This window comes from Olivibacter sitiensis DSM 17696 (genome assembly GCF_000427965.1).
GTDB classification, from domain to species: domain Bacteria; phylum Bacteroidota; class Bacteroidia; order Sphingobacteriales; family Sphingobacteriaceae; genus Olivibacter; species Olivibacter sitiensis.
This window is the reverse complement of record NZ_ATZA01000041.1, coordinates 1-54330: the sequence shown is the minus strand read 5'-3', so window position 1 is coordinate 54330 and position 54330 is coordinate 1. Positions and strand designations below refer to the sequence as shown.

45 protein-coding genes, 1 tRNA gene, 1 pseudogene and 1 riboswitch are annotated in these 54330 nt (G+C 45.4%); of the genes and pseudogenes, 26 read left to right on the top strand and 21 right to left on the bottom strand.

The features are described from left to right. The 6 genes and pseudogenes from A37S_RS27815 to A37S_RS0117700 form a co-directional block, all read left to right on the top strand. Nucleotides 1-226 (top strand): annotated as a pseudogene (locus A37S_RS27815) (IS982 family transposase); the annotation flags it as partial. Between the two features lie 55 nt (nucleotides 227-281). Further along, nucleotides 282-1595: an O-antigen ligase family protein gene (locus tag A37S_RS0117720; protein ID WP_028298155.1), complete on the top strand. Its 1314-nt coding sequence runs from the start codon at nucleotides 282-284 to the stop codon at nucleotides 1593-1595. 312 nt (nucleotides 1596-1907) lie between these two features. Next, nucleotides 1908-2147, top strand: coding sequence for a hypothetical protein (locus A37S_RS0117715; protein ID WP_028298154.1), 240 nt, complete (start codon nucleotides 1908-1910; stop codon nucleotides 2145-2147). A gap of 86 nt (nucleotides 2148-2233) precedes the next feature. Next, entirely contained in the window at nucleotides 2234-3463 is a 1230-nt protein-coding gene (locus tag A37S_RS0117710; RefSeq protein WP_028298153.1) for a DUF4221 family protein, read from the top strand. Continuing rightward, nucleotides 3460-3924: a hypothetical protein gene (locus A37S_RS0117705; RefSeq protein WP_028298152.1), complete on the top strand. Its 465-nt coding sequence runs from the start codon at nucleotides 3460-3462 to the stop codon at nucleotides 3922-3924. The genes A37S_RS0117710 and A37S_RS0117705 overlap by 4 nt, the downstream gene beginning before the upstream one ends. An 11-nt stretch (nucleotides 3925-3935) precedes the next feature. Continuing rightward, the gene (locus tag A37S_RS0117700) at nucleotides 3936-6575 is read left to right on the top strand and encodes a hypothetical protein (RefSeq protein WP_028298151.1); all 2640 of its coding nucleotides are present in this window, start codon (nucleotides 3936-3938) and stop codon (nucleotides 6573-6575) included. Between the two features lie 39 nt (nucleotides 6576-6614). Here the strand turns inward: A37S_RS0117700 and lepB are convergent, their stop codons facing one another. From lepB to A37S_RS0117680, 3 genes are all read right to left on the bottom strand, one after another. Next, nucleotides 6615-7760, bottom strand: coding sequence for a signal peptidase I (gene lepB, locus A37S_RS0117695; protein WP_028298150.1), 1146 nt, complete (start codon nucleotides 7758-7760; stop codon nucleotides 6615-6617). A gap of 169 nt (nucleotides 7761-7929) precedes the next feature. Beyond that, nucleotides 7930-9492 (bottom strand): hypothetical protein, encoded by a 1563-nt coding sequence (locus A37S_RS0117690; RefSeq protein ID WP_157278793.1) that lies wholly within the window; start codon nucleotides 9490-9492, stop codon nucleotides 7930-7932. A gap of 351 nt (nucleotides 9493-9843) precedes the next feature. Continuing rightward, nucleotides 9844-9919: transfer RNA gene (locus A37S_RS0117680), tRNA-His, on the bottom strand. A gap of 139 nt (nucleotides 9920-10058) precedes the next feature. Here A37S_RS0117680 and xerD point away from each other — a divergent pair. The 6 genes from xerD to A37S_RS0117645 all read left to right on the top strand — a co-directional run bounded on the left by xerD (nucleotide 10059) and on the right by A37S_RS0117645 (nucleotide 15847). Further along, nucleotides 10059-10955, top strand: coding sequence for a site-specific tyrosine recombinase XerD (xerD, locus tag A37S_RS0117675; protein WP_028298147.1), 897 nt, complete (start codon nucleotides 10059-10061; stop codon nucleotides 10953-10955). A 67-nt stretch (nucleotides 10956-11022) separates the two neighbouring features. Further along, a complete protein-coding gene (locus tag A37S_RS0117670; protein WP_157278791.1) occupies nucleotides 11023-11370 on the top strand; it encodes a hypothetical protein in 348 nt (115 codons plus the stop codon). A 235-nt stretch (nucleotides 11371-11605) separates the two neighbouring features. Further along, nucleotides 11606-13891, top strand: coding sequence for a TonB-dependent receptor (locus tag A37S_RS0117665; protein ID WP_169719526.1), 2286 nt, complete (start codon nucleotides 11606-11608; stop codon nucleotides 13889-13891). A 17-nt stretch (nucleotides 13892-13908) separates the two neighbouring features. After that, nucleotides 13909-14502: a hypothetical protein gene (locus A37S_RS0117660; RefSeq protein WP_028298144.1), complete on the top strand. Its 594-nt coding sequence runs from the start codon at nucleotides 13909-13911 to the stop codon at nucleotides 14500-14502. A gap of 165 nt (nucleotides 14503-14667) precedes the next feature. Further along, on the top strand, nucleotides 14668-15018 hold the full coding sequence (locus A37S_RS0117650) for a hypothetical protein (RefSeq protein ID WP_169719525.1): 351 nt from the start codon (nucleotides 14668-14670) through the stop codon (nucleotides 15016-15018). Nucleotides 15019-15181: 163 nt separating this feature from the next. Then, on the top strand, nucleotides 15182-15847 hold the full coding sequence (locus tag A37S_RS0117645; RefSeq protein ID WP_028298141.1) for a DedA family protein: 666 nt from the start codon (nucleotides 15182-15184) through the stop codon (nucleotides 15845-15847). Nucleotides 15848-15961: 114 nt separating this feature from the next. Here A37S_RS0117645 and A37S_RS26395 read toward each other — a convergent pair whose 3' ends face one another. Beyond that, entirely contained in the window at nucleotides 15962-17047 is a 1086-nt protein-coding gene (locus A37S_RS26395; RefSeq protein WP_051293268.1) for a YncE family protein, read from the bottom strand. 19 nt (nucleotides 17048-17066) lie between these two features. Beyond that, nucleotides 17067-19049, bottom strand: coding sequence for a TonB-dependent receptor plug domain-containing protein (locus tag A37S_RS0117635; protein WP_028298140.1), 1983 nt, complete (start codon nucleotides 19047-19049; stop codon nucleotides 17067-17069). 101 nt (nucleotides 19050-19150) lie between these two features. Continuing rightward, nucleotides 19151-19345, bottom strand: a riboswitch (cobalamin riboswitch). A gap of 129 nt (nucleotides 19346-19474) precedes the next feature. Here A37S_RS0117635 and A37S_RS0117630 point away from each other — a divergent pair. The 7 genes from A37S_RS0117630 (at nucleotide 19475) to A37S_RS0117600 (ending at nucleotide 29521) form a co-directional block, all read left to right on the top strand. Further along, a complete protein-coding gene (locus A37S_RS0117630) occupies nucleotides 19475-19834 on the top strand; it encodes a hypothetical protein (RefSeq protein ID WP_028298139.1) in 360 nt (119 codons plus the stop codon). 128 nt (nucleotides 19835-19962) lie between these two features. After that, entirely contained in the window at nucleotides 19963-22095 is a 2133-nt protein-coding gene (locus tag A37S_RS0117625; RefSeq protein WP_028298138.1) for a TonB-dependent receptor plug domain-containing protein, read from the top strand. Between the two features lie 13 nt (nucleotides 22096-22108). Then, nucleotides 22109-23164 carry an HmuY family protein gene (locus A37S_RS0117620; RefSeq protein WP_028298137.1) on the top strand — a complete coding sequence of 352 codons (1056 nt, stop codon included), beginning with the start codon at nucleotides 22109-22111 and terminating at the stop codon, nucleotides 23162-23164. 52 nt (nucleotides 23165-23216) lie between these two features. Then, nucleotides 23217-27899, top strand: a complete 4683-nt coding sequence (locus tag A37S_RS26390; protein ID WP_051293267.1) for a cobaltochelatase subunit CobN — start codon at nucleotides 23217-23219, stop codon at nucleotides 27897-27899. Continuing rightward, entirely contained in the window at nucleotides 27900-28592 is a 693-nt protein-coding gene (locus A37S_RS0117610; RefSeq protein ID WP_028298136.1) for a hypothetical protein, read from the top strand. Nucleotides 28593-28614: 22 nt separating this feature from the next. Then, nucleotides 28615-29190 carry a MotA/TolQ/ExbB proton channel family protein gene (locus tag A37S_RS0117605; RefSeq protein ID WP_211229816.1) on the top strand — a complete coding sequence of 192 codons (576 nt, stop codon included), beginning with the start codon at nucleotides 28615-28617 and terminating at the stop codon, nucleotides 29188-29190. Continuing rightward, nucleotides 29183-29521, top strand: coding sequence for a DUF2149 domain-containing protein (locus A37S_RS0117600; protein ID WP_028298134.1), 339 nt, complete (start codon nucleotides 29183-29185; stop codon nucleotides 29519-29521). The genes A37S_RS0117605 and A37S_RS0117600 overlap by 8 nt, the downstream gene beginning before the upstream one ends. Before the next feature lie 29 nt (nucleotides 29522-29550). Here the strand turns inward: A37S_RS0117600 and A37S_RS0117595 are convergent, their stop codons facing one another. From A37S_RS0117595 to A37S_RS0117580, 4 genes are read right to left on the bottom strand one after another with little or no spacing between them, the layout of a single operon-like run. Further along, a complete protein-coding gene (locus A37S_RS0117595) occupies nucleotides 29551-30174 on the bottom strand; it encodes a response regulator transcription factor (protein WP_036602998.1) in 624 nt (207 codons plus the stop codon). Further along, nucleotides 30164-32200: a tetratricopeptide repeat-containing sensor histidine kinase gene (locus A37S_RS0117590; protein WP_051293266.1), complete on the bottom strand. Its 2037-nt coding sequence runs from the start codon at nucleotides 32198-32200 to the stop codon at nucleotides 30164-30166. The genes A37S_RS0117595 and A37S_RS0117590 overlap by 11 nt, the downstream gene beginning before the upstream one ends. Nucleotides 32201-32259: 59 nt before the next feature. Then, nucleotides 32260-32745, bottom strand: a complete 486-nt coding sequence (locus tag A37S_RS0117585; protein ID WP_036603014.1) for a hypothetical protein — start codon at nucleotides 32743-32745, stop codon at nucleotides 32260-32262. Between the two features lie 35 nt (nucleotides 32746-32780). Next, entirely contained in the window at nucleotides 32781-33197 is a 417-nt protein-coding gene (locus A37S_RS0117580; RefSeq protein ID WP_157278787.1) for a hypothetical protein, read from the bottom strand. Nucleotides 33198-33342: 145 nt separating this feature from the next. On the opposite strand from A37S_RS0117580, the gene lgt reads away from it, so the two are divergent. Then, on the top strand, nucleotides 33343-34170 hold the full coding sequence (lgt, locus tag A37S_RS0117575; RefSeq protein WP_028298129.1) for a prolipoprotein diacylglyceryl transferase: 828 nt from the start codon (nucleotides 33343-33345) through the stop codon (nucleotides 34168-34170). A 69-nt stretch (nucleotides 34171-34239) separates the two neighbouring features. On the opposite strand, the gene A37S_RS0117570 is transcribed toward lgt, so the two are convergent. Together A37S_RS0117570 and A37S_RS0117565 are read right to left on the bottom strand one after the other, a co-directional pair. Beyond that, complete coding sequence (locus tag A37S_RS0117570; RefSeq protein ID WP_028298128.1) at nucleotides 34240-36591, bottom strand: M1 family metallopeptidase; 2352 nt, start codon at nucleotides 36589-36591, stop codon at nucleotides 34240-34242. 107 nt (nucleotides 36592-36698) lie between these two features. Beyond that, complete coding sequence (locus A37S_RS0117565) at nucleotides 36699-37271, bottom strand: HupE/UreJ family protein (protein ID WP_028298127.1); 573 nt, start codon at nucleotides 37269-37271, stop codon at nucleotides 36699-36701. A 137-nt stretch (nucleotides 37272-37408) separates the two neighbouring features. On the opposite strand from A37S_RS0117565, the gene A37S_RS0117560 reads away from it, so the two are divergent. After that, nucleotides 37409-37885, top strand: coding sequence for a DUF6702 family protein (locus tag A37S_RS0117560; protein WP_028298126.1), 477 nt, complete (start codon nucleotides 37409-37411; stop codon nucleotides 37883-37885). 32 nt (nucleotides 37886-37917) lie between these two features. Here the strand turns inward: A37S_RS0117560 and A37S_RS0117555 are convergent, their stop codons facing one another. The 4 genes from A37S_RS0117555 to A37S_RS25140 form a co-directional block, all read right to left on the bottom strand. Next, nucleotides 37918-38358 carry a hypothetical protein gene (locus tag A37S_RS0117555; protein WP_028298125.1) on the bottom strand — a complete coding sequence of 147 codons (441 nt, stop codon included), beginning with the start codon at nucleotides 38356-38358 and terminating at the stop codon, nucleotides 37918-37920. Continuing rightward, entirely contained in the window at nucleotides 38351-39574 is a 1224-nt protein-coding gene (locus A37S_RS0117550; protein WP_028298124.1) for an ABC transporter permease, read from the bottom strand. The genes A37S_RS0117555 and A37S_RS0117550 overlap by 8 nt, the downstream gene beginning before the upstream one ends. Next, a complete protein-coding gene (locus A37S_RS0117545; protein WP_028298123.1) occupies nucleotides 39571-40206 on the bottom strand; it encodes an ABC transporter ATP-binding protein in 636 nt (211 codons plus the stop codon). The genes A37S_RS0117550 and A37S_RS0117545 overlap by 4 nt, the downstream gene beginning before the upstream one ends. 164 nt (nucleotides 40207-40370) lie before the next feature. Continuing rightward, on the bottom strand, nucleotides 40371-40781 hold the full coding sequence (locus tag A37S_RS25140; RefSeq protein ID WP_036602995.1) for a MerC domain-containing protein: 411 nt from the start codon (nucleotides 40779-40781) through the stop codon (nucleotides 40371-40373). A 144-nt stretch (nucleotides 40782-40925) separates the two neighbouring features. Between A37S_RS25140 and A37S_RS0117535 the strand changes: the two genes are divergently transcribed. Both A37S_RS0117535 and A37S_RS0117530 read left to right on the top strand, forming a co-directional pair. Next, the gene (locus A37S_RS0117535) at nucleotides 40926-42146 is read left to right on the top strand and encodes a GTP-binding protein (protein ID WP_036602992.1); all 1221 of its coding nucleotides are present in this window, start codon (nucleotides 40926-40928) and stop codon (nucleotides 42144-42146) included. A 43-nt stretch (nucleotides 42147-42189) separates the two neighbouring features. Then, nucleotides 42190-43611: an alkaline phosphatase gene (locus A37S_RS0117530; RefSeq protein ID WP_028298121.1), complete on the top strand. Its 1422-nt coding sequence runs from the start codon at nucleotides 42190-42192 to the stop codon at nucleotides 43609-43611. On the opposite strand, the gene A37S_RS0117525 is transcribed toward A37S_RS0117530, so the two are convergent. The 6 genes from A37S_RS0117525 to A37S_RS25135 all read right to left on the bottom strand — a co-directional run bounded on the left by A37S_RS0117525 (nucleotide 43606) and on the right by A37S_RS25135 (nucleotide 49436). After that, nucleotides 43606-44307: a class I SAM-dependent methyltransferase gene (locus A37S_RS0117525; RefSeq protein WP_028298120.1), complete on the bottom strand. Its 702-nt coding sequence runs from the start codon at nucleotides 44305-44307 to the stop codon at nucleotides 43606-43608. The two genes, A37S_RS0117530 and A37S_RS0117525, sit on opposite strands and share 6 nt — an antisense overlap. Before the next feature lie 292 nt (nucleotides 44308-44599). After that, nucleotides 44600-45535 carry a siderophore ABC transporter substrate-binding protein gene (locus A37S_RS0117520; protein WP_028298119.1) on the bottom strand — a complete coding sequence of 312 codons (936 nt, stop codon included), beginning with the start codon at nucleotides 45533-45535 and terminating at the stop codon, nucleotides 44600-44602. Between the two features lie 18 nt (nucleotides 45536-45553). Further along, complete coding sequence (locus A37S_RS0117515) at nucleotides 45554-46315, bottom strand: iron ABC transporter ATP-binding protein (RefSeq protein WP_028298118.1); 762 nt, start codon at nucleotides 46313-46315, stop codon at nucleotides 45554-45556. Further along, a complete protein-coding gene (locus tag A37S_RS0117510) occupies nucleotides 46312-47262 on the bottom strand; it encodes an iron chelate uptake ABC transporter family permease subunit (protein WP_028298117.1) in 951 nt (316 codons plus the stop codon). Before A37S_RS0117510 ends, A37S_RS0117515 begins: the two co-directional genes overlap by 4 nt. Beyond that, nucleotides 47259-48227, bottom strand: coding sequence for an ABC transporter permease (locus tag A37S_RS0117505; RefSeq protein WP_245586418.1), 969 nt, complete (start codon nucleotides 48225-48227; stop codon nucleotides 47259-47261). Before A37S_RS0117505 ends, A37S_RS0117510 begins: the two co-directional genes overlap by 4 nt. Before the next feature lie 69 nt (nucleotides 48228-48296). Further along, the gene (locus tag A37S_RS25135) at nucleotides 48297-49436 is read right to left on the bottom strand and encodes an alpha/beta hydrolase (protein ID WP_051293263.1); all 1140 of its coding nucleotides are present in this window, start codon (nucleotides 49434-49436) and stop codon (nucleotides 48297-48299) included. A gap of 841 nt (nucleotides 49437-50277) precedes the next feature. On the opposite strand from A37S_RS25135, the gene A37S_RS25130 reads away from it, so the two are divergent. From A37S_RS25130 to A37S_RS28335, 3 genes are all read left to right on the top strand, one after another. Further along, complete coding sequence (locus A37S_RS25130) at nucleotides 50278-52692, top strand: TonB-dependent receptor plug domain-containing protein (RefSeq protein ID WP_051293262.1); 2415 nt, start codon at nucleotides 50278-50280, stop codon at nucleotides 52690-52692. 5 nt (nucleotides 52693-52697) lie between these two features. Next, the gene (locus tag A37S_RS0117490; protein ID WP_028298115.1) at nucleotides 52698-53951 is read left to right on the top strand and encodes a hypothetical protein; all 1254 of its coding nucleotides are present in this window, start codon (nucleotides 52698-52700) and stop codon (nucleotides 53949-53951) included. A 204-nt stretch (nucleotides 53952-54155) separates the two neighbouring features. Then, nucleotides 54156-54330: DUF4372 domain-containing protein (locus A37S_RS28335; RefSeq protein WP_157278785.1), on the top strand; the 175-nt coding region annotated here is incomplete at its 3' end.

Below are 54330 nucleotides of genomic sequence, written 5' to 3'. Positions count from 1 at the left end.
GGAGAACGATCAGATTGCCCTTAAAGTGCACCGAAAGGCAAACAGCAAAAGGAAGGACAGTGCAAGCGCGGCATTCATAAAAGAGTATATGAGAAAAAGGGTGGAGACGACCATCAGTGAGATAAAGGGGCTGTTTCTTAGAAAAATCCATGCCGTAACATTTAGGGGATGGATTCTTAAAATATCCCTGTTCATCTTCGCTTTTACATTGAACAAGATTATATAACTAGCAACTTGAATTAATTAATAATGGCAGATGGGAATTTGCTTTTTTTCGAATTTTGGTTCCGCTCACACTTTCTTTTACTGCACTTGCATTATCTGCCAGCCTATCACGTGCTGCAATTCTATCGGTCATCATTCCGACCATTTTTCTGTTAACTTACCGTTATAAAAAAGAAATACTATGTTTCTATAAAAACTTGAAGTGGACGGCCAAAAACATCGCCTTATTTGCCCTATGCATTTGTTTACTATCCATATCGGCAATTGCGACCCTGTATTTAAAAAAGGAATCCGCAGATGGGCGCGTGCTCATCTGGAAGATTGGAAAAAACATATTGCATGAAAACAGATTGTTCGGCATCGGTTTTGGTCAGTTCAAATCAAGGTACATGAACTATCAAGCAGAGTATTTTAAAAATAACTTTTATGCAAATGAGATTAGGCTGGCAGATGACACCAATTATGCATTTAACGAATACTTACAGGCTACCGTTGAAAATGGGTTTATCGGCTTGCTGTTAATGCTATCGATATTATTGACCGTATTATTTGCCAGGACAAAAAAGCGAAATGATTTCAGACATGTAATGCTAAAACTGAATTTTATGAGTAATGAGACTAGTCTTCCCACCTTAGCGAGAGCAGGAATACTTTGTATTGCCATATTTTCTCTTTTCTCGTATCCATCACAAATTTTACCAATCAAAACCAATCTGGTTCTTTTCTTAGCAACTATTGCTAAGTCCCGTCAGCTAGAAAAGGCAGTCTCTACAAACATTCCTAAAAGAGTATTAGAAAAAAAATCGTTTTCTTTAGGGATATCCGCGTTTATAGCGTTGTTAGTACTGGCAAGTTTCGCAACCTTTAAAATCCATTTCTATCAGACCCGATTTCAGCTTTGGAAAGAGGCCCAACATCTGTACAGTTATGAGGTTTATGCCAATTCGATCGTTAAATATGCGGAAGCATATCCCGGACTTAAGCACAATGGTGATTTTCTCACGAATTACGGGAAGGCCCTATTTATGGCAGGCAGACATGAAGAAGCTCTTGAAATACTAAAAGAGGCTGAAAATTTGTTCCCAAACACGGTATCCTGCATCGCAAAAGGCGACAGCTATAAACATTTGGGCAAATACCCTGAAGCAGAGCAAGCATATTTTGACGCATTTTACATGAAACCTAATCGGCTATACCCGAAGTACCTACTGGTAAAGCTATATCAACATTGGAACAAACCTGAAGCGGCCAAATCGTTAGCCGAGGATATTATGAACATGGACATCAAAGTACCTTCCAAAGCGACACTAGAAATTAGGTCCCAGATGGAAAAATACCTGAGAGATAACCAGACCTTAAAGCTACGTTAAGCATCCTGCTCATCTGCCACATCAATTATTCGCCCGATCCAAGTCCAGCAGGATCCATCCCTCGGATTTGAAAAACAGCATGGTACAACGGAATTCTAGCGACTGGTATCTCTAATTTTCGATAACAAAAAAAGGGAATAATTTTTTCTTTAATAATTGTTTTTATAAAACTATATATTTAACTTCGCTATATTCTAAAAATAAAGGAGGTTGAATTTAAGAGACCAAACTTTAACATATCTAGATAGGCATCCACCCATTGGATACTATCTAGCCGCAAAAACAACTATTTTAAAACTAATTATTATCAAGATGAAAAAAACATTAAAGCTTTTAGGATGCGGTGCCGTGCTATCGGTTTTCCTATACAACATGTCTGTCAGTAAAGAAAATAGCATAGGCGATATAGATCTGTCTTCACTTACCAAAATCAACGAGGCAAACGCGGAATGCATATCGAATTCTATGAACAACGGGCATTGCTATGAACTTACCAATAACTGCTATTGGGGGTTGAATTTCTTGCCTCCCTGTGATGCATGGGCAATGTGATGCATGGGCATCTTAGTACCTGAAACGAAGTTTTCGTCAAAATATGCGGGATAATATTCCGCATATTTTCAACAAACATATACCGTATGAAAGTAAATGAACACTTTTTTTTCTTGTTTTTTCCTTTTTTCTTAATTTTCGGTTCCTGCAGTAACGACAGCAGTTTTTCAAATGTAAAAGTGGTTAAAAACCCTTTTGTAGGAAAACTTAGACCTACCCATATCTTAGAAGAAAGTGCCGATGTCATATTTCAACTGGATAGCCTTACCGCGCCGAAAATTGAATATGCCCAATTTTTAGAACTGCCAGACGGCAAGCGGGTACTATCGTTTCTAAACCATTATACTTCCGCTATATACCAGTATGATTATGATACAAGGCAGATAATAAATTCAATTAATATTGGAAGCAATTTGCTGCCTGATTCTACCGAGAAGGTACAGCCTAAAGCATACCATCTTTCTGGACTGGATTCTGTTTATATATACAATCAGGGCAACATGGAATATTTGCTATATAATAAACGGAACAATGACCTAACAAGAATTTCTTTAATTGCGGACCAGGACTTAAGAACAGAACCTTGGTACCTTCAATATCCACAGTATTACCCGCAAGGCACGAACCAAATCGTCAAGATAGGAGATCGAATTTTCTTTTCCGGGCAGACATTTCAAGTGCTCAAGAATGATCTTTTAAAAAACTTCAGATTTGTATCATCAACGAACGTATCAAACGATAATGTCGATTTTCTCTACAACTACCCAGACTCCCTATACGGTTCTAACTACAATTGGGGAGGAGATAAATTTTTTGAGACCTACATGGCCTATAATGCCGATCGGAATATTTTGGTTTTCAGCTTTCCGGTATCACACAACCTATATATCACGGCGCCGGGACAAGATGCATATTCAGCCAGCGAGTTTGCAGGTAGTAACTACATAGAAGACATCCGGTCAATGGCCACAGAAGTCGACAAATTAACCGAGGAGTCGTTAGTGGAGCACACGCTTCGAAGCGACGAATACGCATCGGTCCGCTATGATCCTTATAGGAAAGTGTATTATAGATTTGTAAGGCACGGAATAAAAGATTATTCAAAATCCAGCAAATGGAACGATAAATCGGTTTCGGTCATCATATTAGATGAGAATTTCAAGTATATAGGTGAGAAAAATCTGGGACTTCTCAAGAATTGGTTTATCCAGAATGTCTTTGTTAGCGACGAAGGCCTACATATCGAATACATACCAGACAACCTAGATGAAGAACGTCTCATATACAAAACCTTTAAAATAACCATAAAAGCATGAAAAAATATTTATTTTTATATAGTTTAGTATTATTTGCCGTTGTTATATCATGCAGGCAAAAGACCGAAAACGATGTTGAGAAGGATTACCTGATTTCCTTGGTTGAAAAATTCCCACCCCCTGCAGGTACGGAGTGGTTTATCCTGCTACCAGGAATGGGATGCCATGGATGTATCCAAGAGGCAGAAGCATTTATGAAAGATTTTGTCGACAAAAAAAACATGTATTTTGTGCTGACAAGAGTTGAGTCTTTAAAGATTCTAGAGCATAAAATCGGCGCAAAGGTGAGCGGCCAGAGTAATGTGCGCGCAGATATAGAAAATGAGATAAAAATTCCGACACCGAATATTGTTTATCCATGCATCGTAAAAATTAAAGATGGTCGGTATCAGGAGCATGCATTCCAGTCTCCAAACAGTCCAAGTGCATTCAATAATCTGAGATTGTTGTTGGAGGAGTAAAAATCGGATTGATGAGGATACTTTTTATTGCTTTTTTTATTCAGTTTTACATTTTCCCCGAACATGCGTTCCCTCAATTAAGCAGTAATGAACAGCAGGTATTGGCTGATAATTTTGAGCGTACCTTTCTTGAAAAGGAATTGACAACAACCTGTTATGTTCAGCCTAGCAAGGATATCTACGAGACATCGGAGGATTTGTGGTTCAAGGCCTATTTACTCCATGCACAGGATTTCAGCCCGTCAGCCACAGATACTACCTTGTACGTTCAGCTGATTCCCGTAGACAGCGTAACGCCGGTAGCAGAAGAAAAATTCGTTCTCCTGGGGGGCTTTTCCAGTGGTCATCTGTACCTTGCCGACAGCCTCAGGGAAGGTGATTATTACCTTCGGGCATTCACGAACACCAGTTTCAAAAACGGCAAGGATGACTTTAGGTCCCTTAGACGCATAAGCATAAAGAAATACATTATACCTCAAATAAGGATTGAGGGCAAGTTTGATCACGATAGTTATCGGGAAGGGCAACAGATTACCTTTAACCTGAAATTAACCCGAACGGGTGGCGGCGCGATACCCGGTGTAAAGGCGATCGTTACCCTGGAGAACGGGCCTGTAATGGTCGAACGCAAAGAAGTCACGGCAGATCCGGTGGGAAATGTCGTTGTGTCGTTCGCCGACGGCACCTCGCCGATCGGTTCCCGAATTACTGTAGAGGCCTTAGATCAAGGGGAAGGTAGATCAGCGATCCGGACGTTCGATGTTCCCTACCATCCCGACCAGCTAGACTTTCACTTGTTGCCCGAGGGTGGGCACCTGATAACTGGTGTTAATAATACGGTGGCCTTCAAGGCCACTGACCACAGGGGCATGCCTGTGGAGGTTTCGGGAAAATTGCTGGAAAACGATAGGCCTATCCAAAAATTCAACACAACACATGACGGCATGGGTAGCATGCGTTTTCTCGCACTTGAAGGCCATAGTTACAGTGTCGAGCTGGACACACCTTATACCGACTCCTTATATAAGCTAGGATCTGCCCACCAGGGAATCGCCTTGCATTATGGAGGCACTGGAGAAAAAGGCGCCATGCTTAAGGTATATTCCTCCCCTGGTTCCCAACCGCAAACCGTGTACGTGAGGGGCCAGGTTCGCGGAAAGGTATTCGGCCTTGCCCGTATCCCGCTCAAGGACAGCATCATGCTGGAGCTACCCATATCGGATGCCCCGCAGGGTATTGCAGAGGTGGCGCTATTGGACAGTGCATTCAGACCCTTGGCGGAAAGATTGATATATCTTAACCCTCGGAAACAATTGTATGTTTCGGCCGAGCTTTTGGGATCGGAAAACTTGGGTCTACGCCAAAAGGCCACGGTGAAGATAAAGGTGACCGATGAAGAACAAAGACCCGTGGTTGCCCACCTTGGAATCAGTATCTTCGATAGCCTGTACAGGAACCCGAGAGAGCCGAAAAACATCCTCACCCATTATTACCTGGATAATCAGCTGAAGGGTAGGGTATATAAACCCGACCAGTACTTTGATTTAGGAACACCGGATAGGGAACGGAGCCTTGACCTGCTTATGATGACAAACGGTTGGCGAAAATATAAGTGGAATCCTGAAAACTTCGATGGGGACAGCGGGACTGCGGTGGTGCGCAACACCATTAGAGGAAAGCTCGAAACCAAAAGCAAAAAGAATACCCAGAAGGAATCCGTGGTCCTACAAGTATTCGCGCCCGATAACAGGGAATACCGGCGTTTTATCGTGATAGATTCGTTGGATACCTTCGAGGTGTTACCCGGCGATATGGCCTCGACAAACAATGGGTATCTGTATGTAAAAGCCATGGTTCCCGAGGGAAAAAACGTAGTTATCCAAATTGACAACCCTTTCGTGGCCATCAATGCAGCCATGTCAAACAGAAGATCAAGCTATCCCATCGAACAGAAAGTATCACTTGAAATACTCCCCGTCCCGCGATCCGAAATAGATCGCGGCAGGATAATGCTTAAGGAGGTCAGCATAACTTCGAAGGGTACGGCGTCCTTTAGGGATAAATACCTGGGTTACCTTGATAGCCTCACCAAAGCCGATATGGTCACCGATTTTATAGAGGTCCGGCCACAGGATTCGGCAAACTATAGGACGAGTAACACCAAATTCGTCATGAATAATCCCTTAACCAAACAGGAATGGAGGAGAAAGCCCGTTGAAGGGAAAAGGTATTATATCTTATATTACAAAGGCCAGCCGATAGGAAGTGGAGAGGTGGATTTTGCAAAAGGAGGATTTGTATTTGATGGATCGAGGGAAGTCACTTACCATGGCCCCAAGTTCACGGAGGAGGAGCTGTTAAAAAAGCACAACATGGCCATGCTTAAGGGATACATCTTGCCGCGGGAATTTTTCAGCCCTAACTACTCGGATGATTCATTGTCAGCAGAACCGAAAGAAGATGATTTTAGGAACACCCTCTACTGGAAGCCAAACCTGGTAACCGACAGCAATGGGGAAGTTGTGGTACAGTTCTTTAGTTCGGATATCTCGTCCGGCTTTGTGGGAAGGATAGAAGGCGTTAGCGCTAACGGCCTTTTGGGGAAGGGAGCTTTCGAATTTAACGTTATCCGAAAGAATATCGCGGACTAGTCATCAAACACAGTTAAGTCCATATTGCCTACTCTTTACTTATTTCACAGCATTCACTGAAAATATATTTTCGTCGCCATAGGATAAACTCCAATTCACTTTCCCGATAATAAATGACTCAGGTATAAACCCAGAATATCTTGAGTCGATAGAGTTTGACCGATTGTCCCCAAGCATGAAATAATAGTTGTTTTTAAAAGTGTAGTTTTTGATTCCTTGGCCTAAATGATAATATTTCCCTTTTTTTTCCAAAACAGTCACCTGTTCATGTTCTGCCAATAATCTATTGTATAGTAAATAATTTGCAGAATTCAGGCGGATTGTTGAGTTCCTCCTAGGGACTACTACTGGGCCAAAATTGTCAACAGTCCATTCATCAATTGGGAACGCTGGTAGAAGTTCTGTTTTTGACTCTCCCGTTACTATCTGTATACTATCTAATACCGGCACTTCCTTTATTTTTTCTATTTCCTCAACCGTAAAAAAACCGCTAAAGACGTGATCGTTAACACGTTTAATATCGTTTTGAATGCCAATTCGGGAAAGAAAATGGTACCTTTCCTTATTATTTCGAGTAGTTATTAGATAAAATTGTTTAATGTTTTTTGATGGGCTATATACCTGATTATTTATTTGAACGTTACCTTTCAACATGTTTATCGTATCTCCAGGTAGTCCCATACATCTTTTGACCATAAAAAAATCTTTAGACATCTGATAGACAAACACATCTCCTCTTCTAACGCCGTCTATACCACTAAATTTCAGAGGTTTGCTTTTGCTCTTATCTATGTAGTAAACGTTAGATTCTCCGTCCACAAAAGTACTTTTCCCACGCCGCATAAAACGCGGGCCATATATTAATTTATTTACAAAGATAATGTCTCCCCCCCTAAAGGTATTTTCCATTGACCCGCTCGGAACTCGATATGGTTCTATAACGAAAACCTTTAGGGAAAAAAGTATTAAAAGAAAAAAAAACGCCTTCAGCCCGAATATAAGAAATCGTTGTCTTCTAAGCAGTCGAAACAAAAACAACTCAAAAAACACCAAATAAATTAATACATATAGAAGTATCAGAAGAGACAACCAGAAGAGACCAAAGACCGTTGCTAAGAGTATAATGCAACTGAAAAAGATATAAAATATGAGCTTTCTGAGTTTGCTGTTTTTTTTTCTATTCATCTATAATATTAATCGACCAAAAAAAACGAAAATCAACCTATCAATTGGCAGAAGCTGGATACCTAAAGTCTATAATGGGTCATTTGGTATATTGCATATAGCAAAAGTACCTGCTTTCTGACTTCCATACGTATCCGAGAAGACCACCCAAAGTCACGGTACTAATATCCTAGGGATCATCGTGGTATCGAGAATAAATCTCGTCACCGGGCTGATAGGGTTGTGCTACCAACTGTGGATATCTAATACTATTCACATCGATAAGCCAATCCTGATTGCCATTTTTTAATGCGAAGAACCGAGCATAGTCTACCGGTTGGGAACCTTTTGGTTTTAAAACATAGAACTTGGAATGTGGTACCTGAACGAAATTTAAGACGCTATCCTTTTCGCATTTTTTTGTCTCCAAAGGAATCAGTTTTCCATTTTGCGCCAAAGCGTAAAGTGTATAAAAGCGGTTCTTACGGACATAAGCATCTCTTCCATGATTGATCGCATTAAGTGACATATTTACTCTCTGTTCATTCTTAAATGGCCATATGATCATACCGTCATAATTAAGATAGAAAACAGGAGTATCGTATTGTTCCAATCCTACTTCCGGAAATAAAACTTTATAGAAGATATTCACGCCCATTTTCCCAAAGCGGAAGTTACCCATATCGGATAACGTGGCATATTGAATGGGTATCCAGTTCCCATATGAATAAACACCAAGGTATGCGTGCTTAACGTCTACATTTTTTGGAGGAGTTACTATTACATCCTTAACAACAACATGCCTGTCTGTAACATCAAGAACGTGATCGGATTTCAAAAATTCAATATCAAAATTTGGAAGCTTCCAGCTCTCTTTAACGTCCGCCCATGTACTTTGGGGTTCAAAAGTACGTCGGTATACTTTCGTTACCGGAATATCAAATGGCCTAAATTTAAGCATCCTGTTTGTTTCAGGATCCCAGTGCACTTCAAAGGAATGAGAACCATTTATTCCACCAAAATATGGGATAAAATCTAATCCCATTGGAATTCCAATGGTTCTAGCAAAATAAATACTAAGCTGGGAACCGATATAGCAATTCCCCCTGCCCCATCCTTTTAATTCGTTAAAAGAAGGAATACCTCCGAAAGGGAATGGTTCATCACTGTAATGATACCATTTATCCTGAATGGGCCACAGCTTTTTCTTTATCGTCTTATCGATAAACTTTCGCTTATCTTCAAAATAGGAGGAGTCTACGGCATTGATACTATCACCTAGTTTTTTTAACACTGACTCCCTCCAGTTATCTGGATATTCTGCCCCAATTTTATATGGCAGAACATATTTTAAGAATATAGAATCCGGAACCTCGTTGTGCCAGGGTAAGCTTTTCCAATTTTCACAAACCTGGTGAATGTAATTTTTAATATAGGAGGTATTCAAGATGCTTTCATCCCTATGAACTTCATGCCCGACTTTATATCCTCTATTTAGAAGTTTAGAAATCCCTAAGCTGTCAGTTTCAGAAGTCACATAGACCGTATCTTCACCTTTCACCAAATAGTTTTTGAAAGAGTATAATTTTGGAAGATTAGACTTTAAGTATAGCGTACTTTTATACATCAAATCCTCCCCCAGGAATTCCTCTTCAATAGATTCCCAGTCGATGTTTGAAACGTTATTGCTTTGACAGCAAATAAAAAACAATGATAATGAAAGGACTCCAAAGGATAGTTTTTGAATTTTCACGGGCCACATTATTTATTCAATACTTAGGTTATTTCCGAGTAAAACTGGCTAATAAAGATAATAATTTTCAAGCAATTAACGCTAAAATACCAATTTTTACCATTATGAAAAAACATAATTCTATAATGCGCTATTATTTTTTTTTGAGCGGCCTTAAGCTTGAGCACGAATTCCCTTACGGTAGCCATGTTCGTTGTTAAACATTTGTAAAACATTTTTGGTCAGGTTCAGCAAATTTCCCTGTAGAACTTCACGAAATGCTTACAAATGGGTCAGGTTTTTAGAAGGGCAAATAGGCGCTGGCGCATAAAAAAAGCCCTTTTTAGCTGTAAAAAGGGCTTTTAATCTTCGGGGTGGAATATGGGGCTCGAACCCACGACCTCCTGAACCACAATCAGGCGCTCTAACCAACTGAGCTAAAACCACCGTTTTTTAATTTAGTGAGGCAAAGATACTGCACTTACCCATATCCTGCAAGTATTTTCTATCAATTTTTATACTTTTGCCTAGACGTTCCTATTCATTCTGTTGGCAACAGAAACACAAAAAAGGGAGCTTCTCCTGCAATGAACTGGATATCAGCACAACACAAATTCAAGCAATTCCTACGGTTAGAGCGCTCACTCTCCCAGAACTCCATAGATGCCTACCTGACGGATGTAGATAAGCTAAGACAGTTTAGTGAATTGTATATCCATAAGGATCCGGAGAACATAGAGACCTCCCATATTCGGGATTTCTTGGTATGGATTAACGAGCTCGGCCTGGCGGCATATACCCAGGCAAGGATATTATCGGGCATCAAGGCATTTTATCAGTTCATGATGCTGGAAGAGGCAATCCAAAGCAATCCGGCATATTTAATAGAAGCGCCGCGACTGGGTAGGAAACTACCAGATACCCTCCATCTCACAGAAATAGACCAGCTGTTGGCGGCCATAGACCTCTCCACGCCCGAGGGGACACGCAATAAGGCCATGCTGGAAATCCTCTACGGCTGCGGGCTTCGCGTGACCGAACTGGTAGAGCTGAAACTTTCCAATCTCTTTTTGGAAATCGGCTTTATCAAGGTGACGGGAAAGGGCAACAAGGAGCGTCTCGTACCTATTGGAAACGAGGCCGTCAAATACCTGAACATCTACATCCAAGAGGTACGGGTACATGCCAATATCAAAAAGGGGAAAGAAGATTATGTTTTTCTCAACCGCTTTGGCAGCTCACTTTCGCGTATCATGGTCTTCAACATCATCAAGGATCTGGCCAAGAAAGCGGGTATTAACAAAAGCATTAGCCCCCACACTTTCCGACATTCCTTCGCCACGCACCTTATTGAAGGTGGGGCTGACTTGCGTGCCGTACAGGAAATGCTGGGACATGAAAGCATCACCACCACCGAAATCTATACCCATCTGGACAGGGACTACCTTCAGTCGGTCATTAAATCTTTTCATCCACGTTCGTAACGTATCGCTTTTTTTACTTGCAACTACGATGCGATTAAGATACCTTTGTGTCAAATAAAAAAACAAGTTGCCTAAGAAAAGTCACATATTGCAGTTCATGGCCATCCTCCTGTTGGGGTTGTTTAGCTATATACAAAGCTACCAGCTGGTCCATGCCCTGCACCTAGATCAAGACAAGGTAACACATAATGTTTTGAACGGAAGTGATGACAATGGAAATAGCCAAGACCAAAATTGTCAAATATGCCATTTTCTATTCCATCACCAACATGCCCAAATCATGCCTATGGTAATGGCCATGCAGCAACCTCCTCAAAAGGTAATCGCTGTATTGCCATGCGACTATAGATCCAACACCCAAATTGGATTTATGGAAGAATTTACCAACAAAGCCCCCCCTGTCATTTCTTGCTAGGCTATACGGTAGCTCGAAAGCGCTTTTTCATAAAAAGTGGTTCGCCCATACAGTGGTAATTGCTGTCGTTTACTAGCATTTCATCCAATCTGCATGCATCTTGTTGTATATCCTAGATCGTTCAGCATCGTGCATTTTTACTAAACAACATATGTTCAAAAACAGTATTTTATCCATTTGCATGTTATTTTGCTACATTTTTTCATTCGCCCAGGAAAAAGATTGCACTATTGAATTGAAAGGTCGCATATTCGATGCCGATACCAAACTCCCCATGTCTGGAGTAAGCGTAACCCTCTCTCCTTCAAATAGACAAACCATGACCGATGGTCACGGGTATTTTTCCTTCAGGGAACTATGTGCTGGATCGGTGGAGATCACCGTAAGCTCGCTAGGGTACACGGATGAAAAAAGACACCTACAGCTTACGTCTAATCAAACCATCAATTTTCAGCTGACGCATAGCGACGTTGTACTACACGATGTGGAGGTGATAGGCCATGCGCCCACACAACGATCGACAGCCAAAATCATAAGTCTGAGTGAGCAGCAAATGGATGAAAGCCGCGGAGAAAATTTGGCTCAGGCGCTATCCAAAATAGCAGGTGTCTCTACTTTAAATACGGGGAGTAACATTGCAAAACCCGTCATCAACGGTATGCACAGCAATAGGGTACTTATCATGAACAACGGCATCAGGCAAGAGGGACAGCAATGGGGTGCAGAACATGCTCCGGAAATAGACCCATTCACCGCCAAGAAGCTCAGTGTAGTAAAAGGAGCCGAAAGTGTGCGGTATGGGGCAGATGCCATTGGCGGTGTTGTCTTGGTAGACCCGGCTCCAATGCCCATTGATAAGACATTGGGTGGAGAACTGCATGCGGTAGGTGCTAGCAACGGACGCTCGGGCACCTTCTCGGGCACCCTGGAAGGCAATATAAAAAAATGGAACAACCTGGCTTGGCGCGCCCAAGGTACTTATAAGAAAGCGGGCAGTATCAAAACGGCCAACTATTACCTGGGCAATACCGGAGTGAATGAGATAGATTTTTCTACCGCCCTCAGCTACAACACACCCATCGCCAAATTTGATGCTTATTATAGCCACTACGACACGGAGCTTGGCATCTTTACAGGAGCCCATATCGGAACGCTGGAAGATATTCAAGCTATCATAGACAATGGTAGGCCTTTTTTGACTTATGATTTCAGTTATGACATTGCCTCGCCTCGCCAAAGAGTAAAGCACGATCTGGCCAAGCTGAAAGCCCATCACGATTTCGCAAACGGGGCTTCACTGGATGTACAATATGCCTTCCAACGCGATCATAGACAAGAATACGACATCAGGCGCGGCGATAGAGACGCCATCCCATCGCTCAATCTGCAGTTGACCACGCAGAGCATGGATATCAGCTACGATCATCTAAAGTCAAATGGGCTACGCACCATCGTGGGTACAAGCCACATTATGCAGGTAAACAACAACATACCAGGTACACTAACCATCCCCATCATCCCGAATTATGATAGCTATACAGGTGGCATTTACGGTATTGAGCGTCTGGTGAAAAATCATTATGAGCTAGAGGCAGGCCTGCGATATGATTATAAATATTTCGATGCTGCCGGGTATAGGCTCGACTTGAACAATCCCACAGGAACAGAAGAGAATTATGGACAAGAACTATACGGTGGTACCAGAACTTTTCACAATATCACCGGCTCGCTGGGAGCAGTCTGGCATCCCAACGCCAAGTGGGACTTGCGATCGAACCTTGGACTAGCGTGGCGCCCACCTAGCGCCAACGAACTATACAGCAGCGGATTGCATCACGGTGCCGCCCTGTATGAAATAGGCGACGACCAACTGCAAAGCGAAAGAAGCTACAAATGGGTTAATAGCGCCCACTACGAGGACGAAAAATGGCGTTTTGACATCGATCTCTACGGTCAATATATCCATGACTACATCTACGCACAACCAAGCAGTGGTGAATTTATACAAACCGTTCGTGGCACTTTTCCGGTATTCAGGTATGAACAAAGCAATGCCCGCTTTTGGGGATTGGATCTCAATGCGCAATATCAGATCAACACACAGCTTAATTATCACGTCAATGCGGCCATGGTAAGGGCCAAAAACGTGAGCGACGGAACATACCTCCCCTACATCCCTTCGGATAGGGTGACCCATGGCCTGCGTTGGGAAGTGCCTGCCACAAATCAAGAAGGTACGACGCGCTGGACCTCACCTTTCATCCAGGTGGATCATCAATATGTGGCTAGGCAAAGCAGATACGAACCAGAGAGCGATTATGCCGCGCCGCCTGCTGCTTACCATCTTTTCAATGCCGTAGCCGGCATAAAGTACAAGGCAAACAGCGCCCATACCCTTGGCATGAGTCTGGGAGTAGACAACTTGACAAACACGCTATATAAGGATTACATGAACCGCTTCAGGTATTATACCCACGAAATGGGCAGAAATATTACACTTAGAATTCAATATATTTTTTAACAGATAAAACAGAAATCATGAACAAATTACGCAACTATTTAGTATTGGGATTATTTGCTTTGGGTATTGTTGGCTTTTCCGCCTGCTCAAAGGACGATCCGGAACCAGAAAATCCGGAAGAGGAATTTGCAAAGGTAATCTTTAACTTCATTGAGCTGGAAGATCATGGCGATCATTTCGACGAAACGACAGATACGGTTATCGTAGAGTTTGGTGAAGATGGAAATTCCACTAGGGGTCATTATGATCTGGTAGAAGGACATACCTACCGCCTCAAAGTGGTGGCTTACGATTTCGCAGGTCGCGAAATGCAACAAGAGTTTGTAGAAGATGCAGATGACCATCAGTTCTTCTTCACTGGTGCTCCTGACGGTGTACTGGATTATGTCTATGAAGATGATCAAGTAGGAGTTACGGGAAGATTTACGGTGTTGGAACACGCGGATGAATTTGTAATGAACGCCGTTCTACGCCATGGGCTGAACAAATCCAGAGCGACAGCAGCGGATTGGAACAACCCAGATCATGCCAGCTTTGGCGGTTCTACGGACATGGACCTGAGATTTCCCCTTCATTTGGTAGAAGGAGACGATCACGACCACGACCACTAACCTTTGACAACGTAATAAGGAAAGAGGCCGAGCATATTTGACTCGGCCTTTTTGTTATCATTGCAGGGCCATTCGTCCATCAAATGCCTAACACTACAGCAACCCGCTTGCACTACAGAAAAGGATTGCCTATCTTTGGGCCACAAGAAAGTTCTTACTGTAAAAATGGTCAGTCTATTTTCAAAAGGTGTTTTTAGGTATTTCCTTCTCTCGGCCATGTTCATCAGCATTTTATCCAATGAGACTGATGTAAGGAGTTTACTATCCCCAACTGATGCCGCAACAGAAAACGAGTCTTTTGCAGCTTTGTGTATTGAAGCTGTAGACAATATATCAGATTTTGTTGTTCATGCTAAGGGCAAATCCGGCTTTTTCGTGGCAGTGGCAACAGAAGCTTGTACACAAGCGCTCAATCTGACCGCAAAAACGGCGATTAGCCATGCAGTGCCTTCGCCTTTCTCTGCATGGACAAGACCTACATACTATATTTTCCTCTTTTTTTACAGCCTGTTCTGAGATAAAAGATTCTTTTCGAGTAACAAATCCCATACGTCTATTGCGTCGACATGAAGGTGCCAATGTGCAGGGAACATAATGAAAAACATTTACCATTAGGAAGTTCAACACAGATGATTTTGACCAATACGTCAAAAAACAATATATATTAACGACAAGCTAAATGAACGAAATACTGCAATTCTTCGACAATTTGATAGACCCAAACTGGATCATGGATAACGGTGGGCTGTACTTGGTACTATTGATTGTCTTCATAGAAACGGGCATTTTCTTTGGCTTTTTCCTCCCCGGAGACCCCCTATTATTCATCGCGGGCATTGTACTTGCCAATGTACAGCCAAGCACCGTAGACCCGCTTCTATATTTCCTGTACTGGGCCATCCTGATTTGCATAGCGGGTATAAGCGGCAATTTTCTGGGTTACTGGATAGGGCAGAAATCGGGCAAGCGGCTATCCCGTCGAGAGGATGGTAGATTCTTCAAGAAAAAATACCTGATACAGGCACGGGCGTTTTTTGTAAAACACGGCGGCAGCGCGGTGATCATTGCGCGTTTTGTGCCGGTCATACGTTCCTTTGCTCCCTTAACGGCGGGAATAGTCAACATGGACATCAAGAAATTCGCCTACTTCAATATCATTGGCTGCCTGTTATGGGTGGGCATCATCGTTACGGCAGGGTACCTCTTGGGCGAAAATGTATGGGTAAAAAACAACCTGGAGTGGATCGTTATCCTTATCGTGCTGGTAGCCACCATGCCCGTACTCATCAAATATTTGAGTAGTCTGGGAAGAGATAAAACGAGAGCACGCAGGAAAGTACGCTAAGCATAGGCAAAACATATTGCAAAAAACAAAAAAAAGAGAGCAACCCTAAAGTTGCATCTCTAGTCTTCTTGCGGACGACCTTATCACCGAGCTATACTCACAATGGTTGCGCCGTTAATTTGCGTTCTTGAACACAAACTTCTTGGGGTAGTAACCCGTATTGAAACTTTGCTTGACCTGCTGCCCGTCGTTTGCGTAATGGAAAACCTTGCCAGTGCTTCCGTAGCTCACTGCATCGCCCAACCATATTTCGCCATTACTAGGATCTATTCCTATGCTGTACACGAAATCAGATACACCAGTCAAGTTCAGCGCATTTTCATTTTCCACATCATTGCTTGTCATATCCAGTGCTATTACGCGCGGTTCGTCGGCATAATCCGAACTGTAGATATAGGCCACGCCATCTTTGGCAGCAAACTGTTCCACCTGAAAATCAAAGGTCTTGCTCACCTGACGGCTGGCAATATCTACGACCATAAATTTGGCAGGTGCAATTACGTTCCAACCAGCATCATATACGTCCAATGACTTGGCATATAACGTATTGTTAACACCCGCATATAGCCCGGTCAGATTGTCTGCTACGGCAATAGTCCCATTCACCTCATAGGTTTTGGCGTCGATGATAAATATCCGGTTATCGTACACTTCCGATACGCCACCCGAATTGGCCACGTAAATCTTGTCATTCAGTGCTACCATCATTTCCGGATCACGCCCCACGGCTATCTTTTGCTCTATTTGATAGGCTACCGTATCCAAAACATACACATGGTCGTCGTAGGAGCTGACAAATACCTTTCCTTCCGTGCAGACCAAAAAGCGGGGCTGATTGATCCTGACTATTCCGCCGCTCTTGCGCTGCAAAGTCTGCGCATCCAGCACTTCCACCTTATTGGAGTTATTGACCACCACGTACATTTTACTTCCATAAATCACTGCATCATTGGCCACATCTCCCAGTGCATCACCCGATGCATTAGCAGCCAAGAAAGCATTTGACGTGAACGTAGCACTCACAAAGTCGTAATAACTGATGGAAGCATTGTTCTGGGTAAATCCCCCCTCGTTGAGGACATAAACGCCGTCTACGCTCTGTATGGGTTCTTCAGGTTCTATCACGGGATCTTTACTACAGGCACTCAACAACAAAAGTCCTATTCCAATCAAACCGCTTAATTTGTCTATTTTTCTCATGATGTATTAATTATTGTTTTTAAAATTGATAAGTTAAATCCATTCTGAAATTCCTTCTCGGCATATAATAATTGCGTACTACCTGGTAATTTTCGTTCAGCACATTATTGGTCAAAAATGCCAGCCTCGCTTTCCCATCGCCGATGGAAAAACGGTAATCGACCGCCAGGTCATGTATGCCATAGGCCGACACATTGCTTTCCACGCTATTGTCCAACAGGCCATAGCGTCTATCGCTGTAAGCATAGTTATAGTTGAGTCCCCAGGCCTTATGTTGCAGAAAGGCAAATAACACCCCGCTGTGCCGCGGTGCATAAGGCACATACAGGCCATAACTGCTACTGCCTCTATCAACGTCAATGGCTTTTTGAAAAGTATAACTTGTCCCCCAGTCCAGTCGGCTATCATGGGCAAGGGAAGTCCTGAGCTTCATTTGAACGTCCACACCTTTTATATCCACTCGCCCCAGATTGACCATTGTCCATCTAAAAAGATTGTTGCCCGGAAGGGCGGTAATACGGTTGCTTATTCTGTTGTAATAAGCGTCGCCGCTAATAAAAATGTTATTGAACCAACCATTCAGGGCATATTCATAGGTCAGGCCCAGGTTATACTGCATGGCTTCTTCCGCCCGTAGGTTGGTAGACCCTACAAGTGTATAGTATAGGTCGTTGAAGGTAGGCATCCGAAAGCTACGCTTTACAAAAGCCCTCAGGTAAAAGGGCATTGCTTCCGTCAGACGGTAATGGGCCGATAGGGCGGGACTGTAGTCCAACCTGTTCTCCGGCCTATCGCCCTGTGCCACCTGTTCTGCCACATAGGTAGCGAGTACATTCGCCTGCATGCCAAAGCGCCTCCATTTTTGCCAAGAACTAGCTAGATTGGCCATAATCATATGCCTCTTTGGGTAGACAAAGCCCCTCAAATCGGCGTCCAAATAGTTATATTGATAGTCTGTAGCTAAACTTACAGACCAGTCATCCATTGGTCGGATTTCATTGACCATGGACAGATATAGCTCGTGCTGGCGATAGGTATTTTGTAGGCGTCCGCTCTCATTGGCATAGTTGGGCGATAGGTAACGCAGGTAGTTGTAGTTATACTTGGCATTCCACTGTACCCTATATTTAGGCGCCAATTGTTCCACATACCGAAACTGTGCAAATACATCCTTGTCCCATTGCCTATCCAGGCTATTCACATTGTTGGAGACCGTGGCTCCTGGCAGTCCCCTCTCCGACTGATAGCCATATAAGTTGAATTCCCATTCGGATGTCTTTCCTTTTCCCGTCAAGCTGCTTTCCAGACGTAAACTTTGGACGTCCGTATTTTCCCTCCGCTCTTCTCTTTCGTAATCAAAATATCTGTAGATAAAATCATATCTGCCATGGGCATTGAGCCATTCGGCATTGACACTTACGCTGGATGAATCGCCCAGCTGTTGTTGATAAAGCAAGGAGGGGTTGACAAGACCGAAAGAACCGCTACGCATTGTTGTGCGTAAGGAACTACGCCTGTCAGCTTCAAATCTTGGTCTTTTACTCGTCAGCCAGAGGGAAGAGGCCATGGCAAAAGCCTTGGCAGGAAGGAATATTCCACTTTGCTGCCCATTGTACAGGCTGATGGACTCCATATTGTCTAGTGAATACCGCCCGAGGTCGACCTGCCCATTTTGTGCATTGCCCAGCTGAACCCCGTTGTAGAATAAACCCAGTTGGCTCGCGCCCAGGCTTCTCACGTTGACGGTTTTCATTCCTCCTATCCCCCCGTAATCCCTGATCTGCACCCCAGCAAACTGCCTGGCGGCATCTGCCACATTGAGGCTGTTCAATCTTTGCAAATCAGTTGCTGAAAGTCTTTGTACGGGATTGGCCTCGTATACTTCCCTTCTAACGGAATCAGCGAGCACATCTACTACCTTCAGCGTATCCACACGCTCCTGCGCCGCCAGCTTTTGCAGCAACATTGCCAACAAGACGAAAAAAAGCCACTTCCGGACCATGATAATAATTACGCCATTGAAAAGCTATGGCAAAGCTCTTGTCCATTTCTGACAAGTGATAACGATAATCCTTCACACTAGCCCCAATCCACGAGGGCATGATGAACCTAACGTTCTTGGCAGGTCTTCTGACTTGTTTCCCAACCCTAGCCTTCCCCCGCATCGGCAGAGTGGCAAAAAGGTAATTAGGGCTGGTATAGAAACATACAGCTGCGGGACAGTTACGGATTCGCACCGTATTCCCTTTTAATCGCGTACCGCGAAACGGCACGCAAACCAATAACGGGGCAAAGGTACAGAAATTTATTTCGACACAGAAAACAATCTATTAGCTAGAAAGGGAATATATGTACTTCAATTGTAGGAATTGATACAAAAATTCTCTTGGAAGTACACCGTATTATATGCAACTTTGTAGCAAACAAATGAAGAGAGAGCTTACACACCGTAATGGTACAACATGGAGAAACATAGTGGTACTCTTGTGTGCTTTCGCATTCTTGTTTGTCAACCTTTCTATATTTCATCATCGACATACAGATCAGCATTACGCTTCCTCCGAAAAAGGATTTCATAAGACAGTGAGCTTGGATGCCAAGTGTACTATTTGCGACATGCTATCCAATTGGCAACCCAGCAAACAGCATCATCCAGCATCAATTGATCTAGCTGCCAAGCAAATCGATCTTAAGGCCATTTATAGCAAACGTTACTTCGCATCTGCTATAAAACCACTTCTACATGCGCTGGTAAACAAAGGGCCTCCTACTCTTTTTCTATTCTAATTTGGATTAAACGCCAAATTACATTCCCCTAAGCCTTCATTTGCGGCTTCAATGTAATACAGAATCATTTTTTACGGATGAATAACCGTAGCGTTTAACGCTACTGTTTTCCATGGCATTTTACTATTATGAAGATTAAAGGCACCATATTGCCTTATTATATCTTGCTTGTTTGGTATATCGTCTTGAGTTTACCCCTATACTGCTATGCGCAAACAACAAGAGACAGTTTAAAAAGCAAGTCAAGCTCAAAGTCTGCTCAAATCGACAAAGGTCAACTGGACGAAGTGGTGATTGTAGGGCAATATATGCCCACCACGGTTGATAGCAGCCTATACAACATCAAGCTGATCAACAATACCACTATCCAGCGGAGAGGTGCCGTCAGTTTGCCAGATGTGCTCAACCAAGAGTTGAATGCACGCATTGTAAATGATAATGTGATGGGGAGCACCATTCTGCTTCAAGGCATCAGCGGACAGAACGTAAAAATACTGCTAGATGGCGTACCCATGGTGGGAGGTGCCGGCGACGACCTGGATCTCAGCCAATTTAACCTGAACAATATTGATAGGATAGAAATCGTACAAGGGCCGCTCAGTGTGCAATATGGAACAAATGCACTTGCAGGAACCATCAATATGGTGAGTAAGCAATTGCCTCAAGGCAAATACGGTGCGGGTATAAATACGCTGGGCGAAACGGTCGGCCAGTATAATATAGATGCATTTGCGGGCGCGTCCATTGGGCAGTTCAATCTCCGTATCAACGGTGGTTTCAACCAATTTGAGGGTTATTCCACGCCGGCCAACCGGTCTGGAACCCCCTATGACAACCGTTCGTTCAACTGGAACCCCAAGGAGCAATATTTTGGCAATATTCGCTTGGATCGATCGTTCGGAAAAATGAAGGTAGGCCTCAGCCACAACCATTTCCATGAAGACAACCACAGCATTGGCGCACCGGATGCAGGCACGCAATTCCTTACCGCCAGCGACTATGACTACGTCAGTAAACGTCACAATACCGTGTTGTATGCCAACGGCCAACTCGCCAACCACGCCTATATCGACATACTGAACAGCTATCAATATTTCAATCGAGATAGTAGAACCTATGTCACCAACGTGGAAAACAATTCGCGCAACTTCATTGAAAATGCCAACACCTTGTTCAGGTCTTACGTATCTAGGGCAAGCTACAGCAAAAGCAACCAGGAGCAACGATTGGCCTATCAGCTAGGCTACGAGCTCAATCTGAACGCCGTAAGTGGAGATCGAATAGCTCTCGACGCTGGGCACATCAACGACTTCGGTCTCTATGGAAGTGTACAAGTAAAGATGCTGAAAAATCTGGAGATACAGCCAGCCCTTCGCTATGCATGGAACAACAAGTACGACACCAAGGCCATTAATTTCCTAGGTAGCCAACTGCCGTTGATCTCTTCGCTCAACCTCAAATATGAACCCCTGCAAAAACTCGTTATCCGGGCATCTTACGCAAAAGGCTTCAGGGCTCCTTCCCTGCGCGAGCTCTACTATGATTTCAGAAATGCCAATCACTATATCATCGGAAATACAGCGCTGACCCCAGAGCTTGCGGACAATTTCATTGTTTCGGCAGATTACAAGATACAGGTAAACACGGAAGGTGTCCTGTCCATCTCACCTTACGCCTATATAAACGACATTGATGACAAAATAGAATTGGTGGAACAAGATAGGGCTACCTTGCCCCCCGAGTATCAGCAAATCAATGTTGTTCGTACCTATGCCAACATACCCCACTTTAAGACGAGGGGCATTAACCTGAATATCGGCTATCGGCACCTGAATAACCTAAACGTAAACATTGGCGGCGGCCTTTTGCAAAGAAGCGGCAGCAACTCGTTGAACAACTATTTCAACAGCTGGGAAGCCACCGCAACGGCTTCTTATTGGCTGCAGGCACTGAAAACCAATGCCAATATCTATTACAAGTACAATGGCGACTTGGCTCAGTTTGGCCTCGCTGACGGCATTTTGGTAGATAAGACCTTGCACGACTACCACTTTTTGGACGCCAGCTTCAGCCACTCGTTCCTGCTAGATGCGCTATCGTTAACCGCAGGCGTAAAGAATATATTGAACGTGACCGATGTAGTACAAACGGGCGACGGCAAGGACAGCTTAGCGCCGCGTGCAGGTACCAGAACAAGCATTCCCATGAGCTGGGGACGCTCCGCATTTATCAGACTAGCTTATTCATTCACAAAAAAATAAAAACGATAAAAAAATGAAGAAAAAATCCAATTTCCTGTTGATAGTCTCTTTTACCCTATTGGGATTGCAGGCTTGTAAAGATGACAACGACGATTACATTCCGCCCGTCATAAAGGGCAGCAAGGTGATTGCCATGGGCGCCAGCTACCAGAACACCGTATTCTTCAAACTGAGTACGGAAAAGGAAAGTAGTGTGCCCGTGAGCACTTGGGACTTAGCATTTGAGAGTCAAGGCGGCACGGCCGTTCGCTCAAACATTGCCAGAAAAGGCGGGGTATATGCAACTACAAGCACCGATTTCAGTGCCGTCACCACCGTTCCTACCTCCGCTATTGCCTATGACGATCCGAGTGGCGACCTCAGCAAAACCGCAGTCGGCGCATGGCAAGATAACGGAACTAGTAAAAATCTCGTCTATGTGCTGTACCGTGGCAACAATCCCCCCAGCTCGGCCACACCCATAGGTTATAAGAAATTCCAACTACTTGGCTATGCCAATGGCAAATACACCATCCGCCACGCGGATCTAGACGGATCAAACGAAAAGACAGATGAAATAACAACAAATACCGACAAAAACTTCACTTTCTTTTCTTTCGATGAGGGAATCGTCGAGTTTGAACCCGACAAAAAGCAATGGGACATTGCCTTCACCTGTGTCACCGTAAGAGGAGGAGGACCTAACAGCTATGTGATCAGTCCATCAGTGGTGAGCAATCGCTATAGCGACGTAGAAGTGGCCGTGGATAACCCAGGAGCTACGCTTACCGCAAGTGACGATCCTGCTGCCCCCATCAACACCTTCGAAAGCAGTAATAGTAACTTCAGCACCATCGTCCTATCACAAATAGGCAGCTATAGCTTCAGCAACGATGCCATGTCAATTGGACGCGACTGGCATCAAATCCTGCAACCCCACGCCAGCGGGATATACAAAGTGTACGACTGGAAAACGTATATCGTCAAAGATACGGATGGAAACTATTTTAAGCTAAAGATGACCGCTTTTAAAAACCTCACCACGGGCGAAGTGGGCTATCCTTCATTTGAGTACGAGCAACTTCAATAGTAGCACATCGGTCTTTAGGGGATTTGACGTCAAAAACTAAACAAAAACAGGCATGTTACCATTTATAAAAAAGCATTTTCTCTGGATAGTCGTTGCGCTGATAAGTGCGGCCGTCTTGTTTGCCGGATATCGCTATTATCAGAAACATATTAGCCGCACGCGCATAGCCTTTGTCAACTATTCTTCTTTCCAACTAGCTCGGATAAAACAGTCGGCACCGGGCAATATGGTGACGATCGTAGACCTGCCAATAGAAAAAATCGCGGAACTTCGCCAATACGATGCTGTCTTTGTGTTTGGAAGGGGTCTAGAGCTTAGCCCTGCTCAGTTCGAACTATTGCAACATGCTTCTTTTACAGACCTGCCCATTTTTGTCGAGTCTGCCAATAATCCAAACTTTGATGTCACCAACCTCAAGGGGGAAGACCTAGACAATGTGGAAGCCTACTTCAAACATGGAGGAACTGGCAATTACCGTAATCTATTAGCGTATACAAGGAGTAAGCTGGATGGCAAAACTTGGTTTACGGAGAAAGCAGACAAACCCATAGAAATCCCCAAAGACGTACTTTTTTACCTCGAAGGTGATCGCGTATTTGAGACACTGGACGCCTTTTCGCAATATGCACGCCAAAAGGGCTTTCACAAGATGGACCGTCCCAAAATAGCCTTGCTTACTGGGGTTCCTGGCCCTTTCAACTCCAATAGGGAGCATATTGACTCCATGATTACTGCCTTGCAAGACAGAAACTGGAATATCTATCCCATTGCCAGCACTACACGAAGGTTACAATGGCTCGAGGAAATAGATCCCGATCTGATAGTGCTCATGCCGCATGGCCGTATGGTGACGCAAGACACGGAAGCATTAGCCGCGTGGCTGAAACGAAAGAATATCCCTGTGCTTTCGGCACTGAGTATTTTTCAAAATTACGATAAATGGATAGAAGATCCACAGGGATATAATGGCAGTCTGCTCACCATGAACATTGCCTTGCCCGAGCTGGACGGTGTCATTGCTCCCTATGTCGTAACGGCGCAATTCAAGGACAAGAACGGCTTTGATATTTTTAAGGCAATACCGGAGAGGCTATCTAATTTTTGCGGTTTGGCCCAAGGGTACCTTAACTTAAGGCAAAAGTCCAACAAGGACAAAAAGATAGCTATCTACTATTTCAAGGGTCCAGGTATGAACAGTTTGAACGCGGCAGACCTTGAGGTCGCCCCTTCCCTGTTCAATGTGCTCAGGCAATTGAAATCAGCTGGATATACGGTAGACAATCTACCGTCCAGCGCAAAGGAACTGGAACGACAGATACATAAAAACGGCAATGTACTAAACCCCTATGCCGAGGGCAACATCGACAAATTCATACAAGAGGCCAATCCTGCACAGGTATCGGAAAAAGATTTCATCCAATGGGCAAAGGACTTGAGCAAAGAGCAGCACGAGGCCCTAAAGTCAAAATATGGCGCTTTTCCCGGTGCCTATTTGGCTTCTGCAAAGGATGGTAAAGACTATATTTCCGTAGCCCGCATCCAGTTTGGAAATGTAGTGTTGCTGCCGCAGCCGCTTCCAGGCATCGGGGAAGACAGCTTTAAGCTCATTCATGGTGCCAACGTGGCCCCACCCTACCCCTATGTCGCTTCATACCTGTGGACAAGACATGCCTTTCAGGCCGATGCCATCATCCACTTTGGTACACATGGCAGTCTCGAGTTTACACCGGGGAAACAGGTGGGGCTTAGCGGTAATGACTGGAGTGACGCCCTCATCGGCACAAGCCCCAATATCTATGTCTATACCATGGGCAATATTGGCGAGGCCATCATCGCCAAGCGACGTATGTATACCACGCTGGTCTCGCACCTGACACCCTCTTTCAAACAGGGGGGCACCCATGACGAACTGGCCTTGCTTGAGGATAACCTGCACAAATGGGTTGGTCTCGACAACGGTCCCTTGAAAGAGGAATATGGAAAAAGCATCTCGATAAAAGCCAAGCAACTGGGACTGTACCCCATGCTCAAAGCTACTGAAAAGCAACACCTTAACGATGATCAGCTGGGCAGGTTAGCCAGATTGGTGGAAGAGCTGGACAACGAAAAGATTATTTCTGGCCTCTATACCATCGGCAAAGGATATACCGATGAAGAAGTGATCTCCACAGTGAGGCAAATGGCCATCGATCCCATTGCCTACAGCCTTGCACAAATAGCAATACTTAAAGGAACGGAAAAAGCAACGATCACGGACAACCAAGTGCTGTTTACCCAAAAGTATCGCAGCAGGGCGCAGTCCATCATCAGCGAAGCACTGTCTGGAAAGACGCCAAAAGTAGTCAGTGACCAAGACAGAACTAGGGCAGAAACCTGGAAACAGCAAAATGCACAACCGGACGATATGGCTATCATCAGGGGCTTCATTGCCATGGGTGGTGCCAAGAAAACCGGCAGGCCCGCAAAGGCGGAAGCAAAAATAGACGAAACAGCACTGACCGAACTGGTGGTCAAGGTCAAACCATTTGCCCATAAGGTAGCCTTTTTGAACAGCCTACAAAGCGACAAACGCATGAAGGAAGCCACCAGCTTACTGGATCCGGAAACGCTAAATAGGGCCAAGACCATTGCCAAGGCGATCCCAAAAATGAAAGAGGCCATAGACATTGCTCAAGACCCGGATGTGAATAAGCTCATCAGGTATATGCAAAAAGAAGAGGTCAGGCAAAAAGTATTCGCGCTACTTCGCGACCCGAAACTCGAAGAACAGGCAAAAGAGGAAAAGGAAATGCTGAACAAGAAAATCAGGGCCGAGGCCAGTTCGCCGCAGAAACAGTATTCCTTAAAAGCCATTGGCAACAGCCAGTGGAAGGAGCTGTCATTGAACGAACTAAACACCATAGCCAGTGATTTGCATCTCTTCGAAGAAAACAGGAGCATATACCCCAACCTACCGCCACAGGCCGCCATACAGCAGGCGCTGTCGGACATAAACGGGCAAATTGCCTCACTGCAAGATCAGGAAAAGCGATTTGCGGAGGCTGTAGGCCGTTTAGCCACTGCCGTAGACAACATCCAAAATTACAAATCGTCCCTAAAGCAAAGTACCGATAGCGAGCTCGGGGCGATTATAAATGCATTGGGCGGTGGCTTCACTTCCGTATCGATTGGCGGCGACCCCATTCTTTCGCCAGAAGCCCTGCCAACAGGTAAGAACATGGTAGGTATCGACGCTGAAAAGACACCATCTGCCGAAGCTTGGACGGTGGGAAAGCAACTCGGACAGCAGCTGATAGACAGCCATTTGAAGCAACATCATACCTATCCCAAAAAAGTCAGCTTTACCCTTTGGGCCGGCGATTTCATCAAAACAGAAGGCGCCATGCTCTCCGAAATATTCTACCTGCTGGGCGTAGAGCCCGTACGCGACCCCCTGGGAAGAGTACAGTCACTGCAGTTAATTCCCGAGGAGCAACTGGGAAGACCACGTATCGATGTCGTAGTGCAAACCTCTGGTCAGTTCAGGGATTTGGGCGCAAGCCGTATTTCTTTGATCAACAAGGCCGTTGCGCTAGCTGCTAATGCACCAAATGGTAAACGCTTTGACAATTTCGTGGCCAATGGCCGCGCACTCAGCGAAAAACTGCTCAAGGAAAAAGGCTTTTCACCCAAAGAAGCCCGTGAACTTTCGGGATTACGCGTTTTTGGCGGAGTAGATGGCAATTACGGCACCAATATCATGGGAATGGTGGAAGCTGGAGATAAGTGGAAAGAACGCAATGAAATTGCCGAAACCTATATCAACAACATGGGAGCAGCCTACGGCGATACGACACATTGGGCCGAGTTCAAAGAAGGCTTGTTTGAGGTGGCATTGCAACAAACAGAAGTCATCGTACAGCCGCGCGACAACAACACCTGGGGCCCGCTCAGCCTGGACCACGTATATGAGTTTATGGGAGGGCTGAATCTGGCCGTGACAAAGGTAACGGGCAAACAGCCCGATAGCTATTTCAACGATTATAGAAATACCTCCAATGCTCGTATACAGGATAGCAAAGAAGCCATTTGGGTGGAAGCGCAAAGCACCATATTAAATCCAAAATACATCAGGGACATGACCAAGGGGGGCGCATCTTCTGCCGAAACATTTGCCGAAACATTTCGCAACATGTTTGGCTGGGGAGTCATGAAAGAAGATGCAATAGATCAGCAATTGTGGGATGAAGTGCACGAAATCTATGTAAACGATAAATTGAACCTGAACACCCAAACATTCTTCGAGCGGGAAAACCCCTATGCGCTGCAAGAAATTACGGGTGTACTGATGGAAGCAAGCCGAAAGGGGATTTGGAAAGCCAACAAGCAACAACTTGCCGCAACGGCGCGCTTGCACGCTGAACTGGTCGCTAAACACGATGCAGGGTGCAGCGAGTTTGTATGTGGCAATAGCGAAATACGAAAGGCAATAGCGACCAATATATCGCCAGACGCACGGGTAGGCTATGAGCAAAAAGTAAGGCAAGCTCTATCGGCACAAAACGGAAATGGAAGAAATGGAAAAAACACGGTACTGAAAAAACAGGAAGAAGCACAAGCAGGGACGAAAGCCAATCAGGCCGGAAGCCCTACCGCCGTAAACACCCTGTGGAAATACGGAATGGCTCTATTGATTGTTTTGGCCCTACTCTTTTTGCTGATGAAACGTAGATCGAGTTTAAAAGGAAAGAGTTAAATGGAAGAAGTCATCACCATACTGCTTTCCCTAGCTTTTGTCAATGCTGGCTTAAGGCTCTGCTTTGTAAAAAAGCAGGTAGCCATCATGATTATATTGTCGGCAGGTTTATTCAGCTATATTTCCCACTATTGGATCATCGAGCAAAGCAGTGCTTATACGCGTACATTATGGGCCGACAAGAGCATGCTGAACAATATTGTGCTACTGGTGATAGTCGAGGCGATTTGCTTCTTGAGCCTGCACTTTGCACGCGTAAAATTTTTTTTGGCCCCACAGAACACCAAGAAGCGCAATAAGCTCTTGTTTACGGTGGGACAATTGCCCGGACCAAGTCTCTACCTAGCAATCTATTATTTTCAGCATCGATTTTATATGCTGGATACGGGGCTCGACTTTGAAACCGCCGCCTTGGGCTTTGCCATCGTATGCATGGCGGCACTCACCGCGTGCGGGCTGCTCGTGCACTACTTGTTAAATCACCAGCAGCTACTATTGGAGAGTTCCCTTTTCATCGACCTGTCCATGCTGGTTCTGGCCATCGTCATGACAGCCCTGGGCAATCCGCCCGATAGTTTGGTACAAGTGGCGCATCCTTTGCCCTTTATGCCCTTGCTTTCGTTCTTACTAATAGCGTTTACACTTGCCTTAACTGGCTATTTAATTACCATTATTAAAAAAAACAAAAAATAAAATGCAGTATATCGATAAAACCATGTATTGGTTATCTTCAGGCTTGTTAATTCCCGTGATGGTAGCCGTTCTATTTTTCCTTGTCAGGGCCTTGATGTTGATAGGTAATATGTATGGATTGTATACTATGCGGTTGAAATTGAACAAGGCATTAGATAGTCCCTTGAAGACGCTGAACAAAAATAACTGGACAGACCTCACGACCTTGGCCACAAAATTCCAGAACACGACCACTGGTAAAACCCTCAGTAGCCTCATGGAAGACAAGGAATCGTCAACAAGGCGCGAAAAGCTGATTGCCGATTTTGAATTGTGGTGCGAGAAAGATCTCGACAAGAGCCGAACGCTTTCCAAAATGGGTCCCATATTGGGTCTTATGGGCACGCTTATCCCCATGGGGCCTGCCTTAGCAGGACTTGCAGCTGGTGATATTGCCACCATGAGCCAACAAATGCAGATCGCCTTTAATACCACGGTGTTGGGCTTAGTCATTGGCTCCATAGGTTTTATCAGCCTCCAGTTGAAACAACGTTGGTATGCCGAGGACCTCAATACCATTGAATTTGTAAACGATTTAATAGAAGAAGAAAATGCGTAAAAGAAAAAGCTCGTTGAGAAAACATGACGGTGAAGATGTAAACCCACTTCACGCCGTGGCCAATCTATTTGACGTGTCCATCGTCTTTGCCGTGGCACTTATGGTTGCCTTGGTGAGCCGATATAAAATGACGGAAATGTTCAGCCAAGAAGACTTTACCATGGTGAAAAATCCGGGCAAATCCAATATGGAAATCATTCAGAAAAAGGACGGAAAGGTAAGCCAGTATAAAGCTTCTTCCGAGAGCACGGAATCTAGCGCGAGCAAGGGCAAGCGCATTGGGACAGCGTACGAACTGGAGGGAGGAGAGATTATCTATGTTCCTGATTAAGTTAAGCTCGCTCCCTTGAGCGCCTTATATCAGATATATTTCAGCTCGGTGGCTTTGTGCACCAAGGAAACCGAATTGCTTACCTTGAACTTTTGCAGTAGGTTCCTACGATGGCTTTCAATGGTAAGGGGACTTACAAACATCTTATCCGCAATCTCTTGCGTAGTAAGGCCTTTTACGAGCAAGCCTAGTACTTCTTTCTCTCGGCGCGTCAAAACGGGCAAAGAACCGTTTGTAGCGCTTTTCATAATTTCCTTTATACTACCGCTAAGGGCAATCTCGCCGATCAAGGCCGTTTCCATGCAGGAAATCAGCTCCTCCGTAGAAGCATTTTTCAGGATATAGCCCGATGCACCGCTTTGCAGCATACGCTGGATGATACTTTGTTCATTGTTGTTGCTGATGGCAATCACTTTGCACGTGGGCCGAATTTTGACGATTGCTTCGCAGGCATCAATGCCGTTCATGTCGGGCATATTGATATCCAGCAAGGCTACATCTACTTCCTGCTCGTTCAGGAAATCTATTCCCTCGGCGGCAGACGTGAATGCGCCCAACAAGTCTATGTGGGCTATATCCTGAAGCATGAAGGAAAACCCCTGCAATACGATCGGATGGTCGTCAATGATAATGACGGATATTTTATTTTCCATAGAGCGGAATATCGATGTTAAAAGTAGAACCTTCTCCTAACTTGGAGTCAATTTCCACGGTGCCCTCCAATATGGACACACGGTTCTCTATATTGGACAAGCCTATGCCCTTTCCTCGTTGTGCCTTTTCCTTGTCAAAGCCCACACCATCATCTTCGACGGTAATATAGAGATGGTCTTCATTTTCACTGCATTGGACCACAATATTGTTTGCCCTGGCATGCTTGACGGCATTGGTGAGCAACTCCTGCACTATGCGGTAAACCGTAATGAGCAAGACTTGGCTATAGCTGTTCCTCAAATCGAATGCCTGAAATTTCACGCCCGTCTTCTCCGAATTCAGCGATTTGCATAAATCACGCAGGGCGGGTTCCAGCCCCATGTACAACAATGATTCAGGCATCATGTTGCGCGCTATCCTCCTCAATTCGTCTACGGAATGATCCAACTGATTGATGATCTTATATATTTCCATATCAGGTTGTTTTACTTTACCAAACTCTTTCGATGCAATGGAAGAGAGCTTGAGCTTGACACCGGCCAGCATGCCCCCTAGTCCATCGTGCAGGTCCCTAGCTATGCGATTTCGTTCCTGCTCTTGCCCCTGAAGCACGGCATTGTACAGTTTAATTTGCTCTTGCTGTTGCATATTTTTTAGTTCTTGCCTGTGCAGGCGCTGATTTTGCTCTATGGTCTTTTGCTTTCCTTTATATAAACTCCAACCAATAAAAAACAGCAGTACCGTAATCAGGAGACCGGCAATCAGCACGGTAATCCAAAACCTGTTTTTGCCCAATGCCAGTTGCTGCTCCTGATTCTTGTCCTTCAATAAAAGGATTTCGTTTTCCTTCTCTATGGCTTTATATTTTTTCTCCAGTTCCAAAATATTTATAGCCATATCGGCCTCATAGACACTATCGGACAATGAAGAATATTTGCCTAGCCACTCAAAGGCCTCTCGGTAATTGCCTAGTTTGGCATCGGTCTCTGCCAGCTCCTTAAAAGCAAGCCGACGGTTACTTACATTACTTTGACCATGGAAGTACTTACTAGACTGTAAAAGAACGTTTTTTGCCGTACGATAATCTCCCAGATCCCTGTATAGCGCATACTTTTCGAACAGAATATCGGATACTGCAAAATCGTTCCCCAAGTCCTCCGCTGCCTTTATTCCCTTTTCAAAATAGGACAATGCCTGCTGAGGCTGCTTTTGATGCCTGAAATAATTCCCTTCGGTACGATAGTACATCGGTACGGAAACAGAATGCGGAATAATAGCACATTGTACCTCGGCACTATCCAGGTAATGCCTTGCCATAGGGAAGCGCCGCATGTAAATGGCATTTTTTGCAGCATTCACATAGGCAAAAAATTTTTCCTCGTGAGCCCCTGGTGAAGAAGACAAGGTGTGGAGCGCCTTTTTGTAATATTCATCAGCCTCTTTGTAATTGGTGATGTTCATCAATACCATGCCCACATTGTGGTAGTTTTCGGCTACCAGCACACTATCCCCAGATTGTCTGGCCAAGGGAATGGCCTTTTCGAGCAACATATTGACATAAGTATCTTCCTGGCCTTTTGCCTGAAAAAGAATCCCATAATTGTTCCACAGACGTGCGCGATACCTATAAGCTTCCAGTGTATGATACGGCTCCAATTGCTTGTCCGCCAGCATATATTCCTTTTTGGCACGTTCCACGTCCTCATCGAAGTAAATACCTGCGATATAAAAATGCAATAACCCTAGGTAATAACCATCCCCCTCTGGCATATATCGCTTGGCTTCATGGAGATAGGCAAAGGCCTTGCTCGTATCCCTTTCCGACCAGTAGTAGCTAAGTTGCAGATAATGGTCTATCTTGGCACTATCCGTTTCTGCCGCTTTGGCCAGTCGGAGTAGGCTGTCGGCATAGGCCGAACCTCCTCCCCGCTCCTGCGCCACGGTCAATAAATGGCAAAAACAAAGTATCAAGGCAAACCATGTTGCCTTGATAGTCGATTGCTGTTTTTCATAATGCGTGTTCATTGACCTATAAAGGTGCGGATTTACCGTTGAAAACAAAAATTGTCCAAAACTTCGCTAGGCTAGAAAGTAAACCGCAGTCCGAACGAAAAGCGGGATGCCAAGAACTCGCTTTCCCCATCGTACATCAAGAACTTGGGGCGCCAATCCGCAAAAATATCGATAGGTGCGGTGCCAATCTTGTAATCCAAACCAGCTGCGGGCACTATGCCAAATACCACATCGTCTACATCTTTCTCAAAGATGACGTTCGCTCCTAGCCCCAAGTACCACTGCAGTCCCTCTGCCCCTTCAATAGGCTGATTGTATTGGTACATGGCGCTAACGGTTGTGAGCCCACTGCCAAAAAGGATTCCACCTTCACCGGCATGATTGGGCGCAAAGAAATGCTTTACATGCGGGCCTACCAAGGTAACCCCCTCACCTACATCAATCATCAGACCCGCCCCTGTCTGATAGCTTTGCGCCTTGGAAGATGACATACCTATAAATAGTACAGCAATACACATCATGGCCTTGAAGGCCCAGTTATTCCATGTTGTTTTCATAATATAAATCATTTTTATTTTTGAGTGATTAGATGTTATCTCCTAAATATCAGCACTACAGGAACGCCGTCTGCGGTAATGTTCACCTGCAGCGTCTCGTTGTTGTCGTTCAACGTAATACCTGCGGACTGCCGCTGTCCATTTTGGACCAAATAATAAGCACCATTTTCATTGACCCAGTTGGCTGTTTGTGTTTGCGACTGGCAACTGCCTTCCTGCTCTTCATTGGGAAAGGAAGCATGCAAGGTAAATTCACTTTCCTTCACATCGAAATAGGTATCTTTAAAACAGTCTTGATTGGTAACATCAAAGGTTCCGTCCGCACGTTGCACCGCTCTCAAATGCCACATCCCTATCAGGGGATCCTGCTCGGGCGTAGGCTCATCCTCCTTCTTGGAACAGGAGGACCATCCTATCCCTATCAACACGAGCAAAAAACAATAGTATTTCATAAGCATGGTTTTGAAATTGTTTCACATTAAACTTACAGAAGCAAAACTATACCAATGGCCGGCGCCAAACAATCCACGAATACCAGTATTTTGGAGAGCGGTTAGATGTGGATAATAATGTACCTTTGTCCACAAAACATTAACTATGTCGATCAGTGCCTTTATACATTGGGGAGTATCTCCAGAGATTTTCAGCCTAGGTTCTCTTTCCGTCCGTTACTATTCATTGCTCTTTGCGGGGGGTATCATCATTTGCTTCCTCATTATGAAACAGGTTTTCGAGCGCCAAAAGTATCCTCTGGAGCTGTTGGACAAGTTGACCTTATATGTGGTGCTCGGTACGGTCATTGGTGCCCGGCTAGGCCATTGCCTGTTCTACGAACCGCAATATTACCTGGAGCATCCTTTAGAGATTATATTACCTTTCAAGGGTTTTCCGGGAACGGATAATTTTAAGCTAACGGGGTTTCAGGGCCTAGCAAGTCACGGTGCTGCAGTGGGGATAGTGATAGGCACCTACCTTTTCTGTAGGAAATATAAATTCAAATTCCTTCATGTATTCGACCTTTTATCCCTAGTCATCCCCGTTGCAGCAGCCAGCATCAGGCTGGGTAACCTGTTCAATTCGGAGATATTGGGCAAACCGACCGAACTGCCTTGGGCATTTGTCTTTACCAGAATAGATAAGGTTCCTAGACACCCTGCACAACTGTATGAATGCCTGTGCTACTTGGCAATATTTCTGTTTATCAATTGGCGCCTGAGGCCTCAATTGGGCAAATACCCTAATGGATTCATCTTTGGCTTCATGCTCCTGACCATGTTTACTACTCGCTTTCTACTGGAATTTGTCAAGGAAGATCAAGAAGCCTTTGAACAAGGAATGCTGCTCAATATGGGGCAATTATTGAGCATACCCTTTATGGCATTGGGGGCTTATTTGGTTTTGTCTAAAAGGGGATATAAGCTATAAATCAGGTAGTAAGAAACCTACCTGATTTATAGCTTAATGATTTATCACTTAAAACGTATTACCCCGCAATTAATTCGTTCTTTTCTTAGCCTCCTGCATAGGGTTGCCCCCCACCGAAGCGCCACGTGCTGTTCCCTGCTGTTTGAACATTTGGAACTTGCTTGGCGCAGCCTGTCTTGGCCAAGTATTGTTGTACTCATCAATATCGGCCGTTTCCCTATACGGATCAAGCTTCAGGGACGCCACTTCCTTGTCCTTGGCAAAAACCTTGGTCACCTTGCTTTCGTCCTTGCGCCAGATATAGGCCGAGATGCGCTCCACTTCCTTCGTACCGTCCGTGTAGGTCCATTCCAGGATCAGGGGCATCACCAGGCCACCTACATTGGAAAAATCGACCTGATAAAAATGCTTGCCGCTTTCGTACAGTTCCTTTTCCTCTGCGCTAAGTGTATTATAATAGCGCTCAAAGGCCTCCCTGTCCGAATCGTCCACGGCAAAACGATCCCATTTGTTATAGAAATCCTTTAGGGAAGTATCTGCTTCTACGGCAAAGTTGGTTCCTGAGGCTATATTGCGCAGACGGGTGACGGAGTTGAGATCCTTTTCAAACGCGGCCGCGTTATCTTTGCTCTGGCTATCGGGCTTCAAGTCATTGATCATGTAATGCTGCATGTCGTCGATGGAGATATCCACCGGATCCGTACCAAAGAACCATCCCCTCCAGAACCAGTCCAAGTCTACTGCCGAGGCGTCCTCTAAGGTACGGAAAAGATCGGCCGGAGTAGGGTGCTTGAACGCCCAACGCTTGGCGTATTCCTTAAAGGCATAGTCGAACAATTCCCTGCCCATGACAGTTTCGCGAAGTACATTCAGCGCAGTAGCCGGTTTAGCATAGGCATTGGGCCCAAACTGCACGATGTTCTCCGAATTGGTCATGATAGGCTCCAGCTGATCCTTGGGCAGCTTCATGTAGTCCACGATCTTATAGGCAGGGCCACGACGTGAAGGGAAGTCCTTGTCCCATTCCTGCTCCGCCAGGTATTGGCAAAAAGTGTTCAATCCCTCATCCATCCAGGTCCACTGCCTTTCGTCAGAGTTGACGATCATAGGAAAGAAATTGTGTCCTACTTCATGGATAATGACACCGATCATACCATACTTCGTCGCTTCGCTATAGGTGCCATCTTTCTCGGTACGGCCGTAATTGAAACAAATCATGGGATATTCCATGCCATTGGCTGCTTCTACAGAAATGGCTACCGGATAAGGGTAATTGATGGTATGCTTGGAATAGACCCTTAGAGTATGTGCCACTACTTTGGTAGAGTACGGACGATACAGTCCATAGGCTTCTGGCCCGTAATAGGACATGGCCATGGGTTTGTTGCCTGGTATATCATTCACCCGCATGGCGTCCCATACCAATCTCCGAGAAGAAACGAATGCGAAATCGCGAACATTTTTCGCCTCATATACCCAGGTTTTCTTGGCCGTAGCCTTTTTGGTCATGGCCTGCTTGGCCTCGTCCAGCGTAACCACCTCTACCGGCTCCGCAGCCTGCTGTGCTTGCTTCCAGCGGTTCAGCTGTGCACTGCTAAGTACTTGGGCGTAATTACTACATTCGCCCGTGGCGCCCACTACGTGGTCTGCAGGCACGGTAATGTTCACTTTGAAATCGCCAAAGGCCAAAGCAAACTCGCCCCTACCCGTAAACTGTTTGTTTTGCCATCCCTGAAAGTCGGAATAAACGGCCATACGTGGGTACCATTGAGCAATGGTATACAAATAGTTGTCATCCTCAGGAAAATATTCGTAGCCACCGCGACCACCTTCGGTCATCCGGTCCGATATTTTGTAGTTCCAATCTATCTTGAACACCAACTTGGCACCGGGCTGCAACGTGCTAGGCAAGTCTATCCGCATCATGGTATAGTTGATGGTATAGGGCAAAGCCTTACCGGCAGCGTCTGTCACCTTGAGGATATTGACACCATAGCCATAATCTTTCTCCAACAAGCGCTGCACCTGACCAATGGACATCCGCTCGCTCAGACTACTGCCATCAAATTTTTTGCTTTCTGCATCTGCCTTGTGTTCGTTTTCGTCCAACTGCAACCAAAGGTAGGTCAACGGATCGGGCGAATTGTTGGTATAGGTGATGGTTTCCGAGCCATTGATAACCTGCTTTTCGTCATCCAGGTCTACATTGATCACATAGTCGGCCTTCTGCTGCCAATACTTTGGTCCTGGCGCACCCGACGCCGAGCGGTACATGTTGGGATCACTGATAATGGTACCCAATTGCTCAAATTTGTTCCCGTGATTGGAACCCGGATTGTTCAGTTGCTGCGCCTTGGCTCCTGTGGCTCCCCAAGCCAAGATGACTGCGCAGACCCAAGCAAAATTCGTTTTTGTATGCATATCCCTGTATATATAATAGTATAGTTTAGTTTATTTAATATGTCTATTGTCTCACATCGCATGTCTCAAATCTCACGTCTCATATCGCATATCTCAAATCGCATATCTCAGACACGCTCCAACGCCATGACGAATGCGATGCCAAAAATAGCCGATGACAAGAACAGATTCCAATCCCTTCGGGAAACTCCAAAAACCCGATGCATGACGAAAGAAAAACATAGGACCAGTGCTACGATGACTATCTGACCAAACTCCAGCCCCACATTGAAAGCAAACAATGGCGCGGTGATGGAGGCTTCCTTACCCAATAAGCTTTTCAGATAATTAGAAAAGCCCAATCCATGTATCAATCCAAAGAACAAGGCATAGGCATAGGTCAACCAATTCTTTTGCTCGTGATTTCTTTTTCCAATTATATTGGTCAAAGTGGTAATAATGATGGTTACCGGAATCAAAAACTCGATCAAATCACTATTTACCTGTACTACATCAAAAACACTCAATGCCAAGGTAAGCGAATGACCCAGCGTAAATGCCGTAACTAAAACCAGTACCTTACGCCAATCTTGCAAGAGATATACACCGCACAATGCCGTCACGAATAAGATATGGTCGTAACCTTCCCAATCCAAAATGTGCTGCCAGCCAAGTTCGAAATATATGGAAAAATCCTGCAAACTGATTTTTTTACTATTTTTGCCACAATGTTACTTTTATTTCGGCAATTAAGCAACTTATTTGGCAGCGAATAGCAGCATATGGAGTAAATTAACAATCTTCATAACACAATATTTACACAAATTCTACCCTTAACATGACAAAACTCCTGATAGTTCTATTTTCAAGTCTATTACATCCCTTTTACGTAAGCATTTTCACCATCAATCAGGACAAAGATGCCAAAAACCTGGAAATCAGTTGCCGCATTTTCTTTGACGACCTGGAAGATGCCTTGGAAAAAGAACACCATAAGAAGGTAGACTTAGTAAAAGGCGGTGACAAGGAAAAAACAGACGAATACCTGAGTGCCTATTTCAAGAAAAACCTACGCATACAAGCAAATGGCAAGATACTGTCCCTTCAATATTTGGGTTATTCCATAGAAGATGACGCCGCATGGTGTTTTCTGGAGGCAAACGATGTGGGAACCATCAAGGAAATGACGGTACTGAACAGCGTACTGTACACCTCCCACGAAAAGCAGAGCAATATCCTGCACGTAACGATAGGTGGGGTACGCAAAAGCACCAAGTTGGACAACCCCAAGACGAAGGCAAGTTTTAGTTTTTGAGTTCCTTACGTTACTCCCTCACGCTTTATCCGCTATCTTACCTCCACCGCATCCTCCAAGATGTAGTAAAACTCATTGATGTCCTTGCTATTAAGTTTCAATTTCCCCCTAAAACGCTTATAATCATCTACCTCATATTGTTTTTTGCCATTCTTAAACCGCACTGTCATGACCGACGCTGGGCCAGCAGCACCGCAGAAAAAACAGGAAGAATTGGGATTGACCGAAAGTGCCACCCATTTGGTACTGAGTTCCAAAGGGATCGTGAAGCCCTCTATTTCCACTATTTGCCCTTCCAGGTTTTTCACTGCAGGAGTGAATTTGGGAAACATGGCGTAGGAATCATATTCCTTCACAAATTTCTTGTCAAACTGAATATTCTCCAATACGTCCCAGCTCACTTTTTTGGCAGGCGGCTGCGCCAAGGCCAAGTAAGGTAAAATGAGAAAAAGCGATAGCAAACATTTATTCATGACTTAATATTTTTGATAAATTGATAAAATAAGCTTTGACGGCAGGAATCAAGGAAACGGAAACTCCGATCACGAGCACGGAAGCGATAAGTAGAAGCTCATTGGGCACCAACTGGGCAACATTTCCATTGAGTACCAAACGGTTGCCACTGTAATGCGTAAGTACCCAGAAAGCCAATCGGGATATAAGCAAGCCGCCAAAGAGGCCAAGCAAGGTAAGAACGACCCCCTCGGCCAGCACCAAGAAACCTACCTGATACCTACTTCCTCCCATAACCCTGGCCAGTGCCAGCTCGTACATCCTTTCGTTCACCCTGTTGTACAACGAAATGATCACGCTGATGATGGCAATTGCTATAATGCCTATGGCAATCCCTTGAATGGCCGTGGTACCTATGCCCACAATCTGCAGCAGTTTGGTAATTTCCAAGCTGGGGGAGACCGCCTGCATATCCGTGTTGTCACTCACCATTCTCGGAAGTATGGCTGCACCCATTGGGCTTCTCAAGGATAGTAGCATGGCCGTTATTTCCTTTTCCTCCTCATGATCTTCATGCACATGCCCTGCATCTTCGTGATCGTGCACCTCATCATGGTCATGCTTCTCATGATGTAACTTCCAGACAGAGGGAATATCCGTCAAGATCAGCTGATCCACAACCCTTCCGGAGGGTGCCAAAATGCCCTTTACCACATAAGCATATTCCTCATGCACATGCCCTCCCGCAACCGTTCCGTGCGTGCCATGAAAATGATCACCCAATTTTAGACCACTTTTTCTGGCCACGTCACTGCCTATCACAGCCTCCATTTCTTCCTCAAACACATCCCCCTCGCGCATGGCAACCTGATAGCGCTCCAGGTATTCCTTGGTAGTGCCCACTATTTTGAAAGAGCGGTAAGAATCGCCATAGGCTAGAGGGATGCCCATTGCCACCATGGGATGCTTGCGAATCCGCTCTGCCTCTTCCACGGAAATATTGCCCGTAGGCGCATCCAACTGATAAATGGCAGAAAGTACCAGTTGCAATGGGCTCCCCTTAGCCCCCAGTACCAGGTCTATCCCCTGCATATCCTTGGTCAATTTGTCGGCTAGCCTATGTTGCAGCAACAGGAGAAAGGAAATGAGGCCAACGCCAAACAAAAGCAACAATATGCTCAATACAGTATGGGCAGGCCTATAAAAAAGATTGCTCAAAATAATCTTAATGGTCATGATAGTTGAATCATATTACTGAAAGCGGATTTCAATCGATTATCGTGGGTAACGACGACAAGTGAGGCATTTGACAGCTGCGCCTGTTCCATCAACAGCTGGAGTACCGCTTGGCAGTTTTCATCATCCAAGCTACTTGTAGGCTCATCGGCAAGTAACACCGAAGGTTCGTTAACCAAAGCGCGTGCAATGCAAACACGCTGCTGCTCGCCCACACTGATCCGGGTCACGCGCTGGTGTAATAAGTGTTTTATATGTAGACGTGCAGCCAAATCAAGTACCAGCGACTTGTCTACCTTTCGCCCGTTGAAATAAGGAGCCAGCAACAAATTATCCATGACGCTCAATGCAGGAAAGAAATGTGCATTTTGAAGTATCAGCCCTATTTCCCGTCCACGAAAACGGTCTAGCCTCTGTTGTCCCATATTCGATAGGTTCTGACCATTGACCAAAACCTCACCACTTACGGGCCGCAATATACCTGCGATCAAATGCAAGAGGGTGCTCTTGCCGGCGCCGGAAGGTCCTGTAATCAATAAGGGCAAAGCTGGCGTACTTTGGCCATCTGGAAATGCCAAGGGCTTCCAATTGACCGCATCGTAGGTGTACGCTAAAGATGAAAATCTAACCATAACAAATAAAAAAATAGCACATTCAATACCTATTGTTATCTGGTCTATCAGCACCAGAAGGACCAAAATAAATCGCATCGGGCTCCCGCTTGTAAAAATTACCGTGCCGACACAATGGCTTTAACAACATGGCCGTCAGCAAGAAAACAAACAGCCCAAAAAGCCTATTTCTCCAAATCTGTCTTAAGGGCATGACCGTGCAAGGTTCTTGAAAGTTTCCAATTGATATAATGTGCCGAAGCAATGGAAAAACCGCCGATGGGCATTAGCACGAACTCTATGTGGTGGTATCCCAAAAAATGCACACACATGATCAAACCCAGCCCAATCGTCAATAGAAACATGGGCCATCTATTGCGGTGCACCTTGAGATAAGCCGGCACCAAGGCGCTGACGCCTATGGCCACGGACAATAAACTGACGCCTAGCTCGAACCACGGCTTGGATAGGAAATCCAGACCTATAAGCGGCAGGAACGTAATAACAAATGGCATAACAGCGCAATGCACCGCGCACAAAGCAGAGGCCGTAAAACCTAAATGGTCCAGACTGATTTTCTTTCTAATCATTTTCATATACAACAATCCTACTCTCTCCAATCAAAATCAGCATTTAGCCAACTTTTAAAAGCAACAATATTGCAAATATAAAAGCAATTGATTTAATTTGCAACATTATTGCATTAAAGAATATCGCCACCATAGCAAAAACTGAACAACATGATCAAAGAAAGGACAAGGAAGCTCCCCGTGACCGTATTGAGCGGCTTTCTGGGAGCAGGCAAGACGACGCTTCTCAACCACATTTTGCACAACAAGAAAGGCCTAAAAGTCGCCGTTATCGTTAATGATATGAGCGAGGTGAACATCGATGCGCAATTGGTATCAAAAGAGCAAACACTTTCAAGAACGGAAGAGAAACTAGTGGAAATGAGCAATGGATGCATCTGCTGCACGCTGCGCGAGGACCTAATGCAAGAGGTAGAACGTCTGGCAAGGGAAAACCGCTTTGATTACCTCCTGATAGAGAGCACGGGCATCTCAGAACCCGTGCCCGTTGCCCAAACATGGAGTTATGCCGATGAAGCCATGGGAATAGACCTAAGCCGTTTCAGCTACATAGACACCATGGTGACGGTGGTGGACTGCCTCAACTTCTTCACAGATTTTTCTACCGATGAAACATTGCTGGACAGGGGGCTGACGGAAGACATGCAGGATGCCCGTGCCCTTGTCAACCTATTGCTGGATCAGGTGGAGTTTGCCAATGTCATTATCCTGAACAAGACCGACCTGGTACTTCCGGAAACAGTGGGCCTACTGGAAGCAGCCCTGCGCAAACTCAATCCGGATGCCCGGATTATTCGATCAAATTTTGGCAAGGTCAATCCAAATGATATACTGAATACACATTTGTTTGACTTCGACAAGGCCTCTGCTGCTGCCGGCTGGATCAAGGAGCTGAACGCGCCGGGACATACACCCGAAACGGAGGAATACGGCATCTCCTCTTTCGTATTCCGAAGCAAGAAACCTTTCCATCCCGAGCGATGGATGACCTACCTGAACCAACGGTACCCGAACAATATCATACGGGCAAAAGGGCTTTTTTGGTTGGCCTCCAGACCGGACAAAGCCATCAACTTCAGCCAGGCAGGGGGAAGCCTGAGGGTAGAACCCGCCGGTGTATGGTGGTGCAGCATGCCTTATAAGGAACGTATAGCTTATGCCGATTACCACACGTTCCAGCAGGAAATAGAATCCAAATGGGATAAGGAATGGGGGGACAGACAAAATGAGCTTGTATTTATCGGACAAAATATGAACAGAGAGCTGTATCTACAAGAGCTGGAAGACTGCCTTATAAAGGATGAAGAGGTGCCAAATTGGAAAGATAAACATTGGATAGATCCATTTCCCGCTACACTTAGCTTCCAATGACCCCTTATCCATACGACAAAACAATTAATTGATAATTTGAAAAATGAAAAGAAGGGAATTTTTCCGCAACGGCACACTTGCCGCCATAGGAGCAAGTATATTATCGCCATTTGATAGCCTTGGCAGGACCGTACCAGGTGCTGATAACCGGGAAAAAACAGCCGGTTCTACAAAGAACATCATTTTTTTGGTAAGCGACGGTATGAGTACCGGTACACTGAATATGGCCAACCTATTGAAAATACGCAAAGAAGGTAAAAATAGCCGATGGATGAGCCTCTATGAGGAGCATACGGTGGCACGGGCGTTGATGGACACGGCATCTGCCAGCTCCATGGTGACCGACTCGGCCGCTGCCAGCTCTGCCTGGGGTGGTGGCAAACGCGTAGCGAACGGCTCCCTGAACGTCAACGACGACGGCTCGTTCAACAAACCTATCCTTCAGAAATTCAAGGACGCGGGAAAATCCGTGGGATGTGTCACCACCGTCCCCATTACCCATGCTACGCCGGCGGGATTCTGCGTCAATAGTGCCAAACGTTCCGCCATGCCAGAGATTGCCCTCCTATACCATGACCTGCGCTTTGATGTGATGATGGGCGGTGGCACGGAGTTCTTTGATGCGGAGAAGCGAGAGGACAAGCTGGATGTATTTGGCAAATTTGAGCAAAGCGGATATGCCGTGGTCAAGGATCGAAAGGCCATGCTGGCTATCAAAGAAAACGAAAGTAGACCTATACTAGGTGTTTTTCATGAGGATGGCCTCCCCTATACGTTGGATAGGGAAAATGATGCCTCGTTGAAAAACAACATTCCCACCTTAGCAGAGATGACAAGGACGGCCATCAACAAATTGAAACAAAACAAAAAGGGCTTTGTCCTACAGGTAGAGGGCGGAAAAGTAGATTGGGCGGCCCATGCCAATGATGCTTCCGCACTCCTATATGACCAGTTGGCCTTTGACGATGCGGTAGCAGAAGCCATCGCTTTTGCAGAGGCCGATAGAAACACATTGGTCATCATCACCACCGACCATGGCAATGCCAATCCGGGACTATTCTACGGGGACAAGGCCAACGCACATTTTGACAGCCTGCAACGATACAGGCATACCAACGATTGGATACTGAACGGAACAAGGCCAAACACCAGTATATCAGCATTAAAGGAACGCGTTGAATATGCGCAATCCTGGATTCCTACGGACGAAGAAGCCAGGGAAGTACTGAGCCATTATCAGTCCTTGGACGAAGCAGGATTGTATAATCCCCGGAAATTGCCTTTTAGGTCACTGGCGCTAATCCAGCAAGAACATACCTCGATAGGTTGGGGTGCCATGGACCATTCGGCCGACTATGTGGAACTGGCCATGTTCGGGCCGGGCAAGGAAATGCTCATGCCCTTTGTAAAAAACTACGAATTGCACCAATTGATGCTCGATGCAACAGGGGTAGCTCGCTCATAACTCGGCATGAGATCTATCGGCCATTTTGCGCACGACGATGATATGATACTTGCGCTTTACCTGCTGCTGCTGCGCATTGCTGAGGATATCTTCATCTTTGGTAATGATTTTCTGTACGGTAGTAGGCCAAGTCGTGGTGGTCAGCAACATCGTCGCTGCCGCAAGGTCGTACAGACGAAAACCATATTGCACAAATGGCAAGGTCTCCATAAAAGATCGATCGGCAAAGGCCAGGTATAGCTTACCATTGGGCTTCATGACCCTGAAAATCTCCGCTATAAAGCGCTCCGGTTCCTTGAAAAAATAGAGCGTGTTGACCGTAAAGACCAATTCAAAGGTATTATCGGCAAAAGGTAACGACTCGCCATTTATTTGCTGCAGAAGCATCCTTCCCCTATCTACCCATTTCCTATTGGCCTTGGTAGCCTCTGCAATCATTTCACGAGAAACATCCACCCCATAGTAAACACAATCAATCAGTTGCTCAAAAACCCGGTACATATGACTCCCGTTGCCCATTCCTATTTCCAGTATCCGCTGATTGATCCCTGTCTCCAGTTGGGCAATGGTATTGCCTATCATACCGGCATTGGATAGGGCCATCTGCTCAGCCACTTTCTTGGCTCCCTCACCCGATGGATGGGCAAGCTGACCTGCGAGCCATTGGTAGTCTATTTGTTGTTCTTCTTTTCCCATGATTATAATATACTTGGCTTGTAGTATTCCGCGCTTACGGATACAAACCTAAGCAAAAATAAATTATTTATAATCATTCTAAATAATAAATATAGCGTATCTCTTTCCCTATCCTTAGTCTGTAGCAAGGCTGTGAGCGTAGGAGACTAAGGATTGAATTGTGAAATTGGTAGTCTGGAGACTACCATATCATTTCCCCAATCCGTAGTCCCCAGTGCATCCCTATCCCGACAGACTACGGATAGTCCTCCTTGTATTCCTATCCACGTAGCAAGGCTATGAGCGTAGGAGACTAAGGTTTGAGTATTTTCTCCATATCCTCGAGCATTTTCTCCGTTGAGGTCAGTCCGCCGCCCGAAATAAACCAAACCTCGGGATCCAGGTAATAGATATGGTGATTCTTGTAAGCAGCCGTTTGTTGAATCAGTTTATTTTCTATGTTGTCCTTACCGGCCGCCGTACCGGCTACCGCTTCATTGCGGTCTACGATAAACAAATAGTCGGGATTGGTCTCCGCTATCAACTCATTGGATACCAATTGCCCGTGCACGGATTCCTCTACGTGCTCCAATGCGGGTTGCAGTCCTATCACGTCATGGATAAAGCCAAATCTGGAGCCCTTGCCATAAGCGTTAAAGCGCCCATTGTTGTAGAGCAGGAACAAAGCTTTCCCAGGCTTGCCTTCGGCTATTTTTCGTACCTCTCCTATCTTGTCCAAAACGGCGTTCAACTTATCTTCCGTTTCTTTTTCCTTACCGACGATACTACCGATGAGCAAGGTATTGTGCTTAAAGGAATTGATATAATCTTTCGTGTCCACACCCACATAGATAGTCGGTCCTATTTTGCTCAGTTCATCATAAAACCGTTCTTGCCTCGTAGAAATGAGGATCAGATCAGGCGACAGGGCGTTTATCGCTTCCAGATTAGGCTCGATGACCGATCCCACGTCGCCTATCGTTTCATCATCTTTCAGCGAAGAAAGATATGCTGGCATGTACCGCTTGGGAATCCCAATGGGCTTCACCCCCAGCTCGTTGAACGTTTCCAATGCACCGATGTCGAAGACAACGATCCTGGACGGCTTATCACCTATAGTGGTTTTACCCAACTTGTGGTCAATCACAAGGGTATCTTGCATAGCGTCGGATTTTTGACCAGATTGATTGCAACCCATCAGGCCTATGGCTGCGACCATCCATATGGGCAATTTTCTTAAAAGGTTCATGGTGTTATGCTTTGTTTGTTAAAGATTAAAATAATTACATATTTTCTTGTTATTCCTTTCTATAATCTCGAACGGCATCTCGAATATATCTTCCAGCACATGGCCCTGTATAACTTGTCCTGCATCATCGTCGTAGCAAATGGCACCTTCTTTCATGGCAATGATATGGTCCGAGTACTGTGCGGCAAAATTGATCTCGTGGATGACGATTACCACGGTTTTTCCGAGCTCGTCCACCAGCCGCCTCAGCATCTTCATCACCTGTACGCTGTGCTTCATATCCAGGTTGTTCAACGGCTCGTCCAGCAAGAGGTAGTCCGTATCCTGCGCCATCGTCATGGAGATGAAAGCCCGCTGGCGTTGCCCCCCGCTCAATTCATCGATGTAGGTATCTTGCAGGTCCGTGATCTCACAGAAAGCCATCGCCTCCTCCACTTTTTGCCAATCTTCCTGTTTCATGCGGCCATTGGAATAAGGGAAACGCCCAAAGGAAACCAAATCCCTCACCGTCAACTTCAAGTCCAGGTTGTTGGATTGCTTCAGTATGGACAATTTCTTGGCCAGTTCCTTATTGCCATACTCGTTCAATTCCCTGTCGTTCAAAAACACCTTGCCTTCCTCCTGCTTCAGCAAGCGGCACATAATGGACAACAAGGTACTCTTGCCAGCTCCATTGGGTCCGATAAGGGAAGTAATCTTTCCCGTAGGAATGACGGCAGACACACCATCCAAAACCGTCTTCTGGCCATACCTCTTGACGATATGTTCAAAACGTATCATATCCTTTTCCTCGAATTAAAAATCAGGTACATAAAATAAAGCCCCCCCACAAAGTTGATAACGATAGTGACATTGGTAGAGAAATTGAATACATGCTCCACCAAAAACTGCCCCACAACCAAAAACAGGCAAGACAGCAAACTGCAGCATACCACCACAAGCCGATGCTTCTTGGTGACGCACAGTTCATAGGTCAAATTGGCAACCAATATGCCCAAAAAGGTAATAGGACCTACCAATGCCGTGGAAACGGATACCAGCACGGCAATAACCAACATAAACTTGCGGATCAACTTTTCGTAATCCAGTCCCAGGTTGACGGCAATGTCCCTGCCCAGGGAAATCACATCCAAGTATTTCAAATACCGGTGTACATATACCAAAGATACCAGCAGGGTAATGCTCGCTATAAGCAGCAACTGGGTATTCATCTTGGTAAAAGAGACGAACATAAAGTTCTGGACGATGGAGAACTCGTTTGGATCGATGACAATCTGGATGAACTGGCCCAGCGTCTGGAACAATGCGCCCAATACCACACCCACCAAAAGCAGCTGATAAATATTCCTTTTGGCTTTGCCGAAAATCAGCACGTACATAAAGACGGAAAAGCCCATCATCAATACCACGGCATAGAAGAAATTCTCCTCCTGCGTAATGGCCTGAAAAGTACGATCGCCATAGAAAAAAACCAAAATGGTCTGAAAGAGGATAAAGATGGACTCGTAGCCCATGATGGCCGGGGTGAGGATCCTATTATTGGTAATGGTCTGAAAGATAATGGACGAATAGGCCACGCTGATTCCCACGACCAGCATGGTAGCCAGGCGGATAAGTCTCCTTGGCAATACAAAATCCAGGTTTTTGCCCGTGTTGTAGAAGACAAAAAGAGTAGCGACGACCAGCAGCAAAAACACCATGGAGGGAATAAGATATTTCTGTCTCATTTGCTTCGTCTTAAAATGATGAACAGAAAGATAATACCCCCCAGCATACCGATCATCACGCCTATGGGAATTTCATAAGGGAACACAATCAACCTCCCTATAATATCGCACGCCAACAGCAATATGGCGCCTGCCATTGCAGTAATGGGAAGCGTACGCCGCAAATTGTCGCCAAAAAGCATGCTCACGATATTGGGCACGATCAAGCCCACGAACGGTATGGCACCGACGGACACCACGATGGCGCTGACCACCAAAGAAACAGAAATTAGCCCCAGCCCCACAATGGCTCCGTAAGATAGGCCCAGGTTTTTGGCAAAACTCTCGCCCATGCCCGCTATGGTGAACCGATCTGCGTATAGATAGCCAAGGAACACCACGGGCAAGATAAGGTAAACAGCCTCGTACTGACCTTGTATCACAGACGAGAAATCGCCCAAGAGCCATTGTTGGGTATTCTGTACGATATTATTCTTGTAAGCAAAGAACGTGGAAATCGCCTCCAATATATTGCCAAACAGAATGCCTACAAGGGGAATGAAAGTGGCGCTCCGAAAACGGATATGCCTTATCATAAACATGAACAGGATACTTGCCGATAAGGTAAAGGCCATGGAAAACAGCATCTTGTTGAGCAGGGTAGCGCCGGGAATCAAGATGACACTGAACAAGATACCCATTTTTGCCGCCTGCAAGGTACCGGCCGTGGAAGGTGCCACAAACCTGTTTTGCGACAATTGCTGCATGATGAAGCCTGCGATACTAAGTCCCGCACCTGTCAAAACAAGGGACAAGGTACGAGGCACACGGCTGATAAGAAAAACCGATAGCTTATCGCCATCAGACCATAAGTCGGCAAAGCGGATATCCTTGACGCCGATAAAGAACGACAGCCATACCAGTACCAGCGCTGCGCCAAGCGATACGATATATATCCCGATATGTTTAAAACCTGTTCTTGCCAAACGACTTTCTATATTACGCTTTTAATCACATGGTATATTGCTTTTCCCATGATCTGAACTTTGCTTTTTTTACTTTTTACTTTTTACTTTTAATTTTCCCATCCACCATTCAAAAAAATCGGCAAAGGCTCCTTGCCAGTAAAGCGCCCCGTGCTTGCCCGTCGGATTGAGCTTCATATGAGTCCGGGGCCTGATGGTATTCTCCATCACCTGTATTGCATCCATGACATCCTTTGCCATGTCCACCTTGCCCCCTCCCGGTTTGGCCCTGTTTTCCCTTCCTCCTCCATACAGGTAATAATACTGCTCTTGAAAGGAAGCGTGAGGGGATCTATTGACCATCGCATCAAAAATGCGTCTTTCGTCCAACCATATGGACGGGGAAAAAACACCCAATGTACCAAAGACATCCGGATAGTAGATACCAGCGTATAAGGTCAAAAGACCTCCCATGGAACTACCTACCATAGCGGTATGCCTCCGGTCTGGAAGCGTCCTGAAATGGCTGTCTATATAAGGCTTGAGGGTAGTTAGGATGTCCTCCAAATAGGCTCGTCCTCTCGGTTGCGGAAATCTTTCGGACGGACTGAAGAAATATTCCTTTATCCGTTCCTCCCGACTATGGGCATGCTCGATGGCCACCACTATGGCATCATGTACCGAATGATCTATGGTTTTGTCCACACGCCACTCTACCGGCCCCTTACGGCCAAGTGCGGTAGCTTCATCAAACAGGTGCTGCCCGTCGTGCATATAAATGACTGGATAACGATCGTTCGAAAACGAATAGCCCTCAGGCAGGTAAATCCAAATCCTTTTATGGACATTCAATGTAGGCAAAAAGAAGGCCTCATCCAGCAAGCGCACCTGGGGGCTAGCGGTAGATAATGGGAAATCATCCCGCCAGCCCTCAATGGCAACTCCAAACTCGCTTTCTTCGCCAATCCGAAACTCATGCGACTCCCCCAAGCAGCCCATTTTACTGCAAGCCAAGGTATCCCAAGTGCCCCTGGTCAATTTAAACTCACAAAACTCCGCTTTCAATCCATTCAGTTGTACCGTGACGATGTCACCGACCGCCGGAACAGCCCCTATCTGCCATGCAGCAGGCTGCCAATCGTTAAAATTGCCTGCAACGAACAAGGGCTCACCAACGTGCTTATCGACACGGTTTTCCACACGAATTGAAACACTGAAACTCCTATCCATAAACAAATGCTTACCTTCAAAAGGTCTTACTCGACAGACATCGGTTCATTTTTGCCGCTAATTTAGACAAATTCTAAACATTAAGCATGCTTAATCTGATTTATTATCTAAGGACGTCATCATGCGATTGGATGAAATATGGGGTATGGAGTATGTTACATCCGTATATCCGTTTGACAAAGTGCAAGCACATCCGTTACCTGTAACACGGTAGCCATCACAGTGCCTTTGTAAGTGACTGCCCCCCTTTGAAGAGCCTATCCCGAATTTATTCCGGGAAACTCGTTTCAGGAAGTTCCTTTCATCCCACTCTTTGATTTATCGTGTGGACATAAATAGGGCGTAACGTTTGGAAGCTAGAAAGGTAGCACGCTGGCGTATCCCCCTCTTAGGGGGGGTGCGGTTGGAATGTGTGTTGGAAGGGGGAGGATAACACGATTCAACTGGCTTATTTTCAGTTGTTTTCTTTATCGTTCCTCCCCCTACCCCCTCCAGCGGGGGACAGTGACCTACAACCTCATTGCAATTCTTAACAGTGTGGTAATAACAATCGTATCTGCGTTTTGCCAAACGAATGTAACTTACTGATCGTAAATACCAAAGATATGCACCACGATAGATCTCCGAGGGGGGACAATGTCAGCTTGCTACCTATATGACGCCTAAATTTAGCTTTTACATATAGTTTCGTTGCGAGTATAGAATAGCTTCCAGAGGCATGACATGTCAATTGGCATCATTCATGGCTCAATCAAAATCTTCGAACGGTAAAAAAACGATTGAAGCATCTTTTTATTTGCTAGCTATTTATAATTAATCTAATTTAGCCGACTGATTCATTATGCTAAAAAAACATATACTTTATCTCTTATTGTTTTGTATTGGCACGACAGTACATGCACAGAGTCAGGATCTTGCGAAGCTGACTATTCTTGTCATTGATAAGACCAATGCCCCGGCGCCACATGTCACGATAGAACTTGACAATGGGCAAAAGACCTTGCGCCAGGTAACAGATGAACGGGGCAAGGTGCTATTTGAATCCATCACTTCCGGCGATTATATCATTACGACCCAAATGCTCGGACATGAACAGTCCAAGACTCCCATCCATCTAAACGGTGGAGACCAAAAAGAAGTAACGATAACTCTACTTCAAAACAGCAAGCAGCTAAATGAAGTCACCGTAGAAGGAAAAACAGACAAACAGCAGGTCTCCGAAAATGCCATACGCGCCGTGGTGGTAGACACCAGGGCAGCCTCGCAAGAAGCCACCACGTTAAGCGAGCTGTTGAACCGCAGCGTAGGTATCCGCATCAGGCAAACCGGAGGGCTGGGAGCCCCCCCCGATATTTCCCTCAACGGCTTTCAAGGCAGATCCATCCGGTTTTTCAAAGACGGTATTCCCGTAGATTACCTTCGTGATGGCTACAATTTATCCAATATACCGTTGAATAGCCTGGACAGGGTAGAAATATACAAAGGTGTATTGCCTGCTTCTCTTGGTTCCGATGCATTAGGTGGCGCCATCAACTTCGTAAGCCATCAATCCAAAAGACCCCAATTAGAAGCTAGTTACGAATTGGGATCTTTCAACACGCATCGCGCTACGCTCAACGGGATTTATAGCCCCAATAACGGTAAATGGTATGCGGGACTAGAATCTTTCTATAACTATTCAGACAATGATTATTGGGCGCAGGTAGAGGTACCCGATCCAGAGACGCGCAATCCATACCCCGATAGGGTGCGCCTCTTCCACAACGGCTACAAAAGCTATTATGCAGAGGGTTTCTTTGGCTTTAGCAACCGAACTTGGGCAGATGACCTAAAGATCAGTTTGGCTGCCTTTGAAATAAACAGAGAGGTACAACACCCCGCCTTGATGACGGACCCCTATGGAGCCATCCGCAGCAAGCAGTCGTCCATTGTGCCCACGCTACGGTACAAAAAGGCATTTTTGGATGGGCGTTTACAAATTGATCAATTTTTGGTATACAACACGGTCAATCTAGGCCGAACGGATACCCTGCAGGGACGGTACGACTGGTATGGCAACTATACGGCCACTCCGGGCAACATAGGCGAAAGCCGGCAGCCATCACTGTCCAGTATCGATTTTGACAATTTTACTGCGCGCACGAACATGCGATATGAGCTAGGGCAAAGACATCGGTTGCATTTCAACTACGTACTTACGGACGTAGGCCGTAAAGGCAGTGATCCCTACGGGCCGGTCATTGTCTCTACGGGCCAAGACGTGCTGCAGTTTCCCGCCAGTTACCTCAAACAGGTATTCGGGTTGGCCTACGAAAGTGAGTGGTTGGAAGGAAGGCTCAGCAATACCCTCATGGCCAAACACTACCGCTACCGCTCGCGTGGTATAGATGCCTGGACGGCATCCAACGTAGACATTGACAATGAGAAACACCAAACAGGCAACTATTGGGGACTAGCAGAGGCCATCAAATACCAACTCAACACCGCCAGTTTTATACGCCTTTCGGCCGAGCTGGCCAATAGACTTCCGGAGCAGGACGAGCTCTTTGGCAATGGCGAGTGGATAGTTCCTAATTTTGAGCTTAGGCCAGAGGAGAGTCTAAACCTCAATCTGGGCTACCGTCTGGAAAGACAGAATGGCTTTAGCCTAGAGGCCAACACATTCTATCGAAATACCAAGGGGCTTATACTACTTATTCCCGTACAAGCACCATATGCGCAATATGGCAATCAGGACAACGTAAGAGGTTACGGATTCGACGTAGAAATCACCTACCCTTTCTGGAGACATTTCGCGTTCAATGCCAATGCCACTTGGCAAGACCTGCGTCTCTTCGGGATTACCAATAGCCAAGATGCTTGGAAAAACGACGCACGCCTGCGCAATACGCCCTATGCCTTTGCCAATGCCGGCCTCTCCGCCTCATTTAACAACCTTTTTCAAAAAGGCGATGCATTCAAGGCATATACATTCTACAATTACGTGCGCGAGTTTTACCTGGAGACAATACCTAAACGCAGCGAGCCGGGTGGATTTCTCGGTCTCAACGGCTCGGCACAGATCAATTCCAGCCTCATCATACCCACGCAGCACAACGTGAATCTGGGTATCAACTATTCCCCTGCCTCTTTGCCCCTATCTGCAAGTTTTGAGGTCAAGAACCTAGGCGACGCAAATTTATACGACAATTTCAGGGTACAAAGGGCTAGCAGGAGCTTTCACTTAAAAATAATTTACAGTCTAAATAAAACATAGAAATCATGAAAATCAGCAACTTAATCAAAACCCATTGTATACTGGCGGCTTTGGTCGCTTTTAGCGCTTGCGGGAACGATGACAATTCAGGCCCGATTGTAGAAGCGCCTTCCAAATACGTAGTAATGACCATGAGCGACAATACGTTGGCCAAACCCGGGTACGTGACGGCTTTTGATGAACTGCCCAGTGGCGACGTTTCCAATGTCACTACCAATACGCTGCAAGGTCAGGGCATGGGCGGATGGCGTCCCCAACAGAATATGTTGCTAAAAATGTTCCGCACCCAGGATAATGCTCTTGGCATAGAAAGATTAAATGTAAGTACCAATGGCGTCATCACACCAGGCAATTTCATTTCTGCCGACAACAGCACCAACGGCTCGGGCAACTTTGTAATAGGTACCGATGGCAACGGTTTTTACTGGGACGGCGCAGATCCGCTCAAAATCCAAAAATTCAGTGCTGCCACGCTTTCGCGTACGGGAGAACTAGACCTCACCGACGTAGTAAACGAACGCGGCACCAACGAAGCCGGCATACTCTACCGTTCCATTGGGCAAAAGTTCCTGGCAATAAAAGAGGGAAAGCTATATGCCAACATCACCTATGCTACGACAAATGGTACGCAAAAGGGTTTCTTCGATGACTTTTATCCCAACGTATATATTGCGGTAATTGATGTAGCGACTGGAAACTACGAGAAAACCATCGAAATAGAGGATACTGGAAGCATAGCCTACATCAACGACAACAACATGTACGATTTTGACAGCAATGGAGACCTATATATCGTATGTCAAGGAAGATCTGCCGTTGGTGGAAAATCCAAGATCGTACGCATCAAGGCTGGCGAGACGGATGTAGACGCTTCATGGAGCATCAATATGGACGAAATACAAGAAGGCGGCAAATTCGTCACCGTATATGCCAACGAAGGTAAGCTCATTACTACCATTCCTAATACGGCACTCACTGGCGGCCCCACCGGCAATATCAATTTCTCGGAAATTTGGGAATTCTATAGCATCGACGTGGCTACCCAAGCACGGACAAAAATAGCAGGTGTACCGGCAGTTACCAATCCAGGGGCAGCCTTTGCTACCGTAGAAATCGACGATTTGGTATTGCTCCGTGTCAATGCACCCACCCAAAACATCAACGGTTACTATAGCCTATCGGGGACTACCGCTACCCCAGTGTTCAATGTGACAGAAGGCGGATCGGTTTCGGGCATTTATAAAATCACTTTAGAATAGGCATATAGCAGGGAGTCGATCGCCTGATAAAAAAGAACAACTAAGTCAATATAAAACAAACGCAAGTTTTACGTATGGCCCATAACGCCACACGTATGGATCAATTAATTGTTTTCACTACTGACCGACAAAAAATAATTTAAGGAGCTGCCATATCTGGCAAGCTCCTTTTTTCATATTTTGGTTTTACGACAAACTAAAAATATGAGTGATAAAAATACAGAAAAGAAATTAGTCGGTCAGCCAATCTTCAAACAATTATTAGGTTTTATTCCAAGGAACAAATTTGAGATGCTTGTGAGCAAGCACCGGTCTGACCGCTATTACAAGACCTTTGATTCATGGACACAACTCATGACGATGCTGTTCGGAATATTCA

Excerpts from the sequence above, each read along its gene's own strand:
- A37S_RS0117715 (WP_028298154.1), top strand. The coding sequence starts at position 1,908 with ATGAAAAAAACATTAAAGCTTTTAGGATGCGGTGCCGTGCTATCGGTT.
- A37S_RS0117710 (WP_028298153.1), top strand. The coding sequence starts at position 2,234 with ATGAAAGTAAATGAACACTTTTTTTTCTTGTTTTTTCCTTTTTTCTTA.
- A37S_RS0117705 (WP_028298152.1), top strand. The coding sequence starts at position 3,460 with ATGAAAAAATATTTATTTTTATATAGTTTAGTATTATTTGCCGTTGTT.
- A37S_RS0117700 (WP_028298151.1), top strand. The coding sequence starts at position 3,936 with ATGAGGATACTTTTTATTGCTTTTTTTATTCAGTTTTACATTTTCCCC.
- lepB (WP_028298150.1), bottom strand. The coding sequence starts at position 7,760 with ATGAATAGAAAAAAAAACAGCAAACTCAGAAAGCTCATATTTTATATC.
- xerD (WP_028298147.1), top strand. The coding sequence starts at position 10,059 with ATGAACTGGATATCAGCACAACACAAATTCAAGCAATTCCTACGGTTA.
- A37S_RS0117660 (WP_028298144.1), top strand. The coding sequence starts at position 13,909 with ATGAACAAATTACGCAACTATTTAGTATTGGGATTATTTGCTTTGGGT.
- A37S_RS0117650 (WP_169719525.1), top strand. The coding sequence starts at position 14,668 with ATGGTCAGTCTATTTTCAAAAGGTGTTTTTAGGTATTTCCTTCTCTCG.
- A37S_RS0117645 (WP_028298141.1), top strand. The coding sequence starts at position 15,182 with ATGAACGAAATACTGCAATTCTTCGACAATTTGATAGACCCAAACTGG.
- A37S_RS26395 (WP_051293268.1), bottom strand. The coding sequence starts at position 17,047 with ATGAGAAAAATAGACAAATTAAGCGGTTTGATTGGAATAGGACTTTTG.
- A37S_RS0117635 (WP_028298140.1), bottom strand. The coding sequence starts at position 19,049 with ATGGTCCGGAAGTGGCTTTTTTTCGTCTTGTTGGCAATGTTGCTGCAA.
- A37S_RS0117630 (WP_028298139.1), top strand. The coding sequence starts at position 19,475 with ATGAAGAGAGAGCTTACACACCGTAATGGTACAACATGGAGAAACATA.
- A37S_RS0117625 (WP_028298138.1), top strand. The coding sequence starts at position 19,963 with ATGAAGATTAAAGGCACCATATTGCCTTATTATATCTTGCTTGTTTGG.
- A37S_RS0117620 (WP_028298137.1), top strand. The coding sequence starts at position 22,109 with ATGAAGAAAAAATCCAATTTCCTGTTGATAGTCTCTTTTACCCTATTG.
- A37S_RS26390 (WP_051293267.1), top strand. The coding sequence starts at position 23,217 with ATGTTACCATTTATAAAAAAGCATTTTCTCTGGATAGTCGTTGCGCTG.
- A37S_RS0117610 (WP_028298136.1), top strand. The coding sequence starts at position 27,900 with ATGGAAGAAGTCATCACCATACTGCTTTCCCTAGCTTTTGTCAATGCT.
- A37S_RS0117605 (WP_211229816.1), top strand. The coding sequence starts at position 28,615 with ATGTATTGGTTATCTTCAGGCTTGTTAATTCCCGTGATGGTAGCCGTT.
- A37S_RS0117600 (WP_028298134.1), top strand. The coding sequence starts at position 29,183 with ATGCGTAAAAGAAAAAGCTCGTTGAGAAAACATGACGGTGAAGATGTA.
- A37S_RS0117595 (WP_036602998.1), bottom strand. The coding sequence starts at position 30,174 with ATGGAAAATAAAATATCCGTCATTATCATTGACGACCATCCGATCGTA.
- A37S_RS0117590 (WP_051293266.1), bottom strand. The coding sequence starts at position 32,200 with ATGAACACGCATTATGAAAAACAGCAATCGACTATCAAGGCAACATGG.
- A37S_RS0117585 (WP_036603014.1), bottom strand. The coding sequence starts at position 32,745 with ATGAAAACAACATGGAATAACTGGGCCTTCAAGGCCATGATGTGTATT.
- A37S_RS0117580 (WP_157278787.1), bottom strand. The coding sequence starts at position 33,197 with ATGAAATACTATTGTTTTTTGCTCGTGTTGATAGGGATAGGATGGTCC.
- lgt (WP_028298129.1), top strand. The coding sequence starts at position 33,343 with ATGTCGATCAGTGCCTTTATACATTGGGGAGTATCTCCAGAGATTTTC.
- A37S_RS0117570 (WP_028298128.1), bottom strand. The coding sequence starts at position 36,591 with ATGCATACAAAAACGAATTTTGCTTGGGTCTGCGCAGTCATCTTGGCT.
- A37S_RS0117560 (WP_028298126.1), top strand. The coding sequence starts at position 37,409 with ATGACAAAACTCCTGATAGTTCTATTTTCAAGTCTATTACATCCCTTT.
- A37S_RS0117555 (WP_028298125.1), bottom strand. The coding sequence starts at position 38,358 with ATGAATAAATGTTTGCTATCGCTTTTTCTCATTTTACCTTACTTGGCC.
- A37S_RS0117550 (WP_028298124.1), bottom strand. The coding sequence starts at position 39,574 with ATGACCATTAAGATTATTTTGAGCAATCTTTTTTATAGGCCTGCCCAT.
- A37S_RS0117545 (WP_028298123.1), bottom strand. The coding sequence starts at position 40,206 with ATGGTTAGATTTTCATCTTTAGCGTACACCTACGATGCGGTCAATTGG.
- A37S_RS25140 (WP_036602995.1), bottom strand. The coding sequence starts at position 40,781 with ATGAAAATGATTAGAAAGAAAATCAGTCTGGACCATTTAGGTTTTACG.
- A37S_RS0117535 (WP_036602992.1), top strand. The coding sequence starts at position 40,926 with ATGATCAAAGAAAGGACAAGGAAGCTCCCCGTGACCGTATTGAGCGGC.
- A37S_RS0117530 (WP_028298121.1), top strand. The coding sequence starts at position 42,190 with ATGAAAAGAAGGGAATTTTTCCGCAACGGCACACTTGCCGCCATAGGA.
- A37S_RS0117525 (WP_028298120.1), bottom strand. The coding sequence starts at position 44,307 with ATGGGAAAAGAAGAACAACAAATAGACTACCAATGGCTCGCAGGTCAG.
- A37S_RS0117520 (WP_028298119.1), bottom strand. The coding sequence starts at position 45,535 with ATGAACCTTTTAAGAAAATTGCCCATATGGATGGTCGCAGCCATAGGC.
- A37S_RS0117515 (WP_028298118.1), bottom strand. The coding sequence starts at position 46,315 with ATGATACGTTTTGAACATATCGTCAAGAGGTATGGCCAGAAGACGGTT.
- A37S_RS0117510 (WP_028298117.1), bottom strand. The coding sequence starts at position 47,262 with ATGAGACAGAAATATCTTATTCCCTCCATGGTGTTTTTGCTGCTGGTC.
- A37S_RS25135 (WP_051293263.1), bottom strand. The coding sequence starts at position 49,436 with ATGGATAGGAGTTTCAGTGTTTCAATTCGTGTGGAAAACCGTGTCGAT.
- A37S_RS25130 (WP_051293262.1), top strand. The coding sequence starts at position 50,278 with ATGCTAAAAAAACATATACTTTATCTCTTATTGTTTTGTATTGGCACG.
- A37S_RS0117490 (WP_028298115.1), top strand. The coding sequence starts at position 52,698 with ATGAAAATCAGCAACTTAATCAAAACCCATTGTATACTGGCGGCTTTG.